Source organism: Acidovorax sp. FW305-C-20-28 (assembly GCF_058783375.1).
In genome coordinates this window covers 1-41,944 of sequence record NZ_JBYSYM010000043.1, presented here as the reverse complement: position 1 = coordinate 41,944, position 41,944 = coordinate 1, and the positions used below count along the sequence as shown (strand labels likewise).

The 41,944-nt window shown below is 68.5% G+C and carries 44 protein-coding genes; 25 read left to right on the top strand and 19 right to left on the bottom strand.

Annotation, left to right across the window (positions count from 1 at the left end; all coding sequences use genetic code 11):
* Positions 1-80: 80 nt before the first annotated feature.
* A complete protein-coding gene (locus AC3WOH_RS31305) occupies positions 81-1,802 on the bottom strand; it encodes a SulP family inorganic anion transporter (RefSeq protein WP_492233208.1) in 1,722 nt (573 codons plus the stop codon).
* Between the two features lie 126 nt (positions 1,803-1,928).
* Between AC3WOH_RS31305 and AC3WOH_RS31300 the strand changes: the two genes are divergently transcribed.
* The 3 genes from AC3WOH_RS31300 (at position 1,929) to AC3WOH_RS31290 (ending at position 4,143) form a co-directional block, all read left to right on the top strand.
* Positions 1,929-2,378: a BON domain-containing protein gene (locus AC3WOH_RS31300; RefSeq protein ID WP_492233207.1), complete on the top strand. Its 450-nt coding sequence runs from the start codon at positions 1,929-1,931 to the stop codon at positions 2,376-2,378.
* Positions 2,379-2,658: 280 nt separating this feature from the next.
* Positions 2,659-3,888, top strand: a complete 1,230-nt coding sequence (locus tag AC3WOH_RS31295) for a PLP-dependent transferase (RefSeq protein ID WP_492233206.1) — start codon at positions 2,659-2,661, stop codon at positions 3,886-3,888.
* A gap of 72 nt (positions 3,889-3,960) precedes the next feature.
* Positions 3,961-4,143, top strand: a complete 183-nt coding sequence (locus tag AC3WOH_RS31290; protein ID WP_492233205.1) for a hypothetical protein — start codon at positions 3,961-3,963, stop codon at positions 4,141-4,143.
* An 11-nt stretch (positions 4,144-4,154) separates the two neighbouring features.
* Here the strand turns inward: AC3WOH_RS31290 and AC3WOH_RS31285 are convergent, their stop codons facing one another.
* A complete protein-coding gene (locus AC3WOH_RS31285; protein ID WP_492233204.1) occupies positions 4,155-4,820 on the bottom strand; it encodes an arylesterase in 666 nt (221 codons plus the stop codon).
* Positions 4,821-4,835: 15 nt separating this feature from the next.
* On the opposite strand from AC3WOH_RS31285, the gene AC3WOH_RS31280 reads away from it, so the two are divergent.
* The 4 genes from AC3WOH_RS31280 (at position 4,836) to AC3WOH_RS31265 (ending at position 8,370) form a co-directional block, all read left to right on the top strand.
* Positions 4,836-5,531, top strand: coding sequence for an ABC transporter ATP-binding protein (locus tag AC3WOH_RS31280; RefSeq protein WP_184863662.1), 696 nt, complete (start codon positions 4,836-4,838; stop codon positions 5,529-5,531).
* A gap of 66 nt (positions 5,532-5,597) precedes the next feature.
* The gene (rlmB, locus tag AC3WOH_RS31275) at positions 5,598-6,344 is read left to right on the top strand and encodes a 23S rRNA (guanosine(2251)-2'-O)-methyltransferase RlmB (protein WP_492233203.1); all 747 of its coding nucleotides are present in this window, start codon (positions 5,598-5,600) and stop codon (positions 6,342-6,344) included.
* A gap of 11 nt (positions 6,345-6,355) precedes the next feature.
* Positions 6,356-7,081: an SIR2 family NAD-dependent protein deacylase gene (locus AC3WOH_RS31270; protein WP_492233202.1), complete on the top strand. Its 726-nt coding sequence runs from the start codon at positions 6,356-6,358 to the stop codon at positions 7,079-7,081.
* 122 nt (positions 7,082-7,203) lie between these two features.
* Complete coding sequence (locus AC3WOH_RS31265; protein ID WP_184863656.1) at positions 7,204-8,370, top strand: ABC transporter substrate-binding protein; 1,167 nt, start codon at positions 7,204-7,206, stop codon at positions 8,368-8,370.
* A gap of 9 nt (positions 8,371-8,379) precedes the next feature.
* On the opposite strand, the gene AC3WOH_RS31260 is transcribed toward AC3WOH_RS31265, so the two are convergent.
* From AC3WOH_RS31260 to AC3WOH_RS31240, 5 genes are read right to left on the bottom strand one after another with little or no spacing between them, the layout of a single operon-like run.
* On the bottom strand, positions 8,380-8,820 hold the full coding sequence (locus AC3WOH_RS31260; protein ID WP_492233201.1) for a hypothetical protein: 441 nt from the start codon (positions 8,818-8,820) through the stop codon (positions 8,380-8,382).
* Positions 8,817-9,317, bottom strand: a complete 501-nt coding sequence (locus AC3WOH_RS31255; protein WP_492233200.1) for an SMI1/KNR4 family protein — start codon at positions 9,315-9,317, stop codon at positions 8,817-8,819. The genes AC3WOH_RS31260 and AC3WOH_RS31255 overlap by 4 nt, the downstream gene beginning before the upstream one ends.
* Positions 9,314-10,210, bottom strand: a complete 897-nt coding sequence (locus tag AC3WOH_RS31250; protein ID WP_492233199.1) for an SMI1/KNR4 family protein — start codon at positions 10,208-10,210, stop codon at positions 9,314-9,316. The genes AC3WOH_RS31255 and AC3WOH_RS31250 overlap by 4 nt, the downstream gene beginning before the upstream one ends.
* Positions 10,207-10,809, bottom strand: a complete 603-nt coding sequence (locus AC3WOH_RS31245) for a hypothetical protein (protein WP_492233198.1) — start codon at positions 10,807-10,809, stop codon at positions 10,207-10,209. Before AC3WOH_RS31245 ends, AC3WOH_RS31250 begins: the two co-directional genes overlap by 4 nt.
* Positions 10,810-10,811: 2 nt before the next feature.
* The gene (locus AC3WOH_RS31240; protein ID WP_492233197.1) at positions 10,812-11,261 is read right to left on the bottom strand and encodes a hypothetical protein; all 450 of its coding nucleotides are present in this window, start codon (positions 11,259-11,261) and stop codon (positions 10,812-10,814) included.
* A gap of 241 nt (positions 11,262-11,502) precedes the next feature.
* On the opposite strand from AC3WOH_RS31240, the gene AC3WOH_RS31235 reads away from it, so the two are divergent.
* Genes AC3WOH_RS31235 through AC3WOH_RS31220 form a run of 4 tightly spaced genes read left to right on the top strand, consistent with a single transcriptional unit; the run spans position 11,503 to position 17,996 of the window.
* Positions 11,503-13,341, top strand: coding sequence for a PAS domain S-box protein (locus tag AC3WOH_RS31235; RefSeq protein ID WP_492233196.1), 1,839 nt, complete (start codon positions 11,503-11,505; stop codon positions 13,339-13,341).
* A gap of 1 nt (position 13,342) precedes the next feature.
* Positions 13,343-13,738, top strand: coding sequence for a response regulator (locus AC3WOH_RS31230; RefSeq protein ID WP_492233195.1), 396 nt, complete (start codon positions 13,343-13,345; stop codon positions 13,736-13,738).
* Between the two features lie 22 nt (positions 13,739-13,760).
* The gene (locus tag AC3WOH_RS31225; protein WP_492233194.1) at positions 13,761-17,423 is read left to right on the top strand and encodes an EAL domain-containing protein; all 3,663 of its coding nucleotides are present in this window, start codon (positions 13,761-13,763) and stop codon (positions 17,421-17,423) included.
* Positions 17,424-17,453: 30 nt separating this feature from the next.
* Positions 17,454-17,996 (top strand): retropepsin-like aspartic protease family protein, encoded by a 543-nt coding sequence (locus tag AC3WOH_RS31220; RefSeq protein ID WP_492233193.1) that lies wholly within the window; start codon positions 17,454-17,456, stop codon positions 17,994-17,996.
* Positions 17,997-18,020: 24 nt separating this feature from the next.
* On the opposite strand, the gene mmsB is transcribed toward AC3WOH_RS31220, so the two are convergent.
* The 6 genes from mmsB to AC3WOH_RS31190 are packed head-to-tail and all read right to left on the bottom strand — an operon-like array spanning position 18,021 to position 23,027.
* On the bottom strand, positions 18,021-18,959 hold the full coding sequence (gene mmsB, locus AC3WOH_RS31215; protein WP_492233210.1) for a 3-hydroxyisobutyrate dehydrogenase: 939 nt from the start codon (positions 18,957-18,959) through the stop codon (positions 18,021-18,023).
* Entirely contained in the window at positions 18,956-19,348 is a 393-nt protein-coding gene (locus tag AC3WOH_RS31210) for a DUF488 domain-containing protein (protein ID WP_492233192.1), read from the bottom strand. Before AC3WOH_RS31210 ends, mmsB begins: the two co-directional genes overlap by 4 nt.
* 21 nt (positions 19,349-19,369) lie before the next feature.
* Positions 19,370-19,819, bottom strand: coding sequence for a TfoX/Sxy family protein (locus AC3WOH_RS31205; protein ID WP_492233191.1), 450 nt, complete (start codon positions 19,817-19,819; stop codon positions 19,370-19,372).
* 13 nt (positions 19,820-19,832) lie between these two features.
* Positions 19,833-20,999 (bottom strand): acyl-CoA dehydrogenase family protein, encoded by a 1,167-nt coding sequence (locus AC3WOH_RS31200; RefSeq protein WP_492233190.1) that lies wholly within the window; start codon positions 20,997-20,999, stop codon positions 19,833-19,835.
* Between the two features lie 42 nt (positions 21,000-21,041).
* Positions 21,042-21,446: a lysozyme inhibitor LprI family protein gene (locus AC3WOH_RS31195; RefSeq protein ID WP_492233189.1), complete on the bottom strand. Its 405-nt coding sequence runs from the start codon at positions 21,444-21,446 to the stop codon at positions 21,042-21,044.
* A gap of 57 nt (positions 21,447-21,503) precedes the next feature.
* Entirely contained in the window at positions 21,504-23,027 is a 1,524-nt protein-coding gene (locus AC3WOH_RS31190) for a CoA-acylating methylmalonate-semialdehyde dehydrogenase (RefSeq protein ID WP_492233188.1), read from the bottom strand.
* A gap of 166 nt (positions 23,028-23,193) precedes the next feature.
* Between AC3WOH_RS31190 and AC3WOH_RS31185 the strand changes: the two genes are divergently transcribed.
* The 8 genes from AC3WOH_RS31185 (at position 23,194) to AC3WOH_RS31150 (ending at position 29,642) form a co-directional block, all read left to right on the top strand.
* Positions 23,194-24,000 (top strand): hypothetical protein, encoded by an 807-nt coding sequence (locus AC3WOH_RS31185; RefSeq protein WP_492233187.1) that lies wholly within the window; start codon positions 23,194-23,196, stop codon positions 23,998-24,000.
* 22 nt (positions 24,001-24,022) lie between these two features.
* Positions 24,023-24,940: a LysR family transcriptional regulator gene (locus tag AC3WOH_RS31180; RefSeq protein WP_492233186.1), complete on the top strand. Its 918-nt coding sequence runs from the start codon at positions 24,023-24,025 to the stop codon at positions 24,938-24,940.
* Positions 24,937-25,485: an NUDIX hydrolase gene (locus tag AC3WOH_RS31175; protein WP_492233185.1), complete on the top strand. Its 549-nt coding sequence runs from the start codon at positions 24,937-24,939 to the stop codon at positions 25,483-25,485. Before AC3WOH_RS31180 ends, AC3WOH_RS31175 begins: the two co-directional genes overlap by 4 nt.
* Positions 25,482-25,934, top strand: coding sequence for a YiiD C-terminal domain-containing protein (locus AC3WOH_RS31170; protein WP_492233184.1), 453 nt, complete (start codon positions 25,482-25,484; stop codon positions 25,932-25,934). The genes AC3WOH_RS31175 and AC3WOH_RS31170 overlap by 4 nt, the downstream gene beginning before the upstream one ends.
* 38 nt (positions 25,935-25,972) lie before the next feature.
* A complete protein-coding gene (locus tag AC3WOH_RS31165; RefSeq protein WP_184863594.1) occupies positions 25,973-26,350 on the top strand; it encodes a PH domain-containing protein in 378 nt (125 codons plus the stop codon).
* A 159-nt stretch (positions 26,351-26,509) separates the two neighbouring features.
* Positions 26,510-27,049, top strand: a complete 540-nt coding sequence (locus tag AC3WOH_RS31160) for an EF-hand domain-containing protein (protein ID WP_492233183.1) — start codon at positions 26,510-26,512, stop codon at positions 27,047-27,049.
* A gap of 434 nt (positions 27,050-27,483) precedes the next feature.
* Positions 27,484-29,253, top strand: coding sequence for a right-handed parallel beta-helix repeat-containing protein (locus AC3WOH_RS31155; RefSeq protein WP_492233182.1), 1,770 nt, complete (start codon positions 27,484-27,486; stop codon positions 29,251-29,253).
* Positions 29,250-29,642, top strand: coding sequence for a hypothetical protein (locus tag AC3WOH_RS31150; RefSeq protein ID WP_492233181.1), 393 nt, complete (start codon positions 29,250-29,252; stop codon positions 29,640-29,642). The genes AC3WOH_RS31155 and AC3WOH_RS31150 overlap by 4 nt, the downstream gene beginning before the upstream one ends.
* 100 nt (positions 29,643-29,742) lie before the next feature.
* Here AC3WOH_RS31150 and AC3WOH_RS31145 read toward each other — a convergent pair whose 3' ends face one another.
* A complete protein-coding gene (locus tag AC3WOH_RS31145) occupies positions 29,743-29,901 on the bottom strand; it encodes a DUF3309 family protein (RefSeq protein ID WP_492233180.1) in 159 nt (52 codons plus the stop codon).
* Between the two features lie 133 nt (positions 29,902-30,034).
* Positions 30,035-30,964 carry a Bug family tripartite tricarboxylate transporter substrate binding protein gene (locus AC3WOH_RS31140; RefSeq protein WP_492233209.1) on the bottom strand — a complete coding sequence of 310 codons (930 nt, stop codon included), beginning with the start codon at positions 30,962-30,964 and terminating at the stop codon, positions 30,035-30,037.
* Between the two features lie 275 nt (positions 30,965-31,239).
* Between AC3WOH_RS31140 and AC3WOH_RS31135 the strand changes: the two genes are divergently transcribed.
* The 5 genes from AC3WOH_RS31135 (at position 31,240) to AC3WOH_RS31115 (ending at position 35,502) form a co-directional block, all read left to right on the top strand.
* A complete protein-coding gene (locus tag AC3WOH_RS31135) occupies positions 31,240-32,451 on the top strand; it encodes a 3-hydroxybenzoate 6-monooxygenase (protein WP_492233179.1) in 1,212 nt (403 codons plus the stop codon).
* A 20-nt stretch (positions 32,452-32,471) separates the two neighbouring features.
* A complete protein-coding gene (locus AC3WOH_RS31130) occupies positions 32,472-33,512 on the top strand; it encodes a cupin domain-containing protein (RefSeq protein WP_492233178.1) in 1,041 nt (346 codons plus the stop codon).
* 41 nt (positions 33,513-33,553) lie between these two features.
* Complete coding sequence (locus AC3WOH_RS31125; RefSeq protein WP_492233177.1) at positions 33,554-34,261, top strand: fumarylacetoacetate hydrolase family protein; 708 nt, start codon at positions 33,554-33,556, stop codon at positions 34,259-34,261.
* The gene (gene maiA, locus AC3WOH_RS31120) at positions 34,258-34,890 is read left to right on the top strand and encodes a maleylacetoacetate isomerase (protein ID WP_492233176.1); all 633 of its coding nucleotides are present in this window, start codon (positions 34,258-34,260) and stop codon (positions 34,888-34,890) included. Before AC3WOH_RS31125 ends, maiA begins: the two co-directional genes overlap by 4 nt.
* Before the next feature lie 93 nt (positions 34,891-34,983).
* Positions 34,984-35,502, top strand: a complete 519-nt coding sequence (locus tag AC3WOH_RS31115; protein WP_492233175.1) for a MarR family winged helix-turn-helix transcriptional regulator — start codon at positions 34,984-34,986, stop codon at positions 35,500-35,502.
* Positions 35,503-35,576: 74 nt separating this feature from the next.
* Here the strand turns inward: AC3WOH_RS31115 and AC3WOH_RS31110 are convergent, their stop codons facing one another.
* Genes AC3WOH_RS31110 through AC3WOH_RS31095 form a run of 4 tightly spaced genes read right to left on the bottom strand, consistent with a single transcriptional unit; the run spans position 35,577 to position 40,641 of the window.
* Complete coding sequence (locus tag AC3WOH_RS31110) at positions 35,577-37,199, bottom strand: DHA2 family efflux MFS transporter permease subunit (RefSeq protein ID WP_492233174.1); 1,623 nt, start codon at positions 37,197-37,199, stop codon at positions 35,577-35,579.
* Between the two features lie 12 nt (positions 37,200-37,211).
* Complete coding sequence (locus AC3WOH_RS31105; protein WP_492233173.1) at positions 37,212-38,528, bottom strand: HlyD family secretion protein; 1,317 nt, start codon at positions 38,526-38,528, stop codon at positions 37,212-37,214.
* A 50-nt stretch (positions 38,529-38,578) separates the two neighbouring features.
* Positions 38,579-40,054 (bottom strand): efflux transporter outer membrane subunit, encoded by a 1,476-nt coding sequence (locus AC3WOH_RS31100; protein WP_492233172.1) that lies wholly within the window; start codon positions 40,052-40,054, stop codon positions 38,579-38,581.
* Positions 40,055-40,107: 53 nt separating this feature from the next.
* Positions 40,108-40,641 carry a MarR family winged helix-turn-helix transcriptional regulator gene (locus AC3WOH_RS31095; RefSeq protein WP_492233171.1) on the bottom strand — a complete coding sequence of 178 codons (534 nt, stop codon included), beginning with the start codon at positions 40,639-40,641 and terminating at the stop codon, positions 40,108-40,110.
* 168 nt (positions 40,642-40,809) lie between these two features.
* On the opposite strand from AC3WOH_RS31095, the gene AC3WOH_RS31090 reads away from it, so the two are divergent.
* Positions 40,810-41,760: a ketopantoate reductase family protein gene (locus AC3WOH_RS31090; RefSeq protein ID WP_492233170.1), complete on the top strand. Its 951-nt coding sequence runs from the start codon at positions 40,810-40,812 to the stop codon at positions 41,758-41,760.
* The last annotated feature ends 184 nt before the right edge of the window (positions 41,761-41,944 follow it).

Here is a 41,944-nt window from a genome sequence, read left to right as displayed (position 1 = left end):
GAGGGAGTCGTCAGTATCTACAACGATGCTCTTGAACGCCAGGTTTTACGGGGATGAAATTCAACAGCCTGCTAAGGGTTTCAGGCAGGTTGGCTGGAGCCTGCCCCGGCGGCTGCGGTGCCGGGCGCTTTTTCAGGCAGTTGCTGCAGGGCCAGCAGGGCCTCCGCGTCGGTGCGGTACATGCGCAGGCCGGGCCCATCCTCCAGCAGGCCGGCGCGGCGCAGCACCTGCTCCACGGGCAGTTTCATGCCGCTCACGTGCAGCGTGCCGCCGCGGGCCTGCATGGCGGCCCGCAGGGCGGCGAAGGTTTCCACGCCCGTGATGTCGATGCGGTTGATGGGCAGGGCCATGAGGCACAGCTCCGTGATCTCGGGGTGGGAGACCAGGTGGTCGGTCACGTACCGGTCCAGGGCGCTGGCCGAGCCGAAATCGAGTTCCGCGTCCATGCGCAGCGCCAGCAGCCGGGGCGCCAGCGGGGGCAGGTGCCACAGGTGGCGGTCGCGCAGGCTGCCGTCGGGGTGCAGGCCCACCTCGATGATGCGCGGGTGCAGGCGCTGGTAGAGGAAGTGGCTCAGGTTCATGAGCAGCCCGACGAGCACGCCCCAGTACATGCGCGGCGCGGTGGCCAGGGTGAGCGCAAAGGTCACGCCGGCCATCATCGCCTCGACGCGCGAGATGCGCCACAGGCGCAGCAGGGTGGCGGGCTTGATGAGGCTGGTGACCGCGGTGATCACCACGGCGGCCAGCACCGACTGCGGCACATGGTAGAGCGCCGGGGTCAGCCACAGCAGCACCACCAGCACCAGGGCGATGGCGAAGACCGTCGCCCAGCCGGTGCGTGCGCCCGCATACAGGTTGATGGCCGAGCGCGAGAACGAGGCGCTGGTGGCAAAGCTGCCGCACAGCCCGCTGCTGATCTTGGCCAGGCCCTGGCCGATCAGGTCCTGGTTCTCGTTCCAGCGCTCGCCCGAGCGCTGGCTCTCCACCTTGGCGCTGGAGGCGGTTTCGAGAAAGCTCACCAGCGTGACCACCAGCACCGGCATCACCAGGGCGGAAAACTGTGTCCAGGACAGCAGGCCCGGCCAGTACAGGGAGGGCAGCCCCTCGGGCAGCGTGCCCACCACGTTGCCGCCAGCGTCGGCATAGCCGAGCGCCCAGCTCAGGGCGCCGGCCGCGCCCACGACCACGATGGCGGCCGGAAAGTTCGGGCGCCAGCGCCGGGCCAGCACCAGCAAGGCCAGGCTGCCCAGGCCGAACGCGGCGGCCACCAGGTCGAAATGGCCCAGCGACGGGGTGGACCACAGGGCGCCGAGGTCCGAGCGCAGGCCGGTGAAGGCGCGCAGTTGCGAGGCCAGGATCAGCAGGGCGGCGGCCTGGGTGAAGCCGCTGAGCACGGGCGACGTCACCAGGTTGAGCAGCCAGCCGAAGCGGGCCACGCCCATCACCAGCTGCAGCAGGCCCGAGAGCAGGGCCATCCAGGCGGCCAGGGCCACCCATTGCGCACTGCCCGGCTCGGCCAGCCCGGTGAGCGAGGCGCCGATCAGCAGGCTGGTCAGGGCCGTGGGCCCCACGCCCAGCCGGGTGGATGAACTGAACAGCACGGCCACCAGGGCCGGGATCAGCGAGGCATAGATGCCGGTGACCAGGGGCATGCCCGCGAGGGCTGCATAGGCCACGCCTTGCGGCACCAGCATCAGCCCCACGGTCATACCCGCGGAAAACTCGCCTTTGAGGAGGTGGCGGTCGGGGCGGGGCCAGGCGAGAAAGGGAAACCAGCGGGACAGGGCGAGCAGGGAAGGCATGGGGTGATTGTCGCGCGCCTTGGCGTGCTGCCTTGCGTCCTACAGCCACTTCGGAGCTCTCCGACCTGGTGCACGGGCCTCCTTGCCTAAAGTACCAGGCATGTTCCAACCGCAAGGAGTGATTCCATGAACACCGCACAGCGTTCCACCCACCGCATCGCCAGCGTGCTGGCCGTCAGCGCCCTGGCGCTGGGCCTGGCTGCTTGCAGCAAGACCGAAGACGCCACCGTGGGCCAGCGCCTGGATTCTGCCGTTGACCGCACCGAGCAGGCCGCCACCGACGCCCGCATCAAGGCCGAGGCCGCCATGCAAAGCGCCGGCAACAAGATGGAGCAAGGCTCGCAGACCGCGAAGGAAAAGATCGACGACGCCACCATCACCGCCCAGGTGTCCGCCGGCCTGGCCAAGGACCCCGACCTGAGCGCCATCAAGATCGATGTGGACACCGTCAATGGTTCCGTGACGCTCAATGGCCCGGCCACCACGCCCGCCGCCAAGCAGCGTGCAGAAACCATTGCCAGCGCCGTCAAGGGCGTGACCTCGGTCAACAACCAGCTGACCGTGACCCCGAGCTAAGGCCGGGCCTGTACGGAGCTGTGTCCGCCTGCAGACCCTGGGGTCCACAGGCAGCACGCGCACCGCACCGGGATGGCCTGCGACCGCCGGTTGGCAGCAAAGCAGTGCTGCCGCACCATTGCGAGGACCGGCATTCGCAGGCTGCCCAGCAAGGTGATGCGTGGGACGCAGCCGCCGTGGCCCCGCCCTGGGCCTTTGCCTGCTCCGGTGACCGGGGCCATCGCAAAGGTGCTGCGCCGCACAAGGGTTCGCCTTGGTGCGGCGCGCTACCATTGGCCGCATGCACGATCCTGCTTCCGATATCGCCTCCCGCCTGGTCCACCACGATTACCTCCCGCCCGCGGGCTTTCAGGCCCCGCAGACTCCGGTCTACAAAGCCTCCACCGTGATCTTTCCGAATGTGGCCGCCATGCGCAGCCGCGAGTGGAAGGACAAGAGCGGCTACACCTACGGCCTGCACGGCACGCCCACCACCTTCATCCTCGAAGAGCGCCTGTGTGCGCTTGAAGGGGGCCTTCAGTGCCTGCTGGTTCCGAGCGGCCTGGCCGCCATTGCCAATGTGGCGCTGGCCCTGCTCAAGCCCGGTGACGAGCTGCTGATCCCCGACAACGTCTATGGCCCGAGCAAGGACCTGATCCACGGCGAGTTGCGCCGCTTTGGTATCGGCCATGCGGTCTACGACCCGCTGGACCCGGCCGATCTGGCCGCGCGCATCACACCGGCCACGCGCCTGGTGTGGCTGGAGGCGGCCGGCTCCGTCACCATGGAATTCCCCGACCTGTGCGAGCAGGTGCGTATCTGCCGCGCGCGCGGCGTGACCACGGCGCTCGACAACACCTGGGGCGCCGGCCTGGCGTTCGCGCCCTTCGACCTGCTGGGGGATGGCAGCCTGGGCGTGGACATCTCTGCCCATGCCCTGACCAAGTACCCCAGCGGCGGTGGCGATGTGCTCATGGGCAGCATCGTCACGCGCGACGAGGCCCTGCACATGAAGCTCAAGCTCACCCACATGCGACTGGGCCTGGGCGTCGGCGCCAACGATGCCGAGGCGGTGCTGCGCTCGCTGCCCAGCATCGCCCTGCGCTACCGTGCGCACGACGAGGCGGCGCGCCGCCTTGCGCAGTGGCTGCAGCAGCAGCCGGCGATCGCCCAGGTGCTGCACCCGGCGCTGCCGGAATCGCCAGGCCATGGGCACTGGAAGGCGCTGTGCGGTGCGGCCTATGGCGGCGCGGGCGGCGCAGCGGGCCTGTTCAGCGTGATGGTCGATGCACGCTACAGCCAGACGCAGGTCGATGCCTTCTGCGATGGCCTGCGCCTGTTCAAGCTGGGCTACAGCTGGGGTGGGCCCATGAGCCTGGTCGTGCCCTACGACCTGGCGCGCATGCGCGGCCGGCCCACGGCGCACCTCAAGCCCGGTACGCTGGTGCGTTTTTCCATCGGTTTGGAGGCGGTGGAAGATCTGCGCCAGGACTTGCTGCAGTCCCTGCAACGGGCCTTTGCCACCGCTTGAGGGGCGCGGGGGTATGTCGGCAAACAGGGGGCTAGCTGTTACAGTGGACCACCACTTCAGGAAGCAAACACCTTGGCAACACCCAATTACGGATACGAAAAGCGCCAGCGCGAGCTCGCCAAAAAGCAGAAGAAAGAAGACAAGCTGCGGGCCAAGTCCCAGCGCAAGGCGGATGGTTCGCACGACGACCAGCCGGATGCCGGCGACGACAATGCGCAGCAAGCCAGCCAGCCCCCGGGCACGGCCGGCGGCTGAGCAGGCGCCAGTCAGCGCAGCAGCTTCTTCAGCTCGGGCCAGACATTGGCCAGCATTTGCGGGTGCGCCTCTGCGCGCGGATGGATGCGATCGGCCTGGAACAGGCGCGTCGGGTCCGGGCCATCGGCCACGCCCTTGAGGAAGAACGGCACCACGGCTGCCTTTTTCGCCTGGGCCACGGTGGTGAACAGGCCGGCAAAGCGGTTCGCGTAGTCGGTGCCGTAGTTCGGGGGCACCTGCATGCCCACCAGCAGGACCTTGGCCCCGGCCTTTTGCGCTGCGTCGGTCATGGCCGTGAGGTTCTCTTCGGTATTTTTCAGTGGCAGGCCGCGCAGCGCATCGTTGCCGCCGAGCTCGATCACCACCACGGCCGGCTTGTGCTGGGTGAGCAGGGCGGCCAGGCGCGAGCGCCCGCCCGAGGTGGTTTCGCCGCTCACGCTGGCATTGACCACGCGGCGCTCGATCTTTTCTTCCTGCAGGCGCTTTTCCAGCAAGGCCACCCAGCCCGAGCCGCGTGCCAGGCCGTATTCGGCGCTCAGCGAGTCGCCCAGCACCAGGATGGCCGGCGCGGAGGACGCGGGTGCCTGGGCCCAGGCGGCGGGGGCGCAAATCCCTGCCAAACCCAGGATGCCTGCCGAGAAGATAAAGTGGCGCCGATACTGCAGATCTCGAATCAAAGCGAAGAACCTTTCATGTCCGAAACTTCCCCATCGCCCGTGACCCCCATTATTGCCGTCGAGCACGTCTTCAAGTCGGTCACGGATTCGACCGGTACGCTGGACATTCTGCGGGATATCGATTTCCGCCTGGCGCCAAGGGAAACCGCGGCCATCGTGGGGGCCTCGGGCTCGGGCAAGAGCACGCTCTTGTCCATCATCGCCGGCCTGGACACGCCCACGCGCGGCACGGTGCGGCTGGACGGCCATGACCTCTTCGCCATCGACGAGGACGAACGCGCCGCACTGCGCGCCCAGAAGGTCGGCTTCGTATTCCAGAGCTTCCAGCTCATGGGCAACCTCACGGCGCTGGAGAATGTGATGCTGCCGCTGGAGCTGGCCAACCGGCGCGACGCGCGCAAGGCCGCGGCCGACATGCTGGCGCGCGTGGGCCTGGGCCAGCGCCTCGGGCATTACCCCAAGGTGCTCTCGGGCGGCGAGCAGCAGCGCGTGGCCCTGGCGCGTGCCTTCGTCGTGCACCCGGCCGTACTGCTGGCCGACGAGCCCACGGGCAGCCTGGACTTTGCGACCGGCGAGACCATCATGCAGCTGATGTTCGAACTCAACCGCGAGCAGGGCACCACCCTGGTGCTCGTCACGCACGACCGCAGCATTGCCGCGCGCTGCGAGCGGCGCATCACCATCGATGCGGGCCAAGTCAAGGAAGATTGATACGCCCCAGGGCCGCTTTGCGCGGCGCCGGCGGGCAAGCATGGCCGTCCAGCCGATAATCGGGGCATGTCCTCCCCCAAAGTCCTTTTCGGCTTCCATGCCGTGGGCGTGCGCCTGAAGACGGCGCCGCAGTCCATCATCGAGATCTACTACGAAGCCACGCGGCGCGATGCACGCATGCGCCAGTTCCTGGACCGCGCGCGCGAGGCCGGCGCCCGCCTGATCGAGGCCGACAGCGTGCGCATCGCCAAGCTGGCCGGCAGCCATGGCCACCAGGGTGTGGCGGCGCGGGTGGAGCCCGTGGCCCAGGTGACCTCGCTCGATGAGCTGCTGGAGAACCTGGAGGCTGCTGGCATTGAGCAGCCCCTGCTGCTGGTGCTCGACGGCGTGACCGATCCGCACAACCTGGGCGCCTGCCTGCGCGTGGCCGATGGCGCGGGTGCGCACGCCGTCATCGCCCCCAAGGACCATGCCGTGGGCATCAACGCCACCGTGGCCAAAGTCGCCAGCGGCGCGGCCGAGACCATGCCCTACTTCATGGTCACCAACCTGGCGCGCACCCTGGGCGAGCTCAAGGAACGCAACATCTGGTGCATCGGCACCAGCGACGATGCACCCAAGACCATCTACCAGGTGGACCTGAAGGGCCCCGTGGCCCTGGTGCTGGGAGCCGAGGGCGATGGCATGCGCCAGCTCACGCGCAAGACCTGCGATGAGCTGGTCAGCATCCCGATGAAGGGGGCGGTGGAAAGCCTCAACGTTTCGGTGGCCAGCGGCGTCTGCCTCTACGAGGCACTGCGCCAAAGGACTTGAGCGGCGCTGCCATGATGGAGACGGTTCACAACTGGGTGCGCGAGGCGCGCCACATCGCTGTGCTCACCGGCGCTGGCGTCAGCGCCGAATCGGGCGTGCCCACTTTCCGCGATGCGCAGACCGGTTACTGGGCTCAGTTCCGTGCCGAGGACATGGCGACCGAGGCGGGCTTTCGCGCCCATCCCGAGCGCGTGTGGAACTGGTACCAGCACCGGCGCCAGCTGATGGACGGGGTGCAGCCCAATGCCGGGCACCGGGCGTTGGCGCAGTTCCAGGCGGCCCATCCAGGGCGGCTCACGCTCATCACGCAGAACGTGGATGGCCTGCACCAGCGCGCGGGCAGCACCGGTGTGCTGTGCCTGCATGGCGACCTGTTCGCCGACCGCTGGCTCGATGCGCCGCGCGACTGCTGCCAATTGGACGAGGCGGTGGCGGGCAGCCCGCCCACCTGCCGCCACTGCGGCAACCAGGTGCGCCCCGGCGTGGTCTGGTTTGGCGAAATGCTGCCCCTGGCCGTGTTCGAGGCTGCGGAGCGGGCGACGCAGGACTGCGAACTGATGCTGGTGGTCGGCACCGCCGGTGCGGTGTACCCCGCTGCAGGCCTGGCCCACCTGGCCCGATCGGCCGGGGCCCGGGTGGTGGTGCTCAACCCCAACCCGAGTGAACTGGATGGCACTGCCGATGCCGTGCTGCGCGGCACTTCCGCCTCTCTGCTGCCTGGCTTGCTGGCGGGCTGAGATTTAGGGGCGTGCCCCAAAATTGTGCGCTTTGCGCGACAGACTGTCGCAAACCGGACAAGTTGCGAGCCGTGGCGCCGGTAGCCTGCGCCACTTTGCACATTTCCGGGCATTTTTCACACATGAGCCGTCGTCAATTCATCCTGCGCGCCACCCAGATGGCTGCGGCCACCAGCCTGCCCGCCTGGGCGTTCACCGCGAGCGCGGCCGAAGAGGCCCTGTCCGCCAGGCACATCAACCTGGGCTGCTCCATCGCCCTGACAGGCCCCCTGGGCCAGGCCGGCATCGAGCAGGTGGCCGGCATGAAGGCCGCGTTTGCCGAGGTGAACCAGGCCGGCGGCGTGCATGGCCGCGAGATCCGCATGGATGCCAAGGACGATGCCTACGTCGCCAGCCGCACCCTGCAGAACGTGACGCAGATGCTTGAAGCGCAGTCCGTCTTTGCGCTGATCTCGCCCCTGGGCACGGCCAACACGGCCGCCATCCTGCCGCTGATCGAAGGCAAGGGCATCCCCACCGTGGGGCCCATCACCGGCGCGCCTTCGCTGCGCTCGCCCGAGCAGCGCAACGTGTTCTTCGTGCGCCCGAGCTACCGCGAGGAAACCCAGCGCCTGGTCAAGCAGGTGGTGGACATGGGCCTCAAGCGCATCGCCGTGGTCTACCTGGACAACCCCTTCGGCAAGGAAGTGCTCAAGGACATGTCGCGCGCGCTCGACGAGATCAAGGTCGAACGCGCGGGTGAGTTCGCGCTGGCCGTGGACGGCAAGAACGGTGCCGAGCTGGCCGACAAGGTGGCGGCCGAGCGCCCGGGCGCCGTGCTGCTGGCCACCACGGGCACGGCCAACACCGCCTTCGTCATGCCCTTCCGTGCCAAGGCGGCGGGAGTGCCGCTGGCCGGTTTGTCGGTCACGGTGATCTCCTCGGAGCTGCCCAAGCTGGCCGCCGCCACGCGCGGCATGGCCCTGGTGCAGGTGTTCCCCGATGCCAACTCGCAGAAGTCGGTGGTGGTGCGCAAGTTCCAGAGCACCATGAAGGCCACGAACGGCAAGCCCGAGTTCATGAACAGCGGCAGCGCGCTGGAGGGCTGGGTCAATGCCCAGATCATGATCGAAGGCCTGAAGAACGCCGGCAAGGACCTCACGCGTGAGCGGCTGCGCAATGGCCTGGCGGGCATCCGCTCGCTCTCGTTCGGCGACTTCAACGTGGGCTTTGGCGGCAAGGCCCCGTACGTGGGCTCGGACTCGATCTACTTGGCCATCTACGCCGAGAACGCGCGCCGCCTGAGCTAAGGTGCGCCGTCACGGAGCGGCTTTCGCGCCGTCCAGGGCCCTGAGCGCCTGCTGCCGCTGCGACAGCAGGCCGGAGTTGCCGCAGGCGTCCACGAAGTAGCGGTAGTTCCGGTCGCGCGAGAGGAACAGCAGGTAGCGCCCACCCACCTCCATGGGAAAGCGCGCGCTGGTGTTCTCGCTGTACAGCGCCAGGCCGGGCGGCAGGGCTCCCCGCACGGTGCGCAGCACCTTGAGCACATACAGCGTGGCCGTGATGCCGTCCGGGTCTGCCGGGTCCTCGCGCAGCAGCTCTGCCTGGGTGACCTCGGCCACCACCACGCCCGAGGCGGCAGCGGCTTCCTGCGCCACCGCGGGCGCACGCCCGTCCAGGCACAGGGCCAGCGCCGGTGGCGCGGCGGTGCACAGGGGCAACAGGGCGGCGCAGAGCGCCTTCTTGGCGGCGACGCTCATTCGGGCAGGTCCTCCCAGTACGGTTCCAGGTAGTCTTCGAGGAATGCGGTGAAACTGGCCGCAATCGGCTCCGCCCGGCCCGTGCCCTGGTGGTAGAACAGCACCACCGGGTTTTCTCCGTCCTGCACACGCGAGGTGTCCAGGCAGAAGGGTTCGTTGTCGTCCTGGCTGCGCTGGATCACGAGCAGGTGCGCGGGCAGGGGTGAGGGCCAGCCCGTGCGGTAGTGCAGGGTGTCGCCATGGACCGTGCCCAGGCCGCCCAGCGGCCCATGCACCGGGATGGTGGAGATGCTCAGGCTGTCCAGCCCGCCGCCGCCCGTCTTCACAATGAAGTCGCGAAATGAGCCGCTGATGCGCACGCCCAGCGCCTGCTCCAGTTCGGCGATGGCTGCCTGCGAGCTGGCGCCGGCCCATTGCACGCTGTACTCGCCCTCTGACTGCCGGGCCACCTGGTCCACGCGCGCGATCAGTGCATTCAGGCGTTCCTGGTGGCTCATGGCGTGGGGGCGGGGTTCTGGTGGATGAAATCGTCCACGGCGGCCTTGGCCTGCTGCAGCGTGCTGCCGTGTTCCTGCTGGTGGGCGCGCAATGCCGCCAGCTTGCTGCCGGGATCGCGTGCGAGGGCGCGCCAGTCGGCAGGCGCCTGGGCCGCCAGCAGTGCCGCCCGGTGTTCGATGGCGGGCGCGCATTCCCAGCGCGCGGTGATGTCCAGGGCCGGCGCATCGGGTGGGGGGAAGCGGGTGAGCGCGTCCTGCAGCGCCGCGTCGGGCAGCAAGGACAGCACGGTGCGTGGGCGCGCGCGGGAACCATGGCACACCTCGCGCCACTGCGGCTGCGCCTGGCTGAGCGCGCACAGCCACCGGCCCGTGACGGCATCCAGGCCCGCTGCCACCTGGGCCACGTCGGTGCGGACCACCTGGCAAGCCTCTTCGGCGCTGAACCTTTCATCGCGCACCCAGTGGCTGAGGTCGGCCAGGGCCAGCAGCAACTGTGCGCAGGCAAAGTCCGCTAACGAGCGGTAGGCCACTTCGCTTTCATCGCTGTCGTGCGCCACCAGGGCCACGCCGGGCTCCGGCGTGCCGGCCAGCGGGACCAGGCACCAGGCGTCGCCAGAGCCGTTTTCGGCAAAGGGCACGAAACGCAGGCCCTGCTGGAAGGCCGGGTTCAGCCATTCCAGCGCAGTGGTGCGTATGCCCTCGGCATCCAGCCACTCCACCTCGTAGCAGCTGATCAGCGGTGGCGGCGTGCGGCCCAGGCAGCGCTCGCGCCAGGTGCTGGACCAGTCGGGGCCGTACACCGTGGCGTCGTTGGCCACCAGGTGGCGCAACAACGGTGGCAGGGCGATGCCGGTGTGCGCAGACGCCGCTTCGAGGGCCTGCAGCGTGCTCACAGGTACCACCGCCAAGCCTCGAGCATGCCCTGCGCGGTGGCCTCGCTGCCCGCGAAGGCCGCGAGCTCGCGGGCCACTTGCGCGCGGCTTTCGGGCTTGAGCGCAAAGGTCTCGTCCAGCGCGTCGTCGCCCAGGGCCGCCAGCGCATTGGCCACCGTGGCAATGGCGCCCAGGGCGGTGGGCAGGTCGTCGGCAAACCGGCTAGGGTCGTCGTAGTTACCCCCGCCGGCCAGGTCGAACCAGACGCTGCCGTCGTTGCGGTCCAGGATGAAGGGGTTGGCGCCCTCCTGCGCGACCACCAGCCAGTGCGCGGGCCAGCCCGGGATCGGGTTGTCCGGGTTGCGCGACCAGGCGTAGCCGTCCTGCCGAGCCCAGAGCTTGTGCAGCGGCGGCACGTCCACCGGGTTGCCGCCCGCGTTGATGGTCAGGCCCACCGGACCCACCGACGCATGCCAGGTCTCGCCCCAGGGACCCACTTCGCGGTACAGCGCCTCGACGATGGCAGGCAGGGCAAAGGGCCCGGTCCAGTCGCTGGCGGGCTGGGGCTGCAGGCGGCCCCAGGGGGCGAGCAGGGGGCGCAGGCGGTCGAATGGGACCATGGTCACTCCGAATGCACGTCGGTGAAGGCACCGTGGGTGGTGTTGATGTGCACGAGCTGGCTGGCTTCCCAGGGAATGGCATAGCCCAGCGAGCACGTGCTCTGCGCGGCACCCGGGCCTGTGTCGGGGTGCACCTCGATGAAACAGGGCGTCAGATGGCCCCACAGCGTAGCTTCGTTCAGTGCCACGCCGGGCGGCACCACACCGCATTCCGTGAGAAAGTCCACGAGCGCCGGGGTGGCTTCCTGCCGGACCTGCAATGCCTTGGCCTGCAGGCGCGCAAAGGCCTCGGCCTGCGCCGCCGTCGGCCCCTGCCGGGTGCCATGCACGCGCAGGGCAAAGCCTTCGCCCAGGTGGGGAATGCTGATCTCGCCCTCCCAGACCTTGGACTGGCCTTCGGTGGCCAGGGCGCCGAAAGGCGCGGCCTGCAGGCGGCGGGTGAACAGGCCCATGGGGAACTCCGTGCGGGATGGGAATGGGCGCCAATGTAGCCTGACTGGCAGGAGGCGGGGCGCCCGCTTCGGGCAGTACCGGCGGGGGATACCTGCCGTACCCCCGGGGCATACCGCATGCGCCGGTCGGGGAATATATGGCTTGGAGTTTGCTTGGCGCATGTCTAAGATGCTTCAAAAAGGGGGCGGGGCCGGGTGGGCGTGTGAGCGACGGCGACGCTCCTCCACGATGAGGGGCTGTATGGCATCTGATTTCTCCGGGGCCCACTGGGAACAGAACCCGGACGCACTGCTGGTCATCGCGCCGGATGGTACGGTGCTGCACTGGAATCCGGCGGCCGAAGCCACCTTTGGCTACTCCGAAGCCGAGGTCCGGGGACGCAGCCTGGCGCAACTGATCGTGTTGCCCGACCAGGTGCGTGACGAAGAGGCGATCTGCGCGCAGGCCCTGCAGTCCGGGGTGGCGGTGCACGAGTCGGTGCGCCGGCGCAAGGATGGCTCGCTGGTCCATGTGAACGTGTCCACCCGCGCGGTCTTCGGTGCAGAGGGGGCGCTGGCCTATTTCCTGTGCAGCAAGAAGGATGTCACCCAGCTCAAGGTGCTGCGCGACGCCAAGCTGGTCGAGGCCCGTTTCCGCGATCTGCTCGAGTCCACGCCCGACGCCATCGTGATGGTGAATGTGACCGGGCGCATCGTGCTCGTGAACTCGCAGGCCGAGCGCGTGTTCGGCTACCCCCGTGGCCAGTTGCTGGGGCAGGCGGTCGAGGTGCTCCTGCCCCAGCGCTACCGCAACGCCCACCTGGGCCACCGCAGCGGCTTCTTTGTCCAGCCGCGCACGCGCACCATGGGGGCGGGCCTGGAACTCTATGGCATGCGCAGCGATGGCACCGAGTTTCCGGTGGAAATCAGCCTCAGCCCGCTGGAGACGGAAGAGGGCACCATGGTGATGAGCGCCATCCGCGACATCACCGCCCGCAAGAAGGCCGACCAGAAGTTCCGCGACCTGCTCGAATCGGCGCCCGATGCCATGGTCATCGTGGACCGGGACGGGCACATCGTGCTGGTCAACTCCCAGGCGGTGAAGCTGTTCGGTTGGGCGCGCGAGGAGTTGCTGGGCCAGCAGATCGAGCTGCTGGTGCCCACGCGGCACCGCGGCCAGCATCCGCAGCACCGCGGCGGCTTCTTTGCCGAGCCGCGCACGCGCTCCATGGGCGCGGGCCTGGACCTGTACGGGCTGCGCAAGGATGGCACCGAGTTTCCGGTCGAGATCAGCCTGAGTCCGCTGGAAACCGAGGAGGGCCTGTTCGTCTCCAGCGCCATCCGCGACGTGACCGAGCGCAAGCGCTTCGAGCAGGCGCTGCGCGACAAGAACCTGGAGCTGGAAAATGCGGCCCTGGTCAAGGACCGCTTTCTGGCCAGCATGTCGCATGAGCTGCGCACGCCCCTGAACGCCATCATCGGCTTCACGGGCACCCTGCTCATGCGCCTGCCGGGCCCGCTGAACGGGGAGCAGGAGAAACAGCTGCGCATCGTGCAGACCGGTGCACGCCATCTGCTGTCGCTGATCAACGACCTGCTGGACGTGGCCAAGCTCGGCGACGGCAAGCACCTGCTGCAGCTGGAGGCGGTGGATTGCCGAGCGGTGGTGGAGGAAGTGGCCGCCACCCTGGGGCCCGACGCGCAGCGCAAGGGCCTGGCCTTCGTGGTGAGCATGCCCGAGCAGCAGGTGCTGGCGCGCACCGACCGGCGTGCGCTCACCCAGGTGGCCATCAACCTGGTGGGCAATGCCATCAAGTTCACGGGCCAGGGGCGTGTGCTGGTGCAGCTCGATGCGCCCGACCCGGCCCATCCGCGGCTGAGCCTGCGCGTGCAGGATTCGGGGCCTGGCATCCCCCTGGCCGACCAGGCGCGGCTGTTCGAGCCCTTCTCCCGCGTGGAGGGGGCCGGCCGGCGCCAGGAGGGCTCGGGCCTGGGCCTGCACCTGAGCCGCAAGCTCGCCCAGGCCCTGGGCGGCGACATCACCCTGCACAGCCAGCCAGGCGAGGGCAGCACCTTCATTCTTGATCTGCCTGGAGCCTAGCATGGCGCTTGCCCGCATTCTGGTCATCGAAGACGACGAAGCCAGCCGCATGCTGCTGACCTACCTGCTGGAGGCCGATGGCTACCAAGTGTACAGCGCGCCCGATGGCCGCGAGGGGCTGCGCGCGGCGCTCGAGCACGGGCCCGACCTGGTCCTGTCGGACCTGCAGATGCCGGTCATGGACGGCTACGAGGTGGCCCGGCGCCTGCATGCCGACCCTGGCTGGCGCAGGGCGCCCCTGGTGGCCGTGACCGCCTTTTCCATGCCCGGCGACCGGGAGAAGGCGCTGGAGGTCGGCTTCCAGGACCACATTTCCAAGCCCATCGACCCGGAGCGCTTCGTGCGCCAGGTCGAGGCCTATCTGGCGCCGGCGTTGCGGGCTTCCCCGCCGCGGTGACGATGCAGGGAGGGCGGCAGCCATGGCAAAGATCCTCATCGTGGACGACCAGGCCCCCAACCGGGCCCTGATCGTCACGCTCGCCCACCACGCAGGGCATGAGGCCCTGGAAGCGGTGGACGGGGCCGATGCATTGCAACTGGTGCGCGCCGAGCGGCCTGCGCTGGTGATCTCGGACATCCTCATGCCGACCATGGATGGCTACGAGTTCGTGCGCCAGTTGCGCGCCGATCCTGCACTGGCGGCCACGCGCGTCATCTTCTACAGTGCCCACTACCAGGGTGAAGAGGCTCGCAGCCTGGCGCTGGCGGGCGGTGTGTCCGAGGTGCTGGCCAAGCCCTGCGAGCCGCAGGACATCCTGCGCGCCATCGAGCGCACGCTGGCGCAGGCGGCCCAGGCCTCGCGGGACGGCAACCTGGCGTCGGAACAGGTTTTTCGCACCCAGCACCTGCGCCTGGTGACCGACAAGCTGCGTGGCAACGTGGTGGAGCTGGAGGCCACTAACCGCCGGTTGGCGGCGCTCACCGAGCTCAACTTGCAGCTGGCCTCCGAGCGCGACCCGGTGGTGCTGCTCAACAAGGTCTGTGCGGGCGCGCGCGAACTCATTGGCGCGCAGTACGCCGTGCTCTGCGCGGTGCGCAAGCCGGGCGAGGCCTCGCTGGTGTGCACCAGCGGCATCGATCCGGGGCTGGCGCGGTCCCTGCCAGCGCCCGATGCCTCGTCGGGCCTGCTCGGGCGGCTGCAGCTGGAGCGCCGTTCGCAGCGCCTGCTCAACCCGGGCGGAGATCCCACCCTGGCCGGCCTGCCGCCCGGCTACCCTCCGCTGTACTGCGCGCTGGAGGCACCCGTCGCCTCGCTGGCCTCCTCGTACGGCTGGATCTGCCTGGCCAACAAGCAGGGGGCCGAGCACTTCAGCGCCGAGGACGAGCGCATCCTGTCCATCCTTGCGGCCCAGGTCGGCCGCATCTACGAGAACGGCAGCCTCTACCTGGAGGTGCAGCGCCATGCCGAGCAACTGCACATCGAGGTGATCGAGCGGCGCCGCGCGCTGGAGGAGCTGCGTGCCAGCGAGGCCGGGCTGCACCGCGCCCAGTTGCTGGCCAAGATCACCCACGTCATCAGCGGCCCGGGCGGGCGCTTCGAGAGCTGGCCGGCCACGCTGGCGCAGATGCTGCGGCGCGAGCCGGACGCCATGCCGGCATCGGCCCGGGAATGGATCACCATGGTGTATGCCGACGACCGCACACTGGTGCGCGGCATGGCCTTGAAGGCGGTGCGCGAAGGTGTGCGCATGGATTTCACCTACCGCCTGTGGCGCGCCGACGGGGCGCTGCTGCACCTGCGCCAGGTGATGGAGCCGCTGCACGAAGAAGGTGCTGCCACTGAGGAGCTGCGCTGGTTCAACACCATCCAGGATGTCACGGCGCAAAAGCGTGCCGAGGAAGCGCTGCGCGAGAGCGACCGGCGCTTCAACGAGCTGCTCGACAAGGTCGAGATGGCGTCGCTGATGCTCGACCGCAATGGCTGCATCACCTATTGCAACGACTGCCTGCTGCGCCTGTCGGGCTGGGAGCGCGGCGAGATCTTCGGGCGCAACTGGTTCGAGCTGTTCCTGCCGCCGGGCATGGATGGCATGCAGCGGGTGTTCGAAGACATGCTGGCCGACCGGCCGGCCATCTGGCATTTCGAGCAGGAGATCCTCACGCGGGCGGGCGGGCGCCGGCTGGTCTACTGGAACAACACCGTGCTGCGCTCCGTCGATGGCGAAGCCATGGGCATCGCCTGCCTGGGCGAAGACATCACCGAGCGGCGCGAGGCCGAGCACAAGATCAAGCGCCTGAACCGCGTCTATGCGGTGCTCAGCGGCATCAGCACGCTGCTGGTGCGCATGCGCAGCCGCCAGGAGCTGTTTGCCCAGTCCTGCGACATCGCGGTGCGGCATGGGCAGTTCCGCATGGCCTGGATCGGGCGCGTGGACCGCGTGGCGCAACAGGTGATTCCGATGGCGATCTCCGGTTCGGATCCGGACTTCTTCGATGACATCGCCGGGCGCCTGTCGTACGCCGACGAGCCCTCGGGCATGTACAGCCTGACGGCCACGGTCGTGCGCGAAAAGCGCGCGCTGGTCTGCGACCGGGTCGAAGGCGACCCGCGGGTGCTGCTGCCGGCCAAGCTGCTGGCGCGCTCGGTGGCCTCGATGGCGGTGCTGCCCTTGATGGTGGCGCAGGAAGTGGTGGGCGTGATGGCGCTGTTCTCCGACGAGGCCAGCTTCTTCGATGCCACCGAGATGAAGCTGCTGGGTGAGCTCGCGGGCGACATCAGCTTCGCGCTCGACCACCTCGAGAAGGCCGACCGCCTGAACTACCTGGCCTACTACGACGACATCACCACCTTGCCCAACCGCACGCTGTTCCTGGACCGGGTGAACCAGCACATGCGTGCGCGCGAAGGCCACAGGCCGCAAGCCGCGCCCTTCCTGGGGGTGGCGCTGATCGACGTGAACCGGTTTCGCATCGTCAACGACACGCTGGGGCGGTCCCTCGGGGACGAGCTGCTCAAGCTGGTGGCGCAGCGCCTGCAGCTGCATGCCTCCGCGATGGACATGCTGGCGCGCATCGGCGTCAACAGCTTTGGCGTGGCCGTGTGCGAGGCGCGCGATGCGAGCGCCGTGGCGATGGCCGTGGACCACCTCATGCGGGCCTGTTTCGACGAGCCCTTCCAGCTGGGCCAGCAGGAGCTGCGCATCACGGCCAAGGCCGGGGTCGCCCTGTTCCCCATGGATGGCGGCGATGCCGAGGGGCTGCTGCGCAATGCCGAGGCGGCCCTCAAGAAGGCCAAGGCCTCGGCCGACGCGCTGATGTTCTACACCTCGGAGATGAACCTGCGCGTGGCCGAGGCGCTGAGCCTGGAGAACCAGCTGCGTGAAGCGCTGGAGCGCGGCGAGTTCGTGCTGCACTACCAGCCCAAGCTGCACCTTGCCAGCGGCCAGGTGACCGGCGCCGAGGCCCTGATCCGCTGGAACGATCCGCGCCGCGGCCTGGTGCCCCCCGGGCAGTTCATTCCCATCCTCGAGGAGACCGGCCTGATCTACGAGGTGGGCCGCTGGGCCCTGGGCCAGGCCCTGGCCGACAACCTGCGCTGGCGGGCCGCCGGCCTGGCGCCGATCCGGGTGGCGGTGAATGTCTCCTTCCTGCAGCTGCGCCACCGGGCTTTCATCGAGCAGGTGCGCTCGGCCGTGGCGCACGACCCGCAGGCCGCGGCCGGGCTCGAACTGGAGATCACCGAGAGCATGGTGATGGACGACGTGGAGCACAGCACCCAGAGCCTGCATGCGGTCCGCGAGATGGGCATCACCGTGGCCATGGACGACTTTGGCACGGGCTTCTCTTCGCTGAGCTACCTGGCCCGGCTGCCGCTCGATACGCTCAAGATCGACCGCTCCTTCATCCTGCACCTCGCTGCAGGGCCCAAGAGCAGTGCGCTGGTGTCCACCATCATCAACCTGGGCCACTCGCTGGGGCTCAAGGTGGTGGCCGAAGGGGTGGAGACCGAGGAGCAGTCCGCCCTGCTGGCCTTGCTCGGCTGCGACGAGATCCAGGGCTTTTTCTACAGCCGGCCCGTGCCCGCCGATCTGTTCGGGCAGCAATTCCTGCGCAGCCTGCAGCCCGACGCGCCTGCCCTATGATTCGGGGTTTTGCATTGGCATCCCCGGCCCATGGGCGAAGAACACGACGACCACCACCGACCACCCCCGGCAGACGCGCAGACGCGGCGCGTGCTGCGCACCAGCACCATGGGCATCCTCGCCTTCTGGCTGGTAGTCATGGGGGTGCTGTATTTCGGCATGAAGACCTTCATGGCGCCGCGCGGCGCCACGGTCACCTCCACCGGCTCGCTGGTGATCCCGCGCCACAGCGATGGCCACTTCCGCGTGGCGGGCACGGTCAACGGCGTGCCGGTGAACTTCATGGTGGACACCGGCGCCAGCCTGATCGCCGTGACCGATGCCGTGGCCAGGAAGGCCGGCCTTGCAGAGGGCGTGCCGGCCACCTTCCGCACCGCGAATGGCGAGCGCCAGGGGCGGGTATCGCCCTCCCAATCGGTCACCGTGCGCAACCTCGAAGTCGCTGGGCTGCGCGTGGGCACGGGTTACACCGGCGAGAGCGACGACGATGCGCTGCTGGGCCAGAACTTCCTGCGCCAGTTCGACGTGGAGATCAAGCGCGACTCCATGGTGCTCAACCCGCGCGGCGGTTGAGCCGCCGCGCCGGAGGGATGGGCCTCAGCCCTGCTTTTGCACCGACTTGATGATGCTGGAGAAATCCAGCGCGCCATGGCCTGCCAGGCTGTGTGCCGCGTACAGGTTGCGCGCCAGGCCACCGAGCGGGGTGGCGGCCTTCACGGCAGCGGCATTCTCCTGTGCCAGGCCCAGGTCCTTGAGCATCAGGTCGGTGCCGAAGCCGCCGGTGTAGCCCTTGCTCGCCGGCGCGGTCTCCATCACGCCGGGCATGGGGTTGTACTTCTCCAGCGCCCAGTTGCCACCTGAGCTGCGGCGCATGATCTCCGACAGCACCTTGGGGTCCAGGCCGTTGGCCACACCCAGGGCAATCGCCTCGCTGGTGCCGGCCATCAGAATGCCCAGCAGCATGTTGTTGCAGATCTTGGCCGTCTGGCCCGCACCCACGTCGCCCGCGTGGAAGATGTTGGCGCCCATCTTCTCGAGCACCGGGCGCGCGCGCTCCAGGTCGGCCGTCTCGCCACCGACCATGAAGGTCAGCGTGCCGGCAATGGCGCCGCCCGTGCCGCCCGAGACGGGCGCGTCGATGAAGGCCACACCCCGGGCCTTGGCGGCCTCGGCCACCTTGCGCGAGGTGGCGGCGGCGATGGTGGAGCAGTCGATCACCAGCGTGCCGGCGGGCAGTTTTGCCAGCAGCTCGCCCGCGCCCAGGAACAGGCTGTCCACATGCTGGCTGGCGGGCAGCATGCTGATGACGACCTCGGCGTCCTGCACGGCGGCATGGGCGTCGGCTGCGATGGCCACGCCATCGGCCGCGAGCTTGTCGCGCGCGGGCTGCGACAGGTCGAACGCGCGCACTTCGTGGCCCGCCTTGTGCAGGTTCACGGCCATGGGGCCGCCCATGTTGCCGAGGCCGATGAATGCGATCTTCATGGTGCTATCTCCTTGGGTATCGTTGTGATGTTGGTGATGGAAAAAATTCAGTCGGCGGCGATGCTTGCGCCCCGGCCGGCGAGTTCCTCGCGCAGCACGGAGCGGTGGCAGCGCGCCTCGTTCTCGCAGTAGCAGCCGAGCGACATGGCGCCGTGGTGCGACAGGGTGGCCAAGAGGTCCAGCGTGCGGCTGGCCTCGGGCTGGGCCAGCTCCTTGCGGAACAGTTTGGTGAACAGTTGCCATTCCTTGTCGCCCTGCGCCTGCTGGCCCTGGGCCATGAGTTCGGCGCTGGGCGAGAGCAGGGGGTACCACACGTCGTACCAGTTCTGGCTGGCGAACTCGGCCTTGGGCACGCCGCGCGGCGGTCGGCGCACGGTGCCGATGCGGGTGCCTTCATCAGGGGCGCGCGGGGAGCCCAGGCGGACGATGCGAAGTGCCATGGTGGTCTGTTCCTGTCAGGGTCAGTCGTCGTCGGCCTCGAAGATGCTGTGGCGCTTGGCTGCGGGCTTCTTCTTCGGAGCGGGGCTTTTCTTGTCCGTTGTCTTGGCCGCAGCAGGCTTGCGTTTGGGCGTTGCCTTGGCCAGTGGGTTGTAGGCCAGGGCTTCCCGCACCCAGAAGTTCCACTGTGCGTGCGTGGCATAGCCATTGGGCTCGATCCAGAAGTAGCCCTTCATGCCGCCGCCTGGCGAGAGCTCGCGCGTGTTCTGCATTTCCTGGAACTCTTGGTGCCGCTCGGGCGGCAGGCGCACCAGCAGGTCCTCGTTCTTCACGGCGATGCAGACCTTGCCATCGACGAAGAAGGCGTGGCTGCCGAACAGCGTGCGTTCCTCCACATCGCTGCGCGCCTCCAGGGCCGTGCGCACGGCATCGATCAGGTGCAGGGTTTCGTCGGAAAGCGGGCGTGCGGGCATGGGGGTGGCCGGTTCAGCGGATCACGTCCGGGGCGTCGCCATCGAGCATGCGCCGCGCGATGATCACGCGCATGATCTCGTTCGTGCCCTCCAGGATCTGGTGCACGCGCGCATCGCGCAGCAGGCGCTCCAGCGGGTACTCGCGGATATAGCCGTAGCCGCCATGCAGTTGCAGCGCCTCGTTGCAGACCGTGAAGCCGGCATCGGTGGCAAAGCGCTTGGCCATGGCGCAGTAGGTGCTGGCATTCGCATCGCCCGCGTCGAGCTTGCTGGCCGCCAGGCGCACCATCTGGCGCGCGGCCACCAGTTCGGTGGCCATGTCGGCCAGCTTGAACTGCAGCGCCTGGAAGCTGGCGATGGGCTTGCCGAACTGCTTTCTGTCCTGCATGTACTGCTGGGCCTGCGCGAGCGCGCCCTGGGCCGCGCCCACCGAGCAGGTGGCGATGTTGATGCGCCCGCCGTCCAGGCCCTTCATGGCGATCTTGAAGCCCTCGCCCTCGCGGCCGAGCAAATGGTCGGCCGGGATGCGCACGTTGTCGAAGCTGATGGTGCGCGTGGGCTGGCTGTTCCAGCCCATCTTTTCTTCCTTCTTGCCGTAGCTGATGCCGGGCGCGTCTGCCGGCACGGCAAAGGCCGAGATGCCGCCCGCGCCCGAAGCCGCATCGCCCGTGCGCGCCATGAGCACCAGCACGTCGGTGGATCCCGCGCCCGAGATGAAAGCCTTGGCGCCATTGATCACGTACTCGGTGCCCACCAGTTCAGCCCGGGTCTTGAGCGAGGCGGCGTCCGAACCCGCGCCGGGCTCGGTCAGGCAGTAGGAGGCCAGCTTCTCGCCCGTGGTCAGCAGCGGGCCCCAGTGGTCGCGCACGGCCGGCGTGGCCCAGGTGCCCAGCATCCAGGTCGCCATGTTGTGGATGGTGATGAAGGCCGTGGTGGACGGGTCCACGGCCGCCATTTCCTCGAAGACCAGCGTGGCGTCGAGCCGGGGCAGGGCCAGGCCGCCCGCGGCCTCGGGCGCGTACAGGCCGCAGAAACCCAACTCGCCGGCCTTGGCAATGGCCTCCTTGGGGAAGATGCCCTCGGCATCCCAGTGCGCGGCATGCGGCGCGAACTCGGCCTGGGCAAAGTCGCGGGCCGTCTGGGCAAAGGCGCGTTGTTCTTCGGTGAGCTCAAAGTCCATGGTGTCTCGTCGTTCTTGTGGTGTTCATCGGCTTTGCATCCACTATTTGGCCGGGCTGTCCATGGAGAGCCAGCGCATCAATCCTCTGCGGCGCTCCTGCGTCTCGCGGGTCAGGCACTCGTGGTACAGGCGCGGCCCATCGGGCTGCTGCTCGGCGGCACGGGTGGCCTGCTTGCACTGGGTGGCGCGTGCGCGCATCCAGGCCGTGTGCTCCTGGCGCAACTGCGGGCGCTCGTGCGCCGACAGCGCACGCATCACATCGGCATACAGCACGGCAATGGTGGTATCGGCGGCCTGGAAGTCCTGCACCGCACAGGCATTGGTCTCCGCCACCGTGCCGCCCGGGCGGCATGCGGCACCGGCCTGGGCCAAGGTGGTTGGGGAAGCCATGAGCAAGGGCAGGGTGCAGGCGGCAGCGCGCAGCAGGGAAGTGAAATCACGGTGCATGCACTGATTTCACCATGCCCTGCTGCTGTGCCACGCCGCCTGGGGCCTTTCGCCTGCTTACTTCAAGCTGATCGTCGTGTTCACGCCGTGCGCGATGGTGCTGTCGTCGAACCAGCGTGCCGTCACCGTCTTGGTCTGCGTGTAGAACAGCACGACCTGCTTGCCGTAGGGGCCCAGGTCACCGAGCTTGGAGGCGCGCGAACCCGAGAACGAGAACAGCGGCACCGGCACGGGGATCGGCACGTTGATGCCGACCTGGCCCACGTCGATCTCTTCCTGGAACTTGCGCGCCGCCGCACCCGACTGGGTGAAGATGGCCGTGCCGTTGCCGTTGGGGTTGTCGTTGATGAACTCGATGGCCTCATCGATGTCCGCCGCGGCCGACAGGCACAGCACGGGGCCGAAGATCTCCTGCTCATAGATGCTCATGCCGGGCTTGACGCCGCTGAACACCGTAGGGCCCACGAAGTTGCCCTTTTCATAGCCAGCCACCACGGGGTTGCGGCCATCGAGTTCCAGCGTAGCGCCATCGGCCACGCCGCGAGCTATCAGGCCTTCCACACGGTCCTTGGCGGCGCAAGAGACCACCGGGCCCACGTCCGTGCCCTTTTCGGTGCCGCCGCTGACCTTGAGGGTCTTGGCCTTGGCCACCAGGTCGGGAATCCATTTTTGCGCCTCGCCCACCAGCACCACCACCGACAGCGCCATGCAGCGCTGGCCCGCGGCACCGAAGGCGGCACCGGCCAGGGCGTTCAGGGTCTGCTCCTTGTTGGCGTCGGGCAGCACGATGGCGTGGTTCTTGGCACCCATCATGCACTGCACGCGCTTGCCGGCCAGGCTGGCGCGGTTGTAGACATGGGTGCCCACCTTGGTGGAGCCCACGAAGCTGATCGCCTTGATGTCCTTGTGGTCGCAGATCGCGTTCACGGCCATCTCGCCACCGTGCACCACGTTGAGCACGCCCGGGGGCACGCCGGCTTCCAGGGCCAGCTCCACCAGGCGCATGGTCACCATGGGGTCCTGCTCGGAAGGCTTGAGCACGAAGGTGTTGCCCGTGGCAATCGCCATGGGGAACATCCACAGCGGGATCATGGCCGGGAAGTTGAAGGGCGTGATGCCCGCACACACGCCCAGGGGCTGCAGCAGGGTGTAGGTGTCTACGCCACCGGCCACGTTGTTGGCCAGCTCACCGAGCTGCAGGTTGCCGATGCTGGCGGCATGCTCCACCACTTCGAGGCCGCGGAACACGTCGCCTTCGGCGTCGGGCAGGGTCTTGCCCTGTTCGGCCGTGAGGATGGCGGCCAGCTCGGCCATGTTCTCGCGGATCAGCTGCTGGTACTTGAGGAAGATGCGCGCGCGCGTGCCGATGGGCGTCTTCTTCCAGGTCTTGAAGGCTTCCTTGGCCGAGGCCACGGCGGCATCGATCTCCTCGGCCGTGGCAAAGGGCACGCGGGCCAGCACCTGCTGTGTGGCGGGGTTCACCACATCGCGCCACTCGGTGGTCTTGGACTCGACGAACTGGCCGCCGATCAGCAGCTTGACGGTGGGGGCCAGTGCGGCCACGCTGGTAGGTGCATTCATGCGCTTGTCTCCTGGAATGGTGGGCAATGGGCCCAGAACGTCCGCATCGTAGCTGTGCAAATTTGTGAAGACAAGAGACAATACTGCGCACAAGGTTTGCAAAAATGCAGATCGATGACCCGCCCGTCCATGGCATGCCGTTCTCCGAGATTTCAGAAAGCAGACGATGAAAAGCTGGTTGATCGCCCTGGTGGCTGCAGGTGGCCTGGCGCAGATGGTGGCCGCGGTGGCCGCGCCCACCCTGGAGGAGCTGCTGGCCACTTCGCCCACCCAGGCGGCACAGGCCGCGGCGCAGCGTGGCGACACCCGGTTCATGGGCGTGCCGGCCTGCGTGGCCAACCAGGTGCCCGGGATGCCGTTCGAGCCGACGGCCTGGTGGAAGGGCAAGGACCATGCGGAGCCGCTGGCCTGCCCGGCCGTCGTCGGCAGCGTGGCTGTGGAACGCATGGGCAGGCTGCAGCAGTACGCCAAGGAGTACAACACCGCCATGCTGGCCCATGTGCGCAGCCATGGCCTGTACCCGCTGTACCCCTGGGATGCCGAGCCCAACCACCAGCCCACGCCCGAGCTGGAGAAGCGGATCACCGCCGAAGCCGATGCCGCTCTGGACGCCTTCTACGCGCCCCGGCGGCCCGCATCGGTGCAGCGAGACGAAGACATCGGCGCCTGGACCACGCAGGACGGAACCCTGTCGCGCCTGTTCGTCACCTCGCGGGTGAGCGCAGGCGATTGGGCGAAATTCTTCCAGCCTGCCCAGTGGCGCGCCGTGCCGACGCCGCGGGATTTCATTCGCACGGCACACAACGTGGCCCCCACCTACACCGGCAGCATCCACGGCCGGCCCGCCTACCTGTTCGTCACCCACGGCCGTGGCCGTGACGAGGTGCTGCTGGCCATGGTGCTGGTCTATGACGCCGACCCGCAGCCCGGAGCCACCGAGGCGGGCACCCCGAAACCCAGGACGGTGCCCTGACTGCCGCGGTGCACACCAAGCCATGGACTGGGACAACCTGCGCTATTTTCTGGAGCTGGCCCGCGCCGGCACCCTGGTGGGTGCGGCGCGCCGCCTCACGGTGGACCACACCACGGTGGCGCGCCGCATCCAGGCGCTGGAAAAGCAGGTCGGCTCGGCCCTGTTCGCGCGCGAAGCCGGCGGCCACCGGCTGACCGAGGCCGGCCGCGCACTGCTGCCCCAGGTCGAGGCCATGGAGGCCGCCTTCCTGGCCGTGGAGAACGCCGCCCCCGGCGCACGCCAGGGCCTGCAGGGCCTGGTGCGCATCGGTACCACCGAGGGCTTCGGCAACCTGGTGCTGGCGCCCCATCTGGCGCACTTTGCCCTGGAGCACCCGGGCCTGGTGCTGGACCTGCTGGCCCTGCCGCGCCTGGTGCACCTGTCGCGGCGCGAGGCGGACATCGTGATCTCGCTGGAGCGCCCCGCGCGCGGCGCGGTGCTGGTGGTCAAGCTCACCGACTACGTGCTGCAGCTCTACGGCACGCGCAGCTACCTGGCCCGCCACGCCCCCATCCGCACGGCCGACGATCTGCGCGGCCACAGCTTCATCAGCTACGTGGACGACCTGCTGTTCACCAAGGAGCTGCAGATCCTGGACGAACTGCACCGCCCCGAGCGCTTTGCGCTGCGCAGCACCAGCATCCTGGCGCAGTACGAGGCGGTGCGTGCCGGGGCCGGGCTGGCGGTGCTGCCGGCCTTTGTCGCCGCGCAGGACCCGGACCTCACGCTCGTGCTGCCCGGCAAGGCGCGCTTCACGCGCACCTTCTGGATGTCCATGCCCGAAGAGAACAAGCAGGTGGCGCGCATGCAGGCCACCTGGGCCTTTCTGCGCGAGACGGTGGCGGCGCAGCAGGGGCTGTTGCTGCCCGCATTGCCCGGCGCGATAGCATCGGGTCCATGAGCCTGTCCGCCGACCTCTCTGTTCCCGCCACGCCGGCCCAGCCCCGCGTGCGCCCACGCGCCGCCGCCATCATCACGCGCCCCGGCCAAGTGCTGCTGCACCGCGCCGAAGGCGATGCCTTCTGGGCCCTGCCCGGCGGCGGCATCGAGCCCGGCGAAAGCGCCAGCGAGACCCTGGTGCGCGAGATGCTGGAAGAGCTGGGCGTGGCCGTGCTGCCCGGCGCGCTGGCCTGCGTGGTGGAGAACTTCTTTGTCTATGCCGGCGTGGCCTACCACGAGACCGGCCTGTACCTGCATGTCCACCCCGTGCCGGGCGGCTTGCTGGACCAGTCCGACGGCCCCTACGAGGGGCGTGAGGGGCGGCGCCGGCTGGAGTTCGCTTGGTTCGCACAGGGCGAGCTGGCGGGGCTCGACCTGCGTCCCCCGTTTTTGCGCGAGGCCTTGGCGTGCGACATGGCGCAGGTGCTGCACATCGTCTACCGCGACCCGCCGTCCCCCGAGGCGCCACCGGCCCCTGCGCCTTCCCTTTCGAAAGCCATCGCGTGAGCCCCAATGACCTGCAGGATTACCTGCACCAGCACATTCCCCTGTCCCGCGCCATGGCCGTGTCGGTAGCCGAGGCCTCCCTGCAGCGTGTGGTGCTGAGCGCGCCGCTGGCGCCCAACATCAACCACCGCGAGACCGTGTTCGGCGGCAGTGCCTCGGCCGTGGCCATCCTGGCCGCGTGGTCCATGCTGCACCTGAAGCTTTCGGCGCAGAACCTGGGCAGCCGCCTGGTGATCCAGCGCAACACCATGGACTACGAACTGCCCATCGACGGCACGTTCACGGCCGTGGCCGAGGCGCCCCCCGAGCAGGCATGGCGCGCCTTCGTGCGCATGTTCGAGCGCAAGGGCCTGGGCCGGATCGAGCAGGCCTCGGCCCTGGTGTACCAGGGGCAGACAGCAGGGCGGCTCACGGGCGAATTCGTCGCCTTCGGGCAGGGGTATCGGTAGCCGGACTACGATCATCGCCTCGCAACGGGGAGACCACCATGGGACTTTTGGACGGAGTGATGGGCAATGCATCCAAGATCGATGCATCCAAGATCCAGGAAGAATTCAGCCGCATCCTGATGCCGGGCGAGGTGGTGGAGCACGCCTACCAGCTGATCCGCGACTACTTCGTCTTCACCAACAAGCGCCTGGTGCTGGTGGACAAGCAGGGCATCACGGGCAGCAAGGTCGAATACCACTCGCTGCCGTACAAAAGCATCACGCACTTCAGCATCGAGACCGGCGGCACCTTCGACCTCGATGCCGAGCTCAAGATCTGGATCTCGGGCAGTGCCACGCCCTTCCAGAAGCAGTTCAACAAGAAGCTCAGCATCTACGACGTGCAGAGCGTGCTGGCCAGCTACGTGCTGAAGTAGGGTTGCTTGTTGGCATGGCCGCGAAAAGCGGCTGTGCAAGCCTGCTTTTCAGTCCATTGAGGGACGAGGCCGCGGATTATGCTGAACCACCGGGCGATGGTGTGCCCTGGTGCTTCATCGGGAAGCACCGGCCGCCGGTGCCACAGGAGTAGAGCGGCCATGTCTCCCCTCATTTCCGGCCTTGCATCCGTCGCATCCTTTCTCTACAACGCCGCCTCGGGCAGCAAGTCTGCGGCCACGCCGCGCGCCAGCCAGCCGGCCGAGGCCGCTCCATCGGCCGTCGTCACGCTGAGCAAGGAGGCCGAGGCCATGGCGGGATTTGCCGGCAAGGGCATCCTGATGACCTCCGGCAAGCTCGGTGGTGCGGCCAGTACCGGCACGGCGCTCACGGCATCGCAGGCGGACCGGGCCGTGTCCAAACAGGACTTCCAGGAACTGCTGGCCAGCTTTGGCGCCACCGATGCGCAAAAGGAGCAACTGGCCGCCGGTTTCGACGCCAACCAGGATGGTGCAATCTCGCGCGACGAATTCCTCAAGGGCATTGCCGCCACCTCGGGTGCCAAGGGCGGCAGCGAGCTGTCGCAGTCGCTGCTGCAACTCGTGGACCGCCATGGCAATGCCAATGGCGTGGTGAACCAGGCCGAGCTCGCCCAGCTCACCACGGCCTTTGCCAACGCGCAGTTGCGCAAGGCCGCCTGATCCGCACCCCTGGCGCGCGCCTGCGATAGCGCGTCGCCGCCGCAACCCGGCAACGCGCTGGGGCGCGCCCTGTCTTCAATCCTGTCCCACCTGCTGTTGTACCCGGCTGACATTGTCACAGGGTGCAACGGCAGCGGCGTGGGCGCGTCTGTGCGTGCCAACGCATGGACGCGTCCGCTATCTGCACGGTACGCAAGGGTTCCATCGCTTTGAAGGCCCCCGCAGCGCGCCACCGCCGAGCCCGCTTTGATCATTTGGCACCAAGAAAAGCGCCTGCACTGGACCTTTGGCTGCGTGGGGGGCTCACTTAACTTCGCCGCTCCGTGCACGCCGCTGCGCACCTATAACAAGACCGACCGGGGAGGGGGACTCGCCTTGGAAAGCGGTGCGGCACACGGCCCGGTGCCTCGCACCCTTTCATCAACGAGGATCTCATGGATCGATTATTCAAACTACTTCAATGGGCCCCCGCCTGTGCCCTGGCGGCACTGGCCTTCCATCCTGGCGCGCAGGCCGAACCCTGGCAGAAGGTCGCGGACCAGTACCAGTTCTTCGACGTCGACAAGGCCGGTGACTACCGCTTCGGCGTGGGCGACCGCTGGGCGGTGCGCAGCCTGACGCCCGGCAAGTACTACTGCTTCCTGCAGCCCGACCCGGCGCCTGGCGTGTTCAAGACCTGCGAGGCCGACCTGACCGGCGGCGCGTCGCCCATCACGCCCCTGCCACCGCCTTCGGTCACCTACCATTACTCCGACTGCGCGCCGGGTGCCGACGCCCGCTGCGTGCCCGGGGACGATGCCAACGATGGCCTGAGCGCCGACAAGCCCCGCCGCAAGGTACAGGCGCTGGACTTCTCCACGCTGCCGGCCGGCGCGCGCATTGCGCTGGCCAAGGGCGGAGCCTGGACCACCGACCAGTATGTGTACCTGGACAACCACAACGCCACCAACGAGCGGCGCATCACCATGGTGGCCTATACCCCGCCATGGGGTGGTGCGGCCAAACCCCGCTACACCTACACCGGTGCCAAGAAGGATGCCAATGACACCAAGGCCTCGGCCTTCATTTTCCGCTGCGGCTACGACACGCCGGTCTGCGGCAACATGGTGTTCGACGGCATCGAGTTCGTGGGTACCCAGCCCAGCAGCTCGCTGTTCTCCACCTGGTGGGTGGTGGCCAACCTGACCTGGCAGAACACGCACATGTCGGGCGCCGGCATGGGCGTGGTGGTCTCCAACAACCAGAACGCGGCGGCGCACTCGCGCAACATCCGCCTGGTGGGCAACCACATCAGCCGCATGCATGCCATGGGGGTCATGATCGGCGCCGACGACCTGCTGATCGAGAACAACACCTTCCTGGACAATGCGCTGAGCACCAGCGACAAGGACCACCACATCTACCTGAGCTGCAAGCCCACGCGCAGCGAGTCCGGGGCCTGCCTGCGCAACACCGTGCGCAACAACCTGGTGGAGGACAAATCCTTTGCCGGTGGCGGCGTGATGGTGGTGGTGCACGACCTCTACCGGGGCCTGCTGATCGAAGGCAACACGCTGCGCAACACCTTCCCCGGCGGTGCGACGTCCAAGGTCTACGGCATCAGCCTGTCCGAAGGCAACTTCGAGGGCAACATCGAAGGTTGCATCGACTGCACGGTGCAGGGCAACACCCTGGTGGACACGGGCCAGACCGGTATCGACCTGTCGCAGGTGCGCAATGCGCGTGCGCTGCGCAACACCATCGTGTTCACCAGGCCGGCCGAGGTACAGTGTTTTCGCATCGGCCTGGACCCTGGTACCAGCGCTTCCATCGCCCTGGACAAGGTCGAGGTCAGCCAGAACACCTGCTACATCGCCAAGCCATTGGACAGCAGCCTGGGCGTCTGGGTCAGGAACCGCAGCACCGAAGGCGGCTACAACCACCGCATCGCCAACAACCTGTTCTACATGGGCCCCACCGTGCAGGACAAGGCCTGGCGCGCCACCTCGTTTTGCTACAACGTGGAGGTTCCGGCGAACCGCTTCGTGGACTCGTCGAACAACGCCTGCTTTGGCGCCGATGCCACGTCCGGCCACACCACCGGCACGGCGTACAACTGGAACAGCGTCACGGCCAACCCGCTGATCGCCGCCGTTCCCACGGCCGCCAATCCCGCCGTCAAGCTGCAGCCCGGCAGCCCTGCCCAAGGCAAGGGGGCACCATGAAAACCATTTTCTTTGATCGGTCAAGCACCATGCGCCATATCTCGTTGACCCGCATCGGCCTGCGTGCGCTTGCCTGTGCTGCACTGGCCCTGGGTCTCGCCGCCTGTGGCGGCGGCAACACCGATGACAGCGGCACGGCCTCCCTCAGCAGCGCCAGCGCGGCCCAGCGGGTAGCGCCGGCCGACAACCCGCTCACGCAATGGATGCCGGTGGCCAGCGAAGGCCAGGGCTTCGTGCTGGCGCAGGCCGGGGTGGTGCGCTTCGGTGCGGACTCTTCCTGGGTCGACAAGGATGTGGCGGCCGGTGCGGCCGAGTGCTCCGTAGCGTTCTTCGGCAGCGACCCGGTGCCCACCGGCACCAAGGTCTGCCTGCTGGCATCGGCGCCCTGACGGACTGCGGAACCGCCGCCGGCCTGGCCTGGTGGGAGGTCGGCGGCCCCTGCAATGAAAAAGCGCGGCATCGCCGCGCTTTTTTCTGGGTGTCAGGTTTTTATATCCTGCCCATCAGCAGCAGGATCACCAGGATCACCACCACCAGGCCCACGCCACCGCTGGGCCCGTAGCCCCACGAACGGCTGTGACCCCAGGTGGGCAAGGCCCCGATGAGGATCAGGATCAGGATGATCAGCAGAATGAGGGAGAGCGACATGGCAGTTGTTCCTTTTGTTGTGTGATGGCTGCATTGTTCGATCTCTCCCGGCACCGGATCGCAGGCGGCGGGCGTGCGCTTGCGTCAGGCTTTTCCGACGCCGTGTGTGGGAAGCGCAGTCCCCTCTGCGCTGTCAATCGAGCGTGATGCCTGCCTTGGTGATCAACTGCTCGTACTGGCGGGACTTGGCTGCCGCGTTGCGGCCGATCTCGTCCACCGACCAGGCCAGCGGCTCGAAGGCGAAGGTGTTGAAGCGCTCGCGCACTTCGGGGTCGGCCAGCGCAGCCAGCACATCGGCATGGACCTTGTTGCGCACAGCGGCCGGCACGCCCTTGGGGGCGACCAGCACCACGAAGGAGTTCACATCGAGCTGCGCCGGGCCGCCGGCCTCGGCCACGGTGGGCACGTCAGGCAGTTGCGGAATGCGCTTGGGCGCGGCCACGGCCAGGTATTTGATCTTGCCCGCCTTGTAGACCCCCTGGCTCGACGGAATGCTGGCAAAGCTCCAGGCCACCTCGCCGGTGGCCACGTTGGTGTACAGCTGGCTCACCTCCTTGTAGGGCACATGGGTCATGCGCACGCCGGTGATGGATTCGAGCCACTCGCCCCCCAGGTGGCCCGGGCTGCCCACGCCCCAGGAGCCATAGCTCAGCCCGCCGGATTTGGCCTTGGCGTCGTTCAGCAGGTCGGTCATGTTCTTCCAGGGGGACTGGGCCGGCACGGCCACCATGAAGGGCGTGCGGAACAGTGGCGCCACCGGGTCGAAGGTCTTGAGCGTGTCGACGTTGCGCTTCTTGTACAGGTGGGGCACGGCAGCCAGGTGCTCGCTGTCCAGCTGCAGCAGCGTGTAGCCGTCGGCCGCCCCGCGCTTGGCCGCGTCCATGGCGATGAAGCCGCCGCCGCCCGGGCGGTTGTCCACCGTCACCGTCTGCTTCCACTGGGTCGACAGCTTGTGCGCCACCAGCCGCAGCACGGCATCGGGCCCGCTGCCCACGGCAAAGGCGGTGTAGAGCGTGACCGGCTTGTTCGGAAAGTCGCTGCCCTGGGCGTGGCTGGTGCCCATGGCGGACAGCAGCAGGCCTGCACAGGCCAGCGGGGCGAGCAAGGGGCGTCGGGTGATGGGGTTCACGGGTGTCTCCTGGAAATGGGTGGATCGTTGGATAACTGATTGACAGTATGCTGATGAAAATCATAGATCCGGCGAATCCCATGCGCGCTTGGTGAAAACCCTTGATGAGAGGGGCGGGAAAAATGCGGGGCAAGGGCTTGTCTGCATGGCCAATGCCTTGCTACACTAATCATCAGCATACTGATTAAATGCTTTGAAGAGGTGAAATGATGGAGCAGACAAACGAGCAGGCAGCGGGCCTTCCGGTGCTGGTGGCGGGTGGTGGCATTGGCGGCCTGGCGGCGGCGCTGGCCCTGGTGCGCCAGGGCTTCGAGGTACAGGTGCTGGAGCAGTCGCCGGCCATCGGCGAGATCGGCGCCGGCATGCAGCTGGGGCCCAATGCCTTCCACGCCTTCGATGCGCTGGGCGTGGGCGAGCGCGCGCGCAGCCGCTCGGTGTTCACCGACTACATGGTGATGCACGATGCGCTGGACGAATACCAGGTGGGCCGCATCCCCACGGGCGAGGCCTTCCGTGCGCGCTTCGGCAACCCCTATGCGGTGATACACCGCGTGGACGCGCACAACTGCCTGCTCGAGGGCGCGCTGGCGACCGGGCGCGTGCGCCTGCAGACGCACACCCGCATCGAGCGCGTGGAGCAGGGCGCGGGCATGGTCACTGCCATCGACCAGCACGGCAAGGCCTGGCGCGGCGTGGCGCTCATCGGGGCCGACGGCGTCAAGTCCGTGGTGCGCCAGCAGTATGTGGGCGACCCGGCCCGCGTGACGGGCCACGTGGTCTACCGTGCCGTGGTGGAGCGTGAAGACTTCCCCGAGGAACTGCGCTGGAACGCCGCCAGCATCTGGGTGGGCCCGCACTGCCACCTGGTGCACTACCCGCTGCGCGGCGGCGAGCAGTACAACGTGGTCGTCACCTTCCACAGCCGCGGCCAGGAAGAGTGGGGCGTGACCGAAGGCAGCCGTGAAGAAGTGCAGAGCTACTTCCAGGACATCTGCCCGCGCGCGCGCCAACTGATCGACCTGCCCAAGAGCTGGAAGCGCTGGGCCACGGCCGACCGCGACCCCATCGCCCAGTGGACCTACGGCCGCGCCACCCTGATCGGCGATGCCGCCCACCCCACCACCCAGTACCTGGCGCAGGGCGCCTGCATGGCGCTGGAGGATGCCGTGACCCTGGGCGAGGCCCTGCGTGTGCACGGCAACGACTGGGACGCTGCGCTCGACCTCTACCAGCGCTCGCGCGTGGCCCGCACCGCCCGCATCGTGCTCTCGGGCCGCGAGATGGGCCGCATCTACCACGCCAAGGGCGTGGAACGCCTGGTGCGCAACGACCTGTGGCGCGGCCGCAGTGCCGAGCGCTTCTACGACGCGATGGAGTGGCTCTACGGCTGGAACGTAGGCAACTGCCTCGCGGCGCACTGACCCCCAAGGAGACAACACCGATGCAAGAACTTGGACGCCTGGAAGACCTGCCCCAGGACTACCGCGATGCACTCGCCGAGCGCAAGCTTGTGCCCCTGTGGCCCAGCCTGCGCGCCATGCTGCCGCCCGGCAAGCCCCGGCCGCGCACCCAGGCCACGCACTGGCCCTACGCGGCGCTGCGGCCGCTGCTGATGCAGGCGGGCGAACTCACCCCCATCGAGAAGGCCGAACGCCGGGTGCTGGTGCTGGCCAACCCCGGCCATGGACCGGACAGCATGCAGGCCAGCGCCGCCATGTACCTGGGCATGCAGCTGCTGCTGCCCGGCGAGTGGGCACCCGCGCACCGCCACACGCCCAATGCTGTGCGCATGGTGGTGGAAGGCGAGGGCGCCTACACCACGGTGGACGGCGAGCGCTGCCCCATGGAGCGCGGCGACCTGATCCTCACGCCCACCGGCCTGTGGCATGAGCATGGCCACGAGGGCACCGATCCCGTGGTCTGGCTCGATGTGCTGGACCTGCCGCTGGCCTACTACCTGGAGGTTTCCTACCATGTGGATGGCCCGCGCCAGGCCATCACCGGGGCCACGGGCGACCGCGCCTATGCGCGCGGCGGCATGCTCCCCACGCCGGTGTTCGAGCGCACAGCGCGCGCCTACCCGCTGCTGCGCTATCCCTGGGCCCAGGCGCGTGCGGCCCTGCAATCGCTGGCGACCGACCAGCCCGCGCTGGAGTCGGTGCAGATCACCTACGTGAACCCCGAGACCGGCGCCGACGCCGAGAACATCCTGGGTTTCTACGCGCTGATGCTGCGCCCGGGCCAGGTGCTGCGCCTGCCCGCGCGCTCCCCGGCCATGGTGTTCCACCTGATCGAAGGCGCGGCCGACGTGCAGGTGCAGGACGCGCAGCGCTTCGTGCTGGCCGAGGCCGACACCTGCTGCGCCCCGGGCTACACCGCCGTCACCCTGGCCAACCGCTCGGCCGATGCGCCGGCCTTTCTCTTCATCGCCGACGAGAGCCCGCTGCACCGCAAGCTGGGCGTGTTCGAGAACCGCGGCTGAACCGCCTGCGCCCCCATTTTTTTCCTTTTTCAAATCCTCCCATGACCAGCACCACCTACCTCTGGGCCCCTCCCGCCACCATCTCCCTGCCCGTGCGCGGCTCGGCCGCGCGCCTGCCCGTGAACCGCCTGTTCTTCGTCGGCCGCAACTACCATGCCCACGCCGTCGAGATGGGCCGGCCCGTGGACAAGTCGCAGGAGCGGCCGTTCTACTTCACCAAGTCACCGTCCACGGTGGTCGAATCCGGCGCCACCGTGGCCTACCCGCCGGGCACCGAGAGCTACCACTACGAGATGGAGCTGGTGCTGGCCATCGGCACCGCCGGCTTTCGCATCGCACCCGAGCAGGCGCACACCCACATCTATGGCTATGCCTGCGGCCTGGACATGACGCGGCGCGACCTGCAACTGGTGGCGCGCGACAAGGGCCGGCCCTGGGACCTGGGCAAGGATGTGGAGCAGTCGTCCATTGCCTCCGAGATCGTGCCCCTGCCCGGCGTGGTGATCGAGCGCGGCGCCATCGCGCTCAGCGTCAACGGCCAGGTGCGCCAGCAGTCCGACGTGGACAAGCTCATCTGGAACATCCGCGAGCTCATTGCCGACCTCTCGCAGTTCTACCACCTGCAGCCCGGCGACCTCATCTACACCGGCACGCCAGAGGGCGTGGGCGCCGTGCTGCCGGGCGACCGCATCGAGGGCCATGTGGAGGGCGTGGGCCGCATCGCGCTCACCGTGGGCCCTGCAGAATGAAGCTGCACCACTTCTTTCGCAGCGGCACCTCGCACCGGCTGCGCATCGCGCTGAACCTCAAGGGCCTGGCGGTCGAGCACATTCCCGTCGACCTGCGCCAGGAGGAGCACCTGGGCGAGGCCTACCGGGCGCTCAACCCGCAGATGCTGGTGCCCGCGCTGGAGCATGGGGGGCAGACCTTCATCCAGTCGCCCGCCATCATCGAATGGCTGGAGGAGCGCTACCCCGAGCCGCCGCTGCTGCCCGCCGGTGCCGACGCCCGTGCCCAGGTGCGGGCCCTGGCTGCGCTGGTGGGCTGCGACATCCACCCGGTCAACAACCGCCGCATCCTCGAATACCTGCGCCACCAGCTGGGCTGCGACGAGGCGGCGGTGAACGCCTGGTGCGCCACCTGGATCACGGCGGGCTTCGACGCCTACGAGGCGCTGCTGGCGCGTGATGGCGCCCGCGGCGCCTTCAGCTTTGGCCAGGCCCCCACGCTGGCCGATGTCTACCTGGTGCCCCAGGTCGAGAGCGCGCGCCGCTTCCAGGTCGATCTGGCGCGCTGGCCGCTCATCAGCGCGGTGGACGCTGCCTGCGCACAGTTGCCTGCGTTTCGGCAGGCGGCGCCTGCGGCGCACGCGCAGTGAGCGGCGGGGGGGTGGGCGAGGGGCCGTATCCGATAGACTGCGGCCTCGCGGGTTGCCGCCGTTGTTCCCTTTCTGTCGCCCTTGCTGCTGCCCATGTCTTCCCCATCCCATTCCCCTGCGCTCGAAGAACTGCCCGGCCACTACATCCGCCGGCTGCAACAGATCGCGGTGGCCATCTTCCTCGAAGAGACGCAGGAGTTCGGCATCACCCCCGTGCAGTTCGGCGCGCTGGCCGCCGTGCAGCGCGAGCCGGGGCTGGACCAGCGCCGGCTGGCCGGCCGCATCGGTTTCGACACCTCGACCATCGGCAGCGTGATCGATCGGCTGGAAGCGCGCGGCTGGATGCTGCGCAACAGCAGCCCCGGTGACCGGCGCGTGCGCCTGCTCACGCTCACGCCTGCGGGCGAAGACCTGCTGCGCCAGGTCGAGCCCGGCATGCGCCGCGCGCAAAAACGCATGCTGGCACCCTTGCCGCCCGAGCAGGGCGAGATGTTCATGGCCATGCTCAAGACCCTGGTCAACGCCAACAATGTGCTCAGCCGCGCGCCCAGCACACCCATCACCCCGGAGCTGCCGGCCTCACGCACCCGCGCCAAGGCCAGCAAGGGTTGAGCGGGGCATAAAAAAAAGGTGGCGGGCCCGAGGGCTGCGCCACCTTGTCGTAGGCACTGTGCTACCGCCCGGGGTCAGTGGGCCCCTGCGGCGTCGGCCGACGCGGCGCCGCCTTGCGCGGGCCGCTTGGTCAGCCAGATCAGCCCGATCAGCAGCAGGAAAAGCCCGGCCGATCCGAGGAAGATGTCGTTGGCCGCCCGCGTGAAGGCCTGCTGGTCGATCAGCCGGTTGACCTGGGCCAGCGCCTGCAACTGCGTCATGCCCGAGGCCATCAGGTTGTCCAGCGTGGCGCCGAACACGCCCTGGCCCTGGATCAGGCCCTCGGTCATGTGGGCATGGTGCATGGCGGCGCGGCTCTCCCACAGCGTGGTGGCGATGGATGTGCCCATGGCCCCGGCCGTGATGCGCACGAAGTTGCTCAGGCCGGCTGCGGCCGGAATGCGCTCCGGCGCAATGCCCGCCAGCGTCAGCGTGGTCAGCGGGATGAAGAAGAACGCCATGGCCGCACCCTGCAGCAGCGTGGGGATCAGGATGTGCATGAAGTCCGTCTGCACCGTGAACTGCGAACGCATCCACAGCACGATACCGAACACGATGAACGCGCCCGTCGCCATGCGCCGCGGGTCCCACTGGCCCACCTTCTTGCCCACCAGCGGCGTGAGCAGGATGGCAAAGACACCCACTGGTGCCAGCGCCATGCCGGCCGAGGTCGCGGTGTAGCCCATCCACTGCTGCAGCCACAGGGGCAGCAACACCACATTACCGAAGAACAGCGCATAGGCCACCGAGAGCGCCAGCGCCCCGAAGGTGAAGTTGCGGCCCTTGAAGAGCTTGAGGTCCACCACCGGGTGCTTGTCGGTCAGCTCCCAGACCAGGAACACGGCGAACGCCACCACCGCGACGACGGCCATGACGATGATCTCGTTGGACGCGAACCAATCGAGCTCCTTGCCCTTGTCGAGCATGAGCTGCAGCGCACCCACCCACAGCACCAGCAGGGACAGGCCCACGGTGTCGATGGGCAGCTTGCGGATGGGGGTCTCGCGCTTGCGGTAGATGCCCCAGGTGAGCACGCCCGCGAGCAGGCCCACCGGCACGTTGATGTAGAAGATCCACGGCCAGGAGATGTTGTCCGTGATCCACCCGCCCAGGAGCGGCCCGACCACAGGTGCGACCAGGGTGGTCACGCCCCACAGGGCCAGCGCCGTGCCGGCGAGGGCACGCGGGTAGCTGGCCAGCAGCAGGGTCTGCGACAGCGGAATCATGGGCCCGGCGACCAGGCCCTGCAGCACGCGGAAGAAGACCAGCATCTCCAGCGACGAGGCGAAGCCGCACAGCCAGGAGGTCAGCACGAACAGCATCACGCTCATGGTGAACAGGCGCACCGCGCCGAAGCGCTGCGTGAGCCAGCCCGTGAGCGGCACCGAGATGGCATTGGCCACGCCAAAGCTGGTGATGACCCAGGTGCCCTGGCCCGGGCTCACGCCCAGGTCACCGGCGATGGCGGGGATGGAGACGTTGGCGATGGACGAGTCCAGCACGTTCATGAACGTGGCCAGCGACAGCGACAGCGTGCCCAGCAGCAGGGCCGTGCCCTGCAGCGGGGGGTAGGCCGCAGGCGGCCCGGGTGGGGCTGCAGGGGCCGGGGGCGCCGCTGGCGCGGCCCCCAGGTCTGCAGTGGGGTTGGCGGTGCTCATGCGAACCCCCGCTTACTGCACCACGGGTGCACGCACAGGGGCCGATGCGTGGTTCTGCGACTGCACCGCCGTGCCGGCCTGTTGCGCCTGCGACGGCAGCTTGGGCGAGGCCACCGCCACGGCCTTGCGGCCCAGGTTGGCGGCGATGATGTTGGCCACCTCGTCGTCGGCGGCCTTGAACTGCGCGTCGAACACCGCAGTGGAGGCCACGGGCGTGGTGCGCTGCGTGTCGGCCAGGGTCTTGCCGCTCTGGTTGGCGGTGTCCACCTTCACTTCCATCGACAGGCCCACGCGCAGGGCGTTCTGGGCCACTTCCTTGGGGTCGAGCGTGATGCGCACGGGCACGCGCTGCACCACCTTGATCCAGTTGCCTGTGGCGTTCTGCGCGGGCAGCAGCGCGAAGGCCGCACCGGTGCCTGCGCCCAGGCCGGCGACGGTGCCGTGGTAGATGACCTTGGTGCCGTACACGTCGGCCTCCAGTTCGGCGGGCTGGCCGATGCGCAGGTTCTGCAGCTGGCTTTCCTTGAAGTTGGCGTCCACCCACAGGTCGTTCAGGGCCACCAGGGTCATCAGTGGGGCACCGGCCTGCACGCGCTGGCCGACCTGCACACCGCGCTTGGCTACATGGCCGTCGAGCGGGGCCACGAGCTGGGCGCGCTGCACGGCCAGGTAGGCCTCACGCACGCGGGCCGAGGCGCGCTGCACGTTGGGGTGCTGCTCGATCGAGGTGCCTTCGGTCTGCGTCTGGCTGGCGGCCAGTTGCTCCTGGGCGGCCACCACGGCGGCCTGGGCGGCGGCCACGGTGCTCTTGGCGGCGGTGACCTGGGCCGTGGCGTGCTGGAACTCTTCCTTGCCCACGGCGCCGCTGGCCATCAGCGGGGCGCGGCGGGCCACGTCGTCCTGCAGGCGGGCGGCTTCGGCCTGGGCGCGCGCCAGGTCGGCGCTACGCAGGCTGACCTGGGCCTTCAGGGTGGAGTTGTTGGCGAACAGGGTGCGCACTTCGCGCACGGTCTGCGCCAGCTGGGCCTCGGCCTGCTCCAGCGCCACGCGGGCGTCGGCCGGGTCGAGCTTGACCAGCAGCTGGCCGGCCTTCACGTAGTCGGTGTCGTCGGCGCCGATGGAGACCACGGTGCCGCCGATCTGCGGCGTGATCTGCACCACGTTGCCCGCCACATAGGCGTTGTCGGTGGTTTCCACGTGGCGGCCATTGGCCCAGTGCCAGCCGCCCCAGCCCAGGGCGGCGATGGCCACGGCGGCGGCGATCAGGGTCAGGCCGCGGCGGCGTGCGGGGTTGGATGCTGGGTTGTTGGGGGTGGCGGATTCGCTCATGGCAAGGGTCCTCGGTATGGGTTTGTTGTGTTTGGTTTTGTGTGTACGGTTCAGTGCGCTGCGGCGGTCTGCAGCACGGCGGTGTCGTCGGTCCAGCCGCCGCCCAGGGCCTTCATCAACTGCAGGCGGGTGTCGAGCTGGCGGGCGCGCAGGTCCACGGCCAGGCGGCGCTGGGCCAGCACCTGGCTTTCGGTGGAGAGCACGACGAGGTAGTTGCCCAGGCCGGCGCGGTAGCGCTCCTGCGCGAAGCGGTAGGCCTTCTCTGCGCTGGCGGCGGCATCGTCCTGCAGCGCCTGCTGGCGCGTGAGCGACTGCACCGAGGCCATGGCGTCGCCGGCTTCCTTCACCGCGTCAAGCACCAGGCCGTTGTACTGGGCGATGGAGGCGTCGAGCTCGGCCTGGCGGCCACCGAGCTGCGCGCGCAGCCGGCCGCCATCGAAGATCGGCAGGCGCAGCGCAGGCGTCACGCCCATCTGGCGCGAACCGGCGTTGAACAGGTTGTCCAGGCCCAGCGAGTTCAGGCCAATGAAGGCGCCGATGTTGATGTTGGGATAGAACTCGGTGCGTGCCACCTTCACCCCCTGGGTAGCGGCCTCCACGCGCCAGCGCGCAGCGACCACGTCGGGGCGGCGGCCCAGCAGATCGGCGCCCAGGGCGTCGGGCACGGGCAGGGGTTGCAGTGCGGCCAGTTGGGGCGTGAGTGCGGGCAGGGCATCCGGGGCCTGGCCGCTGAGCACGGCGATCTGGCGGCGTGCCAGCGTGATCTGTTCTTCCAATGCCTCGATCTGCGTGCGCGCATCGGGCACGGCGGCTTGGGCCTGCGTCAGCTCGACCTGGCTATCGAGGCCCGCAGCCACGCGGTCGCTGGTCAGGCGGCGCTGCTCTTCGCGCTGCTCCAGGGCGCGCACGGCCACGTCGCGCTGCGCCACCAGGCGGGCCAGCGCCACATAGCTGCGGCCCACCTGGGCGGCCAGGGTGTTGGCGGCAGCGGCGGCGTCGGCCTGGGCGGCGCGGGCCTGGCCCAGGGCGGCCTGTAGCTCGGCGGCATGCTGGCCGAAGAAGTCGGGCGACCAGCTGAAGGTGGCCTGCACCGTGCCGCTGTTGTAGGTGTTGCCGGCCACGGGCGCGGGCACCAGGCCATGGGCGGTGTAGCGCTGGCGCGTGGCGTCCACGCCCAGGTTCACCTGCGGGCCGTTGGCGGCTTCACGCACCTGGCTCAGCGCCACGGCCTGCTCCAGCCGGGCGCGGCTTACGGCCAGGCTGGGGCTGCCCTGCAGGGCCTTGTCGACCAGGGCGTTGAGCTGGGCATCACCGAGCGTGGTCCACCACTGCGATGGGGCGGCCGATTCGCTGGCCGAGGGGCTCAGGCCAGCGGCGGCGGGTGTGGTCTGCGCGAGTGGCGTGTGCGCCGGCCCGGGGCTGGCGCAGCCGACGAGGAACAGCGCGGCCGCCAGCGCGACGGCCGACACGGCGAAGTGCGCCGCCATGGCGGCGCGGGTGGACAGGGGAGTGGTGGCTTGGGACATGGTGTGTTTGTTGTTTGTTTCTTGGAAAAAGTCCGGGATTCGGGAGGGGCGGGTCAGGCGGCAGGCTGCTCCTGCTGCTGTTCCTGGCGCACGGTCTCACCGTTGGCCAGCATGCGGCGCAGCATGCTCAGCAGCAGCTGCCATTCGTCATGGGTGAAGCCGCGCAGGTGGTTGTTGAGCACTTCGGCCAGCACCGGGGGCACCTTGGCGGCGACAGCCTCGCCCTCGGGCGTGAGCAGTACGTGCACCACGCGCCGGTCGGTGGTCGAGCGTTCGCGCAGCACCAGTCCCTTGGCCTCCAGGCGGTCCAGCGTGCGCGTCATGGAGGCCGCGTCCGTCTCCAGCTCGCGCACCAGCAGGGCCACCGTGGCTGCGGCCTGGCCCGTCATGGCCTGGCATTTGGAGATCTTGAACAGCGGCAGCCACTGCGCGAAGGTCAGGTCGTGGGTGGACAGCTGCGCATCCGCCTGCGTGCGGATGGACGACATCACCTTGCGCATCAGATAGCCCACGCTTTCCTCGGCAGGGCTATGGCCGTTGCCGTAGAAGGATACGTCGGGCGAAGAAGGGGAAGGTGTCGATGTCATGGGGTGGTAATTTAATTGACTAGACAATGATTGTCTTTGCAATCAATTAATTTCCGAGTCGACATCAGGGGATTTGCGACGGCTGGCGGGTGCCCTGCGCGGGTGCTCGCGGGCCGATATAGTCGAAGACCGTTCCTGTCCTTTTCCCGTGTTTCGCACGCCCTTTCCATGACCACCACCGCCTCGTTTGCTGCTGCCGATGATGTTCCCCTCTTGCGCATTGCCGTTATGGGGGCCGGCGCCGTGGGCTGCTACTACGGTGCGCTGCTCGCGCGGGCAGGCCACGCGGTCAGCCTGATCGGCCGCCAGGCCCATGTGCAGGCGGTGCAGCAGCGCGGCCTGCGCCTGCAGACGGCCGTGCTGGACGTGCAGGTGCCCATGCAGGCCAGCACCGAAGCCAGTGCGGTGCAGGGCGCCGACGTGGTGCTGTTCTGCGTGAAGTCCACCGATACGGAGGCCGCCGCGCGCGAGATCCAGCCCTGGCTGGCACCCGGGGCCCTGGTGCTCACGCTGCAGAACGGCGTGGACAACGACGAGCGCGTGCGCGCCGTGCTCGACCGGCGCACGCCCGTGGCGGCCGCCGTGGTGTATGTGGCCACCGCCATGGTCGGCCCCGGGCACGTGCAGCACCACGGCCGGGGCGAGCTGGTGATTGCGCCGTCGCCGCGCAGTGAGGCGGTGGCCGCGCAGTTCGGGGCGGCCGGCATCCCCACGCAGATCTCGGACAACGTGCGCGGCGCGCTCTGGGCCAAGCTGGTGCTCAACTGCGCCTACAACGCGCTGTCGGCCTTGTCGCAGCAGCCTTACGGGCAGCTGGTGCAGGCCCCAGGCGTGGCGGACGTGATCGCCGATACCGTGGCAGAGTGCCTGGCCGTTGCCAAGGCTGATGGCGTTGCAATCCCGGGCGATATCGATGCTGCCGTGCGCGGTATTCCGGCCACCATGCCGGGGCAGCATTCGTCCACTGCGCAGGATCTGGTGCGGGGAAAGCCTACCGAGATTGATCATCTCAATGGGTATGTGGTGCAGCGTGGCGAGGCTTTGGGGGTGCCCACGCCGCTGAATCGGGCGTTGCAGGTGTTGGTGAAGTTGGCGGAGGGGCGGCGTACCGTGGTTTGATGGACTTTGTCTTTTTGACCACATGCCTTTTTTGAGTGCGGGGGCCGGGTCTCGGCCCGGCGGCCGAGGTACCTTTCTTTGCGTCGCCAAAGAAACGTACCCCAAAGAAAGGCGACCCCGCTGCCCGTGTCCCCCTCGCCTGGGGCGAGGGGGCAGCCTGCGATGCTCGGTCCTGGGGTGTGCC

What these genes read in the sequence shown, in the direction of transcription:
- AC3WOH_RS31305 (WP_492233208.1), bottom strand. Translation starts at nt 1,802, where the DNA reads ATGCCTTCCCTGCTCGCCCTGTCCCGCTGGTTTCCCTTTCTCGCCTGG.
- AC3WOH_RS31300 (WP_492233207.1), top strand. Translation starts at nt 1,929, where the DNA reads ATGAACACCGCACAGCGTTCCACCCACCGCATCGCCAGCGTGCTGGCC.
- AC3WOH_RS31295 (WP_492233206.1), top strand. Translation starts at nt 2,659, where the DNA reads ATGCACGATCCTGCTTCCGATATCGCCTCCCGCCTGGTCCACCACGAT.
- AC3WOH_RS31280 (WP_184863662.1), top strand. Translation starts at nt 4,836, where the DNA reads ATGTCCGAAACTTCCCCATCGCCCGTGACCCCCATTATTGCCGTCGAG.
- rlmB (WP_492233203.1), top strand. Translation starts at nt 5,598, where the DNA reads ATGTCCTCCCCCAAAGTCCTTTTCGGCTTCCATGCCGTGGGCGTGCGC.
- AC3WOH_RS31270 (WP_492233202.1), top strand. Translation starts at nt 6,356, where the DNA reads ATGATGGAGACGGTTCACAACTGGGTGCGCGAGGCGCGCCACATCGCT.
- AC3WOH_RS31265 (WP_184863656.1), top strand. Translation starts at nt 7,204, where the DNA reads ATGAGCCGTCGTCAATTCATCCTGCGCGCCACCCAGATGGCTGCGGCC.
- AC3WOH_RS31260 (WP_492233201.1), bottom strand. Translation starts at nt 8,820, where the DNA reads ATGAGCGTCGCCGCCAAGAAGGCGCTCTGCGCCGCCCTGTTGCCCCTG.
- AC3WOH_RS31255 (WP_492233200.1), bottom strand. Translation starts at nt 9,317, where the DNA reads ATGAGCCACCAGGAACGCCTGAATGCACTGATCGCGCGCGTGGACCAG.
- AC3WOH_RS31245 (WP_492233198.1), bottom strand. Translation starts at nt 10,809, where the DNA reads ATGGTCCCATTCGACCGCCTGCGCCCCCTGCTCGCCCCCTGGGGCCGC.
- AC3WOH_RS31240 (WP_492233197.1), bottom strand. Translation starts at nt 11,261, where the DNA reads ATGGGCCTGTTCACCCGCCGCCTGCAGGCCGCGCCTTTCGGCGCCCTG.
- AC3WOH_RS31235 (WP_492233196.1), top strand. Translation starts at nt 11,503, where the DNA reads ATGGCATCTGATTTCTCCGGGGCCCACTGGGAACAGAACCCGGACGCA.
- AC3WOH_RS31230 (WP_492233195.1), top strand. Translation starts at nt 13,343, where the DNA reads ATGGCGCTTGCCCGCATTCTGGTCATCGAAGACGACGAAGCCAGCCGC.
- AC3WOH_RS31225 (WP_492233194.1), top strand. Translation starts at nt 13,761, where the DNA reads ATGGCAAAGATCCTCATCGTGGACGACCAGGCCCCCAACCGGGCCCTG.
- AC3WOH_RS31220 (WP_492233193.1), top strand. Translation starts at nt 17,454, where the DNA reads ATGGGCGAAGAACACGACGACCACCACCGACCACCCCCGGCAGACGCG.
- AC3WOH_RS31210 (WP_492233192.1), bottom strand. Translation starts at nt 19,348, where the DNA reads ATGGCACTTCGCATCGTCCGCCTGGGCTCCCCGCGCGCCCCTGATGAA.
- AC3WOH_RS31205 (WP_492233191.1), bottom strand. Translation starts at nt 19,819, where the DNA reads ATGCCCGCACGCCCGCTTTCCGACGAAACCCTGCACCTGATCGATGCC.
- AC3WOH_RS31200 (WP_492233190.1), bottom strand. Translation starts at nt 20,999, where the DNA reads ATGGACTTTGAGCTCACCGAAGAACAACGCGCCTTTGCCCAGACGGCC.
- AC3WOH_RS31195 (WP_492233189.1), bottom strand. Translation starts at nt 21,446, where the DNA reads ATGCACCGTGATTTCACTTCCCTGCTGCGCGCTGCCGCCTGCACCCTG.
- AC3WOH_RS31190 (WP_492233188.1), bottom strand. Translation starts at nt 23,027, where the DNA reads ATGAATGCACCTACCAGCGTGGCCGCACTGGCCCCCACCGTCAAGCTG.
- AC3WOH_RS31185 (WP_492233187.1), top strand. Translation starts at nt 23,194, where the DNA reads ATGAAAAGCTGGTTGATCGCCCTGGTGGCTGCAGGTGGCCTGGCGCAG.
- AC3WOH_RS31180 (WP_492233186.1), top strand. Translation starts at nt 24,023, where the DNA reads ATGGACTGGGACAACCTGCGCTATTTTCTGGAGCTGGCCCGCGCCGGC.
- AC3WOH_RS31175 (WP_492233185.1), top strand. Translation starts at nt 24,937, where the DNA reads ATGAGCCTGTCCGCCGACCTCTCTGTTCCCGCCACGCCGGCCCAGCCC.
- AC3WOH_RS31165 (WP_184863594.1), top strand. Translation starts at nt 25,973, where the DNA reads ATGGGACTTTTGGACGGAGTGATGGGCAATGCATCCAAGATCGATGCA.
- AC3WOH_RS31160 (WP_492233183.1), top strand. Translation starts at nt 26,510, where the DNA reads ATGTCTCCCCTCATTTCCGGCCTTGCATCCGTCGCATCCTTTCTCTAC.
- AC3WOH_RS31155 (WP_492233182.1), top strand. Translation starts at nt 27,484, where the DNA reads ATGGATCGATTATTCAAACTACTTCAATGGGCCCCCGCCTGTGCCCTG.
- AC3WOH_RS31150 (WP_492233181.1), top strand. Translation starts at nt 29,250, where the DNA reads ATGAAAACCATTTTCTTTGATCGGTCAAGCACCATGCGCCATATCTCG.
- AC3WOH_RS31145 (WP_492233180.1), bottom strand. Translation starts at nt 29,901, where the DNA reads ATGTCGCTCTCCCTCATTCTGCTGATCATCCTGATCCTGATCCTCATC.
- AC3WOH_RS31140 (WP_492233209.1), bottom strand. Translation starts at nt 30,964, where the DNA reads ATGGGCACCAGCCACGCCCAGGGCAGCGACTTTCCGAACAAGCCGGTC.
- AC3WOH_RS31135 (WP_492233179.1), top strand. Translation starts at nt 31,240, where the DNA reads ATGGAGCAGACAAACGAGCAGGCAGCGGGCCTTCCGGTGCTGGTGGCG.
- AC3WOH_RS31130 (WP_492233178.1), top strand. Translation starts at nt 32,472, where the DNA reads ATGCAAGAACTTGGACGCCTGGAAGACCTGCCCCAGGACTACCGCGAT.
- AC3WOH_RS31125 (WP_492233177.1), top strand. Translation starts at nt 33,554, where the DNA reads ATGACCAGCACCACCTACCTCTGGGCCCCTCCCGCCACCATCTCCCTG.
- maiA (WP_492233176.1), top strand. Translation starts at nt 34,258, where the DNA reads ATGAAGCTGCACCACTTCTTTCGCAGCGGCACCTCGCACCGGCTGCGC.
- AC3WOH_RS31115 (WP_492233175.1), top strand. Translation starts at nt 34,984, where the DNA reads ATGTCTTCCCCATCCCATTCCCCTGCGCTCGAAGAACTGCCCGGCCAC.
- AC3WOH_RS31110 (WP_492233174.1), bottom strand. Translation starts at nt 37,199, where the DNA reads ATGAGCACCGCCAACCCCACTGCAGACCTGGGGGCCGCGCCAGCGGCG.
- AC3WOH_RS31105 (WP_492233173.1), bottom strand. Translation starts at nt 38,528, where the DNA reads ATGAGCGAATCCGCCACCCCCAACAACCCAGCATCCAACCCCGCACGC.
- AC3WOH_RS31100 (WP_492233172.1), bottom strand. Translation starts at nt 40,054, where the DNA reads ATGTCCCAAGCCACCACTCCCCTGTCCACCCGCGCCGCCATGGCGGCG.
- AC3WOH_RS31095 (WP_492233171.1), bottom strand. Translation starts at nt 40,641, where the DNA reads ATGACATCGACACCTTCCCCTTCTTCGCCCGACGTATCCTTCTACGGC.
- AC3WOH_RS31090 (WP_492233170.1), top strand. Translation starts at nt 40,810, where the DNA reads ATGACCACCACCGCCTCGTTTGCTGCTGCCGATGATGTTCCCCTCTTG.